Source organism: Halorubrum salipaludis (genome assembly GCF_002286985.1).
Lineage (GTDB): Archaea > Halobacteriota > Halobacteria > Halobacteriales > Haloferacaceae > Halorubrum > Halorubrum salipaludis.
In genome coordinates, this window is the sequence record NZ_NSKC01000009.1 from 166,533 (window position 1) to 220,218 (window position 53,686).

Below are 53,686 nucleotides of genomic sequence, written 5' to 3' on the forward strand. Positions count from 1 at the left end.
GTGTATCACGCGGCGGGCGGGAGCGGCCTCGGCGTCTTTCAGGCCGCACAGGAGCACGGCCGGTACGCGATCGGCGTCGACTCCGACCAGTCGCGGAGCAACCCGCGGTACGCGGACGTGATCTTGGCGTCGATGGTGAAACGGGTCGGCACCGCCGTCTACGACGCCGCGGAGCGGACGATCGACGACGAGCTCGGCACGGGTGAGACGACCGCGCTCGGCCTCGCCGAGGACGGCGTCGCGCTCGTGTACGGCACGTCGCTCGGGCCGGTGATCCCCGACGACGTGCGCGACGCGCTCGGCGAGTCCGGCGACCGGATCGTCGCCGGCGACCTGTCGGTCCCCTCGGACCCGGCGGAGGTGGGGCAATGACGGACGGCCTCGTCGACCGACTGGCGCGGGCCGCGAGCCGGGTCCTCCCGGACGCGGTCCGCCGCCGGTACGCCGCCAAGTTCGCGCTCGCGTTCCTCGTCGTCGCCGCGGTCGTCGTCGCGGGAGGCGCGTTCACTTACCTTCAGACCGGCGAGACCGTGGAGGCGGACGCGACGACCCAGCTGGCCGAGACCGGCGGGCTGCAGGCGGACGCGATCGGCTCGTGGACCGAGCGGATGAGCACGGAGACGCGGTCCATGTCGGCCGCCGACGCCCTCCGCTCGGACCGGCGCGCGCCAGCCTACATTCTGTTGAAAGACGAGCTGCTCTCCGACGACATCGTCAGCATCCACCTCGTCGACTCCGGCGAGAACCGCGTGGTCGCCAGCACGGAACAGCCGTTGGAGGGGCGCGCTCCGAGCGACCTCGACGCGCCGTGGAGCGACGCCGACGTGCCCGAGGGGGTCGGCGACGACGACCGCGTCTGGCGGTCGGCCCGCTCGTACCGGTCGCCCGTGCTCAACGACCGCCCGGTGATGGCGTTCGCCAGCTCCGTGCCGCGGGCCGACGGCCGGTACCTCGTCGTGGTGACCCGCATCCAGCCGCAGCTCGAGCGGATCCAGAACACCGACACCGGCGAGGAGACGACGATCCTCAACGCCGACGGCCGGACCGTCCTCGACATCGACGGCACCGTCGACGAGGAGGAACACGCCGACGGCGTCGAGACGATCCGCGGAGGGAACGCCACGACCGCGACCCGGATCGGCGACGGACAGGTCCACGCGTACGCGGCCGTTCCCGGAACCGACTGGGTGGCGGTCACGAGCGTGGACCAGTCGACGGCCTTCGCCGTCCGGAACGACGTGGGGAACTCGGTGCTGCTCCTCATCCTCCTCACGCTCGCGTCGCTCGGGGTCGTCGGCGTCGTGCTCGGCAGCCGGACCGTCGTCCCCCTCTCGCGGCTGCGCGACCGCGCCGAACGGATCGAGTCGGGCGAGCTCGACGTGGACCTGGCGACCGGGCGAGTAGACGAGATCGGCCGCCTGTTCACGAGCTTCGGCGAGATGCGGGACGCGCTCCGCGACCGGATCGCCGAGGCCGAGACCGCGGCCGACGAGGCCGAGGCGGCCCGCGAGGAGGCCGAGGCCGTGACGCGGGACATGGAGACGCGCGCGGCCGACTACAGCGAGGTGATGGGCGCGGTCGCCGACGGCGACCTCACTCGGCGGATGGACCCGAACGCGGACCGCGACGCGATGCGGGAGATCGCCGAGGAGTTCAACGACATGGTGGCCCAACTGGAGCGGACCACCGCGCGGGTGGCCGCCTTCGCCGCCGAGGTCGACGACGCGAGCGCGGAGCTCGCGGCCGGCGCCGACGAGGTCGAGACCGCGAGCGGGACCGTCAGCGAGCAGATCCAGGAGATCGCCGACGGCGCGGTCAGGCAGGACGACCGGCTCGACGCGGTGAGCGGCGAGATGAGCGACCTCTCCGCGAGCATCGAGGAGGTCGCGTCGTCGGCCGCATCCGTCGCGGAGACCGCGGAGGCCGCCTCGGAGCGCGGGGTGGAGGGCCGCGAGGCCGCCGCGGAGGCGCTCGACGAGATGGACGCGATCGAGGAGCGCTCCGCCGCCGCGGTCGAGCAGATGGAGTCGCTCGACGACCGCATGGACGAGATCGACGAGGTCGTCGACTTCATCACCGACGTGGCCGAGCAGACGAACATCCTCGCGTTGAACGCCTCCATCGAGGCCGCCCGGGCGGGCGAGGCCGGCGAGGGCTTCGCCGTCGTCGCCGACGAGGTCAAGGACCTCGCCGAGGAGACGCAGGCGGCCGCCGCCGAGATCGAGTCGCAGATCGAGGCCGTCCGCGGTGAGGCGGACGAGACCGTCGACGACATCCGCGAGACGAACGCGCGGATCGACGAGGGGTCCGACACCGTCCGCGAGGCGTCGTCGTCCCTCGAGGCCGTCGTCGACGCGGTCGAGGAGACGAACCACGGCGTCCAGGAGATCAGCGAGGCGGCCGAGGACCAGGCGCGGTCGACCCAGCGCGCGGTCGAGGGCGTCGAGGACGTCGCGGAGGTGAGCGGCGAGGTCGCGACCGGCTCCGAGCAGGTGTCCGCCGCCGCTGAGGAGCAGACGGCGACCGTCACCACCATCGCCGAGAACGCCGACCGGCTCCGGGGACAGGCCGAGGCGCTCTCGGAGTCCGTCTCGACGTTCGAGGTCGACGTCGATCCCGACGATATCGAGGGCGCAGAGCGCGGAGCGAACGCCGGGAACGGCGAGATCGACGGTCTCGACTCGACGGAGGGCGACGGTCTCGCCGCCGACGGCGACGGGCGGGACGGCTCGGCGGACGTTAGCCTCTCGCCAGACGAGCGCTAGCTTCTCGGCGGACGAGCGCTACTCCCCGCTCTCCGGATGCCCTTCGACGATGGCGACGCCCGAGGAGGCGCCGATCCGGACCGCGCCGGCGTCGAGCATCGCCGTCGCTTCCGCGTAGGAGCCGACGCCGCCGGACGCCTTCACCGGCAGGTACTCGCTCATCAGCTCCACGTCCGGGACCGTGGCGCCGCCGTCGGCGAACCCCGTGGAGGTCTTCACCATGTCGGCGTCGGCGGCGACGGCGGCCTCGCAGGCGCGGCGCTTCTCGGCGTCCGTCAGGAGCGCGGTCTCGATGATCACCTTCACCGGGACCGGCACCGCGGCCACCACGTCCGAGATCTCGGCGGCGACGGTGTCGTCCTCGCCCGCCTGCAGGCGCCCGACGTTGATCACCAGATCGATCTCGTCGGCGCCGTCGTTCCATGCGGCGACGGCCTCGTCGCGCTTCGTCGCGGGCGCGTGCTGGCCGTGGGGGAAGCCGACCACGGTCGCGATCGTCTCGGGCGCGTTCTCGTAGTCGGTCGCCTCGGGCAGGTAACAGGGCGGGATACAGGCGTTCATCCCGTGGGCTGCGGCCTCGTCGAGCACGGTCTTGACGTCCCCCCACGTCGTCTCCGGGCCGAGCACGGTGTGGTCGATGCTGGCGGCGAACTCGTCGCGGTCCATGCGCTCACGGTCGGGAGCGCGCGTAAAAGACGTACTGGGTCCGCGTCGCCGCCGCCCGGGTCGAAACCGAGCCCGCTTCGGACCGCCGAACGGTTGGATTCAAGTCCGCCGCAGGGAAATCGGGTGGTATGCAACCGGGAGATCGCGTCCGCGTCGACCGCGGGGACGTCACGAACGAGGGCGTACTGCTCCCCTCGACGACTCGCGACCACCTCGTCGTCAAGCTCGACGGGGGGTACAACGTCGGCATCGACCGCGACGAGGCCGACGTGGAACTGCTCGAATCCGGGGCCCGCGACGTCGACGAGGGGGCCGACGCGGGCGGCGGCGAGGCCTCCGAGATCACCTTCGACGACGATCTGCCGACGGTCTCGCTCATCTCCACCGGCGGGACGATCGCCTCCACCGTCGACTACCGGACCGGCGCGGTCACCGCCCAGTTCGACGCCGAGGACGTGCTCCGCGCGGTCCCCGACCTGGCCGGCCGCGCGAACTACCGCGGGCGGGTCGTCGCCAACATCCTCTCGGAGAACATGGAGCCGCCGATCTGGCGGGAGCTGGCCGAGGCCGTCCGCGAGGAGATCGCGGCCGGCGCCGACGGCGTCGTCGTGATGCACGGGACCGACACGATGCAGTACTCCGCCTCCGCGCTCTCCTTCATGCTCGACTCGCCGGTCCCGATCGTCTTTACGGGCAGCCAGCGCTCCGCGGACCGGCCCTCCTCCGACAACGTGATGAACGCGGTGTGCGCGGTCGAGGCCGCGAAGGCCGACCACGCCGAGACGCTCGTCTGCATGCACGCGACGCAGTCCGACGACGCCTGCGCGCTCCACCGCGGCACGCGCGTCCGGAAGAACCACACCTCCCGGCGCGACGCCTTCGAGACGGTCGGCGCCGAGCCACTCGGCCGCATCGACTATGAGGCCGCGGCCGAGGCGGGCGCCGAGGGCGGCGCCGCGGACGCCGCCATCGAGTGGGCCCGCGAGCCGATCGCGCGGGGAGACGGGGACGACGCCGATCTCTCGGCCGCGACCGACCTCGACGCCGACGTGGAGCTCGTCAAGTTCACGCCCGGCATGGACCCGGCCGCGTGGGACTACCTCGACGAGAAGGACGGCGTCGTGATCGAGGGGACCGGGCTCGGGCACGTCCACACCGACCTCATCCCGCGGATCGAGGAGCTGGTCGAGGGAGGGACCGTCGTCGCGATGACGAGCCAGTGTCTGTCCGGCCGCGTCTGCGACCGGGTGTACGACACCGGCCGCGACCTGCTCGACGCCGGCGTCGTCGAGGCAGGCGACACCCTCCCCGGCACCGCGAAGGTGAAGCTGATGTGGGCGCTCGCGAACCTGTCCGACCCCGCCGAGGCGATGGGCCGGGACCTCGCGGGCGAGCTGACAGAGGAGTCGCAGCCCTGGCGATGACGGACCTTGAGGATGAATCGGCGCCGGGCGCCGGTTCGGCTCCGGCCCCCGTCGTCCGCGAGGCGCACCCCGCCGACGCCGACGCGGTCGCCGCGTTCACCCGGGACACGTGGGGCGAGCGACACGAGGACTACATCCCGCGCGTGTTCCCCGAGTGGGCCGCGTCCGACGACCCCGACAGCGCCACCTTCGTCGCGACCCTGCCGCCCGAGGCGGTCGCGGAGCGCGGCGCGCCCGACGACGCCGACCGGGAACCCGGCGACACCCTCGTCGAGGGGGACGGGACGGGCGCGGCCGCGGCGGGGGAGCCGGAGGCCGTGGTCGGCTGCATCCAGGGCGTCCTGCTCTCCGAGTGGGAGGCGTGGGGGCAGGGGATCCGCGTCGACCCCGCGGCCCGCGGGTTCGGCGTCGGGACCGCGCTCTCGGAGGCCGCGCTCGACTGGGCCCGCGACCGCGGCGCGACAGTCTGTCGCAACATGGTGTTCTCGTGGAACATTATGGGGCTCGGGCAGTCTCGCGCGGTCGGCTTTGAGCCCGCGACGGAGTTCCGGTTCGCGGAGCCGGAGCCGGACTCGGAGGCGATCGACTCCGACCCCGCCGACCCCGCCGGCCCGACCCCGGTCCCCGCTCCCGACCCGAACGCCGCGTGGGCGTTCTGGAGCGACAGCGACGCCCGGGACCTCCTCCGCGGGCTCGCGCTCGACCCCGACGAGTCGTGGGCGTGCTCCGAACTGACCCGCGAGCGCCTCCGGAGTGCGGCCGGCGAAGACCGGCTGCTCGCGGTCGCCGGCGGCGACGCCCTCGCCGGGTTCGCGGTCCGGACGCGCGTGGCGGAGCGCGAGGCGGACGGCGAGACGACCCGGACCGCGACCTACGGCGCCGCCGCGTGGCGGGACACCGAGGCGGCGGGCGCGCTGTACGACGCGATCGCGGCCGACGCCGCCGCGGTCGACGCCGACGGCGCCCGCGTGCTGATCCCGGAGACGGTCGAACACGTCAGCGACACGGGCGCGAACCGGATCCCGGTCGCGGCCGAACCGGACTTCGTGATGGCCGCGGACCTCACAGGCGGTGCGCCGTGAGCCTCTTCGGCGTCCCGCTCCCGTGGTCGCTCCCGCTCACGCTCGTGATCTACGGGGTCGTCGTCGCCGCCGCGGCGTGGATCTACCGCGACGCGAAGGCGCGCGGGAGCCGCTACGCGGTCGTCTGGGGGCTCTCGACGCTCCTCTTCACGATTCTCCCGGTGCTCGCGTACCTGTACCTCCACCGCGACGCGGGACCGGCGCGGTGACCCGCACCGACCGCTTATAAACCCGGGAGGCGGATCGCCCGAACGGATGCCCTCCACCGATCGCGCTCACCGGCTGGGAGCCCTCGCTCGCGGTCGCCGCCCGCGGGCGATCGCGTTCCTCGTCTCCAACCTCCTCCCGCTCGTCGGCGTCCTCGCGCTCGACTGGAACGCGGCCGCGCTGATGACGCTCTACTGGTTCGAGCTCGGGATCGCCTCCTTCTGGGCCGTCGTCCGCGGGCTGTTCGCCGGCCGCCCCTCCGAGATCGAGTCCGACGCGCTGATCGCCGGTCCGCTCGCGCAGCGGCGGGTCGGCCTGTCGATCCCCCGAACGGGCCTGCGGATCCGGCTCTCCTCGCTGCTCGTGCTCCCGGTCGTCGCGCCCATCCTCGCGGTCGTCTGGCTGTTCGTCGGCGCGCTCACCGTCGGCGTCGTCGCCGACGGCGGGCTGGCCCCCGAGGCGCTCGACACCGTGACGCTCGCGGTCCTCGCCGTCTTCGCCGGCGAGGCGGGGACGACGCTGACCGACTACTTCGGCCGCGGCGAGTACCGCGACCACAGCGCCCAGACCGCGATACGGGGCGTGTTCGCCCGCGGCGCGGCGATATTCCTCGGCGCGCTGTTCACCGTCACGATCGTGGGCGCGGCGACGATGGAGGGGGACGCGCCGATATCCGCGCTCGACCCGAACGCGGTCGGGCTCCCACTGTTGCTCGGGATCGTCGCGGTGAAGGCCGCGTTCGACCTCGCGGGGCTGTACGGCGACCGGCTCGCGGCGTTCGACGAGTCGTCGGCGCTCGACCTGGGGCTCTCGTACGACCCGCCCGCGACGGAGCCCGTCGACGGATCCGTCGCGGAGCCGGCGCAGACGGTTCGGCAGTCCGTTCGCGCGCGACTCGCGGGCGCGGCCGTCACGCCGATCGGCCACCCGGGGCTGTGGTACCTCGCCGCGGTTCCGGCGCTCGTTGCCGCGTTGTTCGCGATCGGCGGCGACTGGGCGACCGCCGCCGCACTCCTCGCGGTCGCAGTCGCGATCCCGCTGGGCCTCGGCGCGCTCGACCACGAGCTCCGGTACGGCCTCGTCGCGTACCGGGTCGGCGACGACGCTTTGGTCGCCTACGACCGGCTGTTCGGCGTCCCCCTGTGGCGCGTCGAGCCGTGGGACGAGACGGACCTGCGGGTGAGACGCGGGCGGCTCGACCGCCGGCTCGGGACCGCGACCGTCGTGATCGAGCTCCGCGACGACGAACGCCGAATTCCCGGACTGGCCGATCCCGAGCCGGTGCTCTCGGTCTTCGACAGGCGCGCGGAGCGCCCGGACGATTGAGCGGCCGCACGACTGGTCGCCCGGAGGCCAAAAGATCGACGACCGACCGCGGCAGTCAACGGTTTTCCGCCCGGTAGAGCGGGTGCGCGTCCCCCACGATCCGCCTGAAGACCGCGATGACGCCGGCATGGATGCCCACGAGGACGGTCACGCTCGCGACGATGATCGCCACCTCGGTCGGGGTCGAGAGGAGGCCGAGCGAGACGATGAGCGTCGTCGCGCAGGCGGGGGCGTGTACCGCGTCGGTCGCGATCATCGCCCAGCTCGTCGCCACGAGCGAGACGGTCGCGCTCGCCGCGAGCCGGAACCCCTCCGGCGAGAACGCGGGGGGCGTCGCGGTGAGACTCGCGCCGGCCGCGATCAGCGACCACGCCGCGAGCCCGGCGACGCCCCCGATGAGGTGGCTCCCGACGATCCGGGCGGCCCGGCCGCGCTCGCTCCGGCGGTCGAACGCGATGAGGAACGCCGACGGCCCGAGGCTCGGGAAGACGAACGGCTGGCCTGTCCCCCACGCGATCGCGCCGAGGACGGTGAAGAGGAGCCCGGCGTACAGGCTGGTTCCGACGCGGCGTCGCATCGTCGCCCCTCGGCCGCGGGATCACAAAGCGTCGGCGGTTCGGCTTGCCGCGTCGCCCGCGACCGTCGCCGCGCTATCGATCGCGATACGCGAACCCGAACGCCTAATTGCGCCCGCGCCGCCCGTGGTGACATGTTCGCGACGCTGCCGGACGCCCTCCGCCTGTTCGTCGTCCCCGTCTTCGCGTGGGCGGCCCTGCGCGACGTCCGGACCCGACGCCTCCCGAACCGGCTGTGGCCGCCGCTGTACCTGTTCGGCGCGCTGCTGTTGCTCTGGGAGACTGCACGGCTGTGGCCTCTCGCTGGGTTCGAGGGGCGGCTGTTCCTCGTTCAGGCCGCGATCAGCCTGCTGTTCGTCGCCCCGCTGGGCTACGCCTTCTGGTATCTCGGCGCGTTCGGCGGCGCCGACGCGAAGGCGCTGATCGCGATCGCAGTCCTCTTCCCCACCTTCCCCGCCTACGAGATCGCCGGAACGACGCTCCCGCTCGTCGACACCCAGATCGGCGTGTTCTCGCTGACGGTGCTCACGAACACGGTCCTGCTCGCGCTCGCGTACCCGCTCGGGCTCGCCGGGATCAACCTCCTCCGCGGGGAGCGCTCGGCGACGATGTTCTTCGCGCGGCCGGTGGCGACCGACTCGCTGCCGGACCGCCACGGGCGCCTGTTCGAGGACGACGCCGGAACGACCCGGAACGGCCTCGATCTGGACGCGCTCCGGATGTACCTTCGCTGGCGCGGGGCGACCCTCGCGGACCTGCGCGCGGACCCGGATCGGCTCCGCGACCCCGACAGCGTCGGCGAGACGCACGAGCCGACCGACGGCGGGACGCACGTCGGCCCGCGGACGGACGGGGGGACCCCGACCGGGGCTGAAGGCGAGGGCGGCACCGAGCGCTCCGAGAGCCCCGACGACCCCTGGGCCGCCGAGCGCTTCCTCGACGAGATCGACCACGGCGCGTACGGCACCGACGCCGAGACGCTCCGCGGCGGGCTGGCGGTCGTCGCCCGGAAGGACCGCGTGCTGGTGTCGCCGGGGATGCCGTTCGTCGTCCCGATGGCGGTCGGGCTGGTCGTCTCGCTGACGTACGGAGATGCGCTGTTCGCGGTGCTCGGCGCGATCGGCCTTGTGTAAGCGGATCGTCGTCGAAACATCCGACGAGAAACACTCGCCGAGAAGATCTAGGAGGGATTGACACGGCGGCGATCGATAAACGGAGTGGGTATTGCAGATCGGTAGCGGCGAGACGGTATTTAAGTATCCGTGAGCGACGGCAACGACCACTTATAAAAACGGCGTAGTGGCGCGTGCCTGTGAGGCCGCCTCGCGGCCAAGCAGCACGCGCGAGGGAGTCGGCCGGCGCTTATAAGCGCCGGCCGACGAGGCTGGGGAGGTGTGAGGTGCGGTTGTGGTGCGGTTGTGGGTGGGACTCAAAGGGGCAGCCGGGAGGTGGGCAGAGGCGACGCAAGCACCGCAACGAGTGAGCGGAGCGAACGAGTGAGGGGCGCAGCGAGCGTCTGCCCACCTCGCGGTTGGGGCTTTGGAGGTTTTCACCGGAGCGTTATCGATCACTTATAAACAGCCGACAGCACCACCACAATCCGATTTATAAACAACCGATAAACCGTAGTGATTCAGGTACTCCCGCCGTCGATCGGGGGTGTGCGCTTCGGCGGGCGGTCGAGTCGACGAGGGGAGCTCAAACGGGCGAGACTCGACGCGTGTTTTTAAAACAACCCGCCGACCCGCGAGAGGAGCCGCGGGACCTCCTCGGCGATCGCGTGTCGCTTCAGCAGCGCGAACCCGACGACGATGACGGCGAAGCCGGCGACCGTCAGCGGGGTCACGGGTTCCGCGAGGAGCACCGCCCCGGCGACGGTCGCGACCACGGGCACGACGTAGGAGACGAGGTTGATCTCGAACGCGCCCAGCCGGTCGAGCAGCGTGAAGTAGATGGTGTACGCGACCGCCGAGGACAACACGCCGAGGAACAGCAGCGCGCCGACCGCCGGGAGCTCGGCCGACGGGAGCTGTTGGCTCTCGCCCAGCCCGAGGCTGAGCCCGTGGATGACCAGTGCGCCGAACAGCATCGCCCAGCCGGTGAGCGCGATGCTGGAGAAGCTCGTCTCCACGGTCCGGAGGCCGACGCTGCCGACCGCGACCGCGAGCACGCCGACCGAGATGAGCCCGACGCCGATCGTGACGCCCCCGGCCAGGTTCGCGGGATCGGGCTGGGCGACGAGCCCGACGCCGACGAACGCGAGCACCACGCCGAGCGCGCCGCGCGCGTCGAGGTCCGAGCCGCCGATCCAGAGGGCCGCGACCGCGGCGGTCGCGATGGGAACGAGGCTGTAGGTGATCGAGGCGATGCCGCTCGTCGTGTACTGCTGGCCGACGAACAAAAGCGAGTTGTTGGCGGCGACGGAGAGCCCGCCGCTGAACCCGATCGCGGCCAGATCGCCGCGGGTCCGGGGAAGCGGGCCGCTCTCGGTCAGGAGGACGTACGAGACCAACGCCAGCGCCGCCACGTCGAACCGGTAGGCGGCGTACAGCACCGGCGGGTAGTAGTCGAGGCCGACCTCGATAGCGACGAAGGAGCCGCCCCACAGCGTCGCGAGCGCGAAGAACAGGACGACGTCTCGGTACCGGGACACGTTCGGAACAACGGGGTGCCGAAGTAAAGCGGTGTCCGTTTCGGCTCAGTAGCCGCGGACGATCAGGTAGTCCGCGAGGTCGGCCAACAGCTCGCGGGACCCGCTCTCGGGCAGGATCTCGAGGTGTTCCTTCGACCGCGCCGTGAGGTCCTCGGCCGTGTCCCGGGCGTACGCGATCGAGCCGACCTCCTCTAAGGCCGCCACCGCGTCGTCGATGGCCTCCTCGGTCACCTCGGCGGGCGTGTCGGCGTCGACCAGCCCGTCCACGTCGACGCCCTGCTGGCGGGCGTGGAGGGTGATCAGCGTCTCCTTCCCCTCGACGAGGTCGGAGCCGCGCTGCTTGCCCAGGTCCTCGGAGGGGACCGTCAGGTCGAGCACGTCGTCCTGGATCTGGAACGCCCGCCCCGAGTCGATCCCGTACTGGTAGAGGGCGTCGACGACCTCCTCGTCGGCGCCGAGGAGGAGGGCCGGGGTCGCGGCCGAGGCGCCGTAGAGGACGGCGGTCTTCAGCTCGACCATCTCCAAGTACTCCTCCGGGAGGATGTCGTCGCGGCTCTCGAAGGCGACGTCGAGCGCCTGTCCCTCGCAGATCTCCGTGCAGGTGGACGCGAGCATCCGCATTGCCTCCAGCCCGTTTTGGGGGTCCGCGCCCGTCTCCGTCATGAACTCGAACGCCTTCGAGTAGAGGGTGTCGCCGGCGAGGATGGCGGTCGAGGTGTCGTACTGCTCGTGGACGGCCGGGACGCCCCGCCGCAGGTCGTCCTCGTCCATGATGTCGTCGTGGATCAGCGTGAACGACTGGATCACCTCGATCGCGACCGCAGCGCGCATCACGTCGACAGTGTTGCCGTCGAGGGCCGCAAACTCGCGGAAGTCGGCGCCGAGCGGGTCGGTGCCGGTCACCGCCTCCGCGGCCAGCGTCGCCACCGTCGGCCGGAGCCGCTTGCCGCCCGCTTCGAGGATGTATCGGGTCGCCTCGTAGAGCCGCTCCGGCTCCTGTATCGGCAGCTCCTCGTCGATAGCGGCGTTGACGAGGTCACGCCGCTCGCGGATGGCTTCCAGCACCCGCGCCTCCTTCGTCTCGCTCGTCATTCGACGAGCTGGATGACGCTCCCGTTCTGCGTGACGTGCACGTCACGGCCGAGCTTGTACCCCTGCGACTTCGCGAGGTCGACGTACGGCGAACGACCCTTCAGCGTCTGGTGGCCGGGAATGAGGTGCTGGGGCTGGAGCGCCTGCAGCATCTCGTAGTGGCCCTCCTCGCGGAGGTGGCCGGAGACGTGGATGTCGTCGTAGAGGCGCGCGCCCTGCATCCGGAGGAGCTGTTCGGACTGGTACCGCTGCCCCTCGTTGGTCGGCTCCGGAATGACGCTCGCGCTGAAGACGACCTTGTCGCCGTCGTCGATTTCGTACGGGGTCTCGCCGCGGCCCATGCGGGTCAACATTGCGCGCGGCTCGCCCTGGTGGCCCGTCACGATGGGGAGGAAGTTCCCCTTCCCCTCCTTCATGATCCGCTTGAACGCGCGGTCGACCGACTTCCGGTGGCCGTACATGCCGACGTCGCCCTGGAAGTCGACGAAGTCGAGCCGCTCCGCGGTGCCCGAGTACTTCTCCATCGAGCGACCGAGCAGGACCGGCTGCCGGCCGATCTCGCGGGCGTACTCGACGAGCGTCTTCACGCGGGCGATGTGGGAGGAGAACGTCGTGGCGATGATCCCGCCCGAGTAGTCCTCCATCGATTTGAGCGTGTCCTCGACGTGCTTCTTCGCGTACGACTCGGAGGGCGTCCGACCTTTCCGGCCGGCGTTCGTACAGTCCTCGATGTAACAGAGGACGCCCTCGTCCTGACGGCCGATCTCGCGGAACCGGTCCATGTCGATCGGGTCGCCGATGACCGGCGTGTGGTCCAGTCGCTTGTCGAGGCCGTAGACGATCGCGCCCTCGGGCGTGTGGAGGACCGGGTTGATCGCGTCGATGATCGAGTGGGTGACGTTGACGAACTCCATCTCGACCTGCTCGGAGTCGCCGATGGCCATCGTGCCGCCCGCCTTCATCTTCACGAGGTCGTTGTCGACCTGGAACTTCCCCTCGTCGTCGATCTGCTGTTTGACCAGCTCGATCGTGTACGGCGAGCCGACGATGGGCGCGTCGTACCGGTGCGCGAGCTTCGGGATGCCCGCGATGTGGTCGAGGTGACCGTGAGTGGGGACGATCGCCTGCACGTCGCCCTCCAGCTCGCTCATGACGCGGTCGTCCGGGATCGCGCCCATGTCGATCAGGTCGAGGCTGTGCATGCTCTCGGTCTCCACGTTGTCGTGGATGAGGACCTTACTGAGGTTCAGGCCCATGTCGAAGATGACGATGTCGTCGCCCGCTCTGACCGCCGTCATCTGTCGACCGACCTCTTCGTAACCGCCGAGTGTCGCAATTTCGATTTCCATGGTTTGTGGGTTCGAACGCCGTGGTGGCGTCCATCACTGAAACCCCGCAAGGAGCCGTCAGCGCTACGTTGATCCGCGCGTCGTTGAGGCCCCGCTACGGCCGAGCCGACGTCGACTCACCGTGTCCCGCGGGAGTGTGGTACCCGGAGGTACAGCAGCCCGTCTTAAAAACACCCGGGTTCGAGCGCGCCGTTTGCGGCCCGCCGGCGACGGCCGTCGATCGCGGGCGTCTCGCGGCGAAAGCCGGACGAGCCCCCGGCGTCCCGGTATTTTTATTAGTGCGACGGGCGGCGATACGGACAATGAGTGGACGACCCCTCGACGTGCTCGAAGCGTCGCTCGAGGAGCCGGTGACGGTTCACCTGAAGGACGGGACGACCTACTACGGCATCCTCGCCGGCTACGACCAGCACATGAACGTCGTCATCGAGCCGGAGTCCGACGTGGACGACCGCGTCGACGACGACCTCGACGGCGAGTTCGCGGTCGCGATCGAAGACACAACGATTATACGCGGCGATAACGTCGTCACCATCAAAGCATGACCGGCTCCGGAACGCCCTCTCAGGGGAAGAAGAACAAGACGGTTCACGTGAAGTGCCGCCGCTGCGGCGAGAAATCCTACCACGTCAAGAAGGAGCGCTGCTCCTCGTGCGGCTTCGGCGACTCCGCCTCCCGCCGCGACTACGCCTGGCAGTCGAAGAACGGCGACAACTGACGACCGCGCTCTCTCTTTCGACGCTTTCGTTTCCCAGCTCTCCAGCCGCTGCGCCGGACCGTCGGGTCGACGCGCCCGGTCGATCGGCGAGCGCGGCTTCCGATCCCCCGACGCGACCGCCGGGAGCCCAACCGTTACCCCTCGGGCTCGCCGACGGCGGACATGGACCTCTCGATCGTCGACCTCTCGCCGGTCCCCGCGGGCGGGACCGCGGCCGACGCGTACGCGAACACGGTATCCGCCGCGGAGCAGGCCGAGCGGCTGGGCTACTCGCGGTTCTGGGTCGCCGAACACCACGGCATGGGCGATCACCTCGCCGGGACGACCCCGGAGGTGCTGCTCGGTCGGCTCGCGGGCGCGACCGAGGAGATCCGGATCGGCTCCGGCGCCGTCCTGCTCAACCACTACAGCCCGTACAAGGTCGCGGAGGCGTTCGGGACGCTCGACGGGCTCGCGCCGGGACGGATCGACGCCGGCCTCGGCCGAGCGAACGGGTCGCCGGCATCGGACCGGGCGCTCGGCACGGACCGCCGCGTCGAGGACCCCGACGAGGACCACGAGGAGCGCATCCGCGCGGTCGTGAACCACCTATACGACGCCTTCCCCGACGACCACCCGTACGGCGATCTGACGGTCCCGCGCTCGGGGGCGGCCCCGCCGGTCCCGTGGGTGCTCGGTTCCAGCCCGTCGAGCGCGGCGATCGCCGGGAAGCTCGGCGCCCGGTTCTGCTTCGCGGCGTTCATCCGACCGGGACTCGCCGAGCGCGCCTTCGAGACCTACCGCGAGCGATTCGAGCCCACGGGGCTCGGCGGCGGGCCCGAGGAGCCGCACGGGATGGTCGCGGTCAACGCGGTCGCCGCCGAGACGGACGCGGCCGCGGCGCGCCGCCGCGCGCCCGCGGAGGCGACCTTCAAGCGGATGCGACGCGGCGAGGTCGGGTCGATCCCCTCGGTCGAGGAGTCGATCGCGGAGCTCGGCGGCGCCCCCGACCCGACGCCGGCGACCCTCGACGCCGACGAGTGGCCGCGAGCGATCTCGGGGAGCCCGGAGACGATATCCGGCCTGCTCGAACAGCTCGCCGACCGGGTCGGCGCCGACGAGGTGATGATCCAGCACGCGGTGCCCGACCACGGGGACGCGCTGGAATCGCACGCGCTGTTGGCGGAGGCGGTCGGGACCGAGTCGCGGGCGTGACCGCGGCAGGGGGTGAGACTCCCGGCGGCACGACTGCGTCCGGCCGTTCGGCGGTCCGTCGTCGCCCGGGCCACCACCCTCGTCGCCCTTCTCCTACCCGTCGCGATTCGGACTGCTACTCCACGCGCTCGCGGGCGGCGGCGACGAGCATCGGCAGCATGACGGTCGCGTCGCCGTAGACCGAGGCGTTGCGCGCGTCCTTCTCCAGTTTCCCCCACGAGCGCGCCTCCTCGAGGGTCGCGCCCGAGAGCCCGCCGGTCGCCTCCGGGTCCATCGTGATCTGGACCGCGTAGTCGTACGCGCGCGGCGTGACGAGCATCGTCTGGAGCGTGAAGTTCTTCGGGACGCCGCCGCCGACGAGCAGGCAGCCGGCGTCGTCGGCGTCGAACGCGAGGTCGGTCAACTCCGTCATGTCCGCGAGGGCGTCCAGCGTGAAGTCGGCGGTCTGGGCGTACATCCACGCCTGCAACCCGAGCACGGAGTCCTGCACCGCGGGGCAGTAGACCGGCACGTCGCACTCATAGGCCGCGGCGGCGACGCCGGGGTCCTCGGCCACGTCGTCGCGCTCGTTGACCGCGGCGTTGGCGCGGCCGAGTTCGCGTGTCAGGTCCGCGATGGAGACGGGGTCGGCCCCCTCGCTGTCGGGGTCGGCCTCCAGCTCCGGGAACACCTCCTCGCGAAGGTGGCCCTCGAAGGCGGCGAAGTGCTCCTGCGGGAGGTAGACGTTGTAGATGCGGTCGACGCCCTCGTCGCGGAGCCCCTCGTCGTGCTCGCGGGGGGTCTTCTCCGGGTCGTGGGTCCGGCCGTGGTGGTGTTTCCCGCCGATCGCCTCGATGGCGTCGTGGGTGAGGTTCGCCCCCGTTGTCACCAGGGCGTCGACGTAGCCGTCGCGGATGAGGTCGGAGACGATCCGGCGCATCCCCGCTGGCACCATCGCGCCCGCCAGCGAGAGGAACACGGTGCAGTCGTCGTTCGCGAACATCTCCGCGAGCACGTCGCCCGCCTCGTTGACGGACGCCGCGCCGATCCCCGCGTCGCCGTACCCCTCGACCAGCTGTCCGACCGTCATGTCGCCGGTCGCGCGGGTGTGTCCGACCGGGTCCTCGTGGAACTCCTCGCGCCCCTCGCGCGCTTCGTCGTCGCTGTCGCTCATGCCGAGAGGTGCGGCGCGCGACCGTTTGAAACGACCGATCCGTCGGCCGTGCTACCGGCGGGTCACTCCACTGGCCACCCTACCGCTCGGCTCCCGCGCCGCCCGCGCCTCCGCTCACCGGCGGGAACAGCGCCAGTTCGTCGCCCGCTTCGAGCGTCGCGTCCATCCCGCCGCCCTGACGGACGTTCTTCCCGTTCCGGAGGACGTTGATGTGGTCGGCGACCTCGCCGTCCTCGAGCACTCGGTCGCGGAGGTCCGGGTGGGCCGCCAACAGCGCGTCGAGCGCGTCGTCGACCGTGTCTCCCGGCTCCGCCGCCACGTCTATCTCGCGTCCGCCGGCGATCTCCGCGAGGTCGGCGAACAGCTTCCACTCCATACGCGGATCCCCGCGCGGGCGGCTCAAGAGCGTTGCGCCCGGTCGGCGTCGTCGGCGTCGTCGGGGGCGTCGGGGGCGTCGGTCCCGTCTGTCCCGTCGGTGTCCGTGACGTCGGTCCCGTCGCCCTCGGAGGTTCCGTCCCCGTCGCCGCCGGCCGGATCGTCGCCCTCGCCGCTAACACCGCCTCCGTCGTCCCGGTCCTCTCCCTCGCTCCCGTCCGCAGCCGCCGCGGCGGCCGCCTCGAACCGACGGAGCGCGTCCGGCCGGCCGACGAGGTACACCAGGTCCCCCGGCGCGAACGCGTGCGACCGCGCGGGGATCGGCTGGACCGATCCGCCGTCGGGACGGACCGCGGCGACGACGACCCCAACGTCGCCGACGGTCGTCCCGACGAGCTCGCTCCCGGCCGCGACCGTGACGGTGGCCATCGTCTCGTCGACGCGGCGCAGGAGCGAGGCGAACTCCCGGTCGGCCTGCGGCTCCGCCGGCAGCGTGACGAGGCGGTAGCCGGACTCGTCGGTCAGCTGCTCGGCGTCCGACTCGTCGAGCGCGACGGTCGCCGCGTCGCCGGCGACGCCTCGGAGCTCGCCGGTGGCGACGCGTTTCGGCTCGGGCTCCGCCCGCCACACCTGCACCGCGTCGCCCGCGGTGGCGTTGTTCGGCGGGTCGGCGGCGATCGCGACCGCGGCCGAGCCCGGCGCCAGCGTCGGGCCGAGCCCGGCGGCCCGGGAGCCGACCGCGAAGTACTCGACGGTCCCGTCCTCGGTCACGTCCACGTCGACGTAGCCGACCGCGTACTCCTCTTTCACGCGGGTGACGAGCCGGGACCGGAGCTCCTCGGGCGAGAGCTTCCGCGCGAACAGCAGCGTCTTCTCGGCCAGCTCCGCCTTCTTCTCCGCCGAGACCGGGTCGTACGTCTCCATGTCCTCGATGTCTTCCGCCGCCGGGAGCGTGACCGCCGTGAACCGCCCGATCGCCCGGACGATCCCGCTCAGCTCTCCCTCGAGCTGTCGCGCCCCCGAGAGCGCGAACACGTCGACCGCGAGCCGGTCGCCGGCGTACCGGCCGACCGGCGCGGTGACCGCCGTGACGCCGATGGCGACGATGTTGAAGAACGCGCTCTCCGGGTCGAGCAGCCCCGGGCTCTCGCCGGCGGCGACCGCCCCGAGCGATGTCGTGTTGAGATACAGCGCGACGACGGACACGCCGAGCAGCACCGTGACGCCCTCGGGGATCTCGTCGCGGAAGTACCAGCGGTACGCGAGCGCGGCCCCCCCGGCCACGACGACCGAGAGGAGCGCGAACGAGAGGAGCGTCGCCGCCGCCTGTCGGGGCCGGGAGAACCCGACTCCCACCGGGGTTTCGCCGACGAGGCTCGCTCCGATCCCGACCGCATCTCCGAGGGGGAGGCCCCCTCCGGCGACGACCGCCTCCGCGAGCGGTCCGATCATTTCGCCGCCTCCGCGAACCGGTCGAGCGCGTCTCGGTTCCCGACGACGAAGAGGTCGTCGCCGGCCGACAGCGCCTGCGACCCGCTCGGCGCGACGGTCCACGACTCGTGCCGGGCCGCGAGGACGGCGACGCCGTACCGTTCGCGGACCCCGACCTCCCCGATCGTGTGCCCGTCGAGGGGGCCGCCCGCGACGACGGTCACACGGCGGAAGCGCTTCCCCGCGCGCCGCAGCAGCGTCGTCAGCTCGTACTCGCGCCGGGTGCCGCGGGAGAGGACCAGCACCCGCCCCCGGTCGACGCCCAGCAGCGCGCTGGCGTCCCCCCGGTCGACGGCCAGCGTCACCCGCCCCTCGCCGCCGGTCGTCGTCGGGGCGGGCGCGGGCAGCGGGGCCTCGCCGCCGTCCGTTCGCGCGTCGGGGTCGGCGTCCGGATCGTCTCCCGGCGACGGCGCGGCGCTCGCGGGCCGCTTCTCGCTCGGCGCCTTCACCTCGCCGCTCGACCGCGCGGCGATGACCGTCCCGTCCACGGTGCGGTCGGGCGTGATCACCCGAACGAGGTCCCCGCGGGCGATCCCGGTGGGGACGAGCGCCGACACCGACACCGCGCGCTTGCCCGACCCGACCCGCTTCGAGAGCCCGCCGATCGGCGGCGCGGCCGCCACCGTCGCGCGCGCCTTCTCGTCGATCCGGACCGCCGCGTCGGCGAGGTCGTACTCGGTCAGCAGCCGTTCCGTGAACCGGTTCTCGAGCTCGCGGAGCGGGAGGTCCGCGGGGAACGTCCACTCTCCCTCGGCGATCGCGGTCCGCGTCTCCGCGGGCAGCGGCGGGTACCCCTCCATGTCGCTCACCTCTCCGGCAACCTCGACGCCCACCCGGCCGCGACCGCCGACGAGTTCGACCACGTCGGCCGAGAGCGTCCGGTCGCGCAGCTGTCGTATCGAGATCCGCTTCGGGACGCTCGCGCCCAGCTTGTCGCCCTGCGCGTGCGCGTACAGCGACAGCATGAGGACGACGATGATCGCCGTGAGCAGGGCCGGGGCCCGCTCGGACGACCGGATCGTCTGGTCGTTGAGCGCCATCAACCCCCCGTTGACGCCCGCGATCGCGAGCGCGAGGACGACGACCCCGAGCCCGGGGATCGTCACGTCGGTGACGTACTTGAAGAGGAAGCCGAGGACCCCCGCCACCAACGCGGGAACGATCCCCGTGACGATACCGAGGTAGACCCCGAAGACGATCTCGACCGGCAGTGACATACGCCCCCAAACCGGCGGCGGGGTTAAACCTGTGTCGGCGGCGGGCGCGCGGGCAGCGAGGGCGTGGACGACGGGAGTACGGATCCGGCGACGGGGCGTGGACGACGGGAGTGCGGGCTCGGCGCGTCCCGCGACCGACCTCGCTCGCGGGGTTTAAGTCGTCCGTCGGCGACGAACGCCCATGGAGCTGACCCGCGACTGGGTGACCGTGCGGGCGTCGATCGCCCTGACGTTCGCGGTCGCGATCCTGTCGATCCTCGCCGGGCTCGCGCAGATCGGCGGCCTCGGCGTCTCGGGGCCCCTCGCTCCGCACGTCCCCGACGTGGTCCGACAGACGGTCGGATTCACGGGGACGATCACCGGCTTCGCGATGCTCGGGAGCGGCTTCGCGCTGCGGAACGGCTACCGCGTCGGGTGGTACTCGACCGCCGTGCTGCTCCCGCTGACCGCGGTCCAAGGGCTGATGCAGGCGTCCGTCCTCTCGTTCCCGCTGGTGGCGCTATCGGTGCTGTCGATGCCGGCGCTCGCCTACAACCGCGGGCGGTTCGACCGGGATTTCAGGCCCTCTCCCACGCAGCTCGCCGCGAGCGCGGCGCTCGGGACTGCGATCGCCTACGGGACCGTGGGCACGTACGCGCTCCGCGAGCAGTTCAACGGGGTCGAAACGATCGTCGACGCGTTCTACTTCACCGTCGTCACCGCCTCGACGGTCGGGTACGGTGACATTTACCCGACGAGCGGCGCCGCGTCCGACATCGCCCAGCTGTTCGTGCTCTCCTCGCTCGTGATGAACGTCGCCGCGTTCGCGGTGGCGCTCGGCGTCCTCCTGACGCCGGCCATCGAGGCGCAGCTCTCCAAGGCGCTTGGAAGAATGACCGACAGACAGATCGACCTCCTCGACGACCACGTCCTCGTGTTAGGCTACGGGGACCTGACGGAACCGATACTCGAAGAACTCGCCGCCCGCGACGGGACGGAGTACGCCGTGATCACGACCGACGAGTCCGCGGCCAGACGGCTCGGCGAGCGCGACGTCCCGGTGTTCACCGCGGACCCGAGCGACGTCGAGCCGCTGGAGCGCGGTCACGTCGACCGGGCCCGCGCGGTCGTCGCCGCCACCAACGACGACGCCCGGGACGCGCTCGCGATCCTCACGGCGCGACAGCTCAACCCCGACGTGCGGATCGTCGCCGCCGCGACCCAGCGGGAGAACATCGACAAGCTCCGCCGCGCCGGGGCGGACCAGGTGATCTCCCCCTCGACGCTCGGCGGCCACATCCTCATCGACTGCGCGTTCGGCGCCGACAGCGACGACGCGACGGCCGACCTCCTCGGTGACGCCGCGTTCGACGGCGAGGTGGACCCCACGGGGAGCGACGACCGGCCGAGCTAGACGCGAGACGGCGGACCGAACCGAGGCGATCCGACGATGCGGCCCGACCCTCGACGCGCTCGATCCCGAGGAGAACACAGCCGAATATAGCGTTCAATAGGCCTCACAAGCGGGTTTTTTGTGGTTTTCGTCCGATCCCGATCACATGCCACGAGCCGTCCTCCTCAGGTGTCCGGTCTGTGACGCGGTGCGCGCCCTCGACGGAGACCGATCCGACTGGCCGCGCGGCGACCTGTACGCGACGGTCGAGTCGCACGTCCGCGACCACTCGACCGACGAGACCAAGACCGCGATCCGGAAACACCGCGCCGTCGCGGAGTCGACGGAGCTCGTCGTCTCTCGAACGCAGCTCGACCGGCTGCCGACGGAACGGTGGCGGGACCGCGAGGCCGCGACGCTCCCGGAGAGCCTTCCGGCGGACGCGATGCCGCCGGCCGCGGCGGAGTCCCCGTCCGCGGAGACGACGGGGCCCCGCTCGCGTGTCGAGGACTGACCGCGCGCCGCCGGATCGGACGCGCGGCGACGCGTGGCGCGCCGAGTCGGTGACGCCGCGCCGCGACGGCGACGCCTCCGAGTAGACCGCGGTCCCGCTACCGGCTCTGCCGTCCCTTCGTCTGTCGGTAGTCCCGGCTCAGCACGTTCTCGCGCATGTGCTCGCGGAACGCGTCGGCGTCGGCGTCGGTCATCTCGGCCGGGTCCTTCATCGGGACCAGCTCGAAGCCTCGCCCGCGGATCGTCGTCGCGTGCTCGGCGTCGACGTCGAAGGAGTCTGGCCGCCGCGTCGTGTACTCGATCGCGAGTTCGCGGAGCGGTCGCTCGCCGACGGGCACGATGATCTGGGGGTTGATCATCCGGATCTCCGCGTTGAGGAACGGCTCGCAGGTCTCGACCTCCCGGTCGGTCGGCTCGCGCTCGGGGTGCCGACACCGGGTCAGGTTGGTGAAGAAGACGTTCTGTACGTCGGGCTCCATCGCGTCCGGTGCCGACCGGACGAACCCGAGGTCGGCGAAGATCGACTGCACCCGCTCGCCCGCGCCCGCGCCGGTGAAGGGGATCCCGTTGGCCTCTGCGGCCCCGCTCGGCCGCGTGCCGACGACGAGGAACTCGCCGCCCACGTCGCCGTAGCCATGAACGACGCGGTCGCGGGAGCCGCACAGCTCGGAACAGTTCTCGCAGTCGGCGTCCATCCCGAACGGGTTCCGGAGCTTGCTCTGGTTCGCGTCCACGGGCTCACTGCGTCCCGGGGGCTGGTAAACGCTCCGCCGGCCGGAGCGGCGGGGGCGAAAGCGGAGAGAACGAGCGTCCCGTCAGTTCAGCGTGTAGGTGTCGCCGTCGCAGTCGACCATGCCCTCCTTCCGAAGGGTCTTCAGAATGCTGTACAGCGAGAGCTTCTTCATACCCAGCGAGTCGCCCATCTCCGAGACGGTCGCGTCGCCCTTCGTCGTCAGGTACAGGTACACGAGCTTCGCGCGGGGAGACTGCAGCTCCGGCGGCAGGGCCGGCGCCGCGGTGCGTGCGGTCTGCGTCTCTAACATCTTGTCCGATCCGTTGCGTTCGACGATAATAAACCCCCTATTCAACGATCGTCGAAACAGCTCGGACAACGGATAGGGAGTCGAACACGTCGAAAACGCGGGGAACTGCGATCGTTACGGTCGGTACCGACCGCGTCGTGACCCTCGATCGCGGCCGAGTTTCGACCGACGACGGATACGAAACCGTGAACGATCCGGATCGATCGTTGTCGACTCCGCGTTCAGTACGACCGGTTCTTCGGCTCGTACGTCTTGTTCTCGCCTTCGAGGATCGTCGGCTTGTACCAGAGTTCGGGCTCGCCGTCGTTCCACGAGACGAGCGTGTGTTTCAGCCAGTTCTCGTCTTTCCGCTCCTGGTGTTCCTTCCGCCAGTGGGCGCCGCGGAACTCCTCGCGGGCGAGCGCGCCCATCGTGAGCGCCTCGGCGATGTCGAGGATGTTCCGTGTCTCCATCGTGTGGATCAGGTCGGTGTTGAACGTCCGAGACGGGTCCGACACCGCGACGTCCTTGTACGCCTCCCGCGCCTCGCGGAGGTCGCCCAGCGTCTCCTCGAGCCGGCCCTCCTCGCGGAACACGTTGACGTTCGCGGTCATCGTCTCCTGGACCTTCGACCGGATCTCGGCGTGGTTGCGGCCCTCCCGCGAGAGCAGCTCCTCGACGCGGGCCTTGGCGCGCTCGACCTCGGCCTCGAGCACGCCGTCGGGGTCCGTCGCCACGGCGCCGCCGTCGGCCGCGGCGGGGCCCTGTCCGCCGGTCTCGCCGACCTCGACCTCGAACTCGTAGTCCGCGGGCTCCCAGTCGCCCTCCTTGCCGGTCGTGACCTCGGCCTCGCCCATCTCCTCGCCGGCGGCGTGACGCCCGGCGCGCTTGCCGAAGACGATGAGCTCGGGCAGGGCGTTGCCGCCGAGGCGGTTCGCGCCGTGGACCGACGCGCAGGCGCACTCGCCGGCCGCGTAGAGGCCGCCGATGGCGGTCTCGCCGAACTCGTTGGTCTCGATGCCGCCCATCGCGTAGTGCTGGCCGGGCTTGACGGGCATCGGCTCCGTGAGTCCGTCGGCGCCCTCGAAGTCCTCCGCCAGGTGGAGGATGTTCTCCAGCCGGTCGAGGATGCGCTCCTCGCCTAAGTGCCGCATGTCGAGGTGGACGTACTCGTCCTCGATGCCGCGGCCCTCGTTGACCTCGGTCAGCTCGGCGCGCGAGACCACGTCGCGGGAGGCGAGCTCGCCGTCGTTGTTCGCGTAGCCGTGCTCGAACATGAACCGCTCGCCGTCCTCGTTGTAGAGGATTCCGCCCTCGCCGCGGACCCCCTCGGAGATGAGGACGCCCGTCGACGGCAGCGTCGTCGGGTGGAACTGGATGAACTCCATGTCCTCCATCGGAACGCCGGCGCGGTACGCCATCGCGACGCCGTCGCCGGTGTTCGCGACCGCGTTCGTGGTGTGATCGAACACCTGTCCCATCCCGCCGGTCGCGAGGATGACGCCGTTATCGGCGCGGAAGCCGCTGATCTCGCCGCTCTGGATGTCGTAGGCGACGACGCCGTGGCAGGTCCGGTCGGCCGGGTCCTCCTCGTCCGTGACGGCCAGCTCCATCACGTGCCACTCGTCGTACACCGTGATCCCGCGTTTGACCACCTGCTCGTACATCGTGTGGAGCATCTGGTGGCCGGTCTCCGCGCCGGCGTACGTGGTTCGGGGGAACGAGAGGCCGCCGAACGGCCGCTGGGAGACGCGCCCGTCCTCCTCGCGGGAGAACGGCATCCCCCAGTGTTCGAGCTGGATGACCTCCTCCGGGCTCTCCTGACAGAGTGCCTCGACCGCCGGGGCGTCCCCGAGGTAGTCGGACCCCTTCATCGTGTCGTAGGCGTGGTCCTCCCAGGAGTCGGCGTCGCGTAGCGCCGCGTTGATCCCGCCCTCGGCCGCGCCCGTGTGCGAGCGGACCGGGTGGAGCTTCGAGACGATGGCCACGTCGGCCCCCGCTTCCTGTGCCGCGATCGCCGCCCGGAGTCCCGCCCCTCCGGCGCCGACAACGATAACGTCGTGTTCGTGCATTGTTGTATGGTATTCCGTTAGGTTTGGAGTCCCTTGAGCGTGTCTACCGCGCTCACCAGAACTTCAGGTTGTTCTTGACGGCCTCGCGTTTCAGCTCCTGGATGTGCTCGGTGAGGGGGATGTCCTTCGGGCACACCTCGGTACAGGAGAACTGGGTCTGGCACCGCCAGACGCCGTGCTCCTGTTCGATGATCTCCAGCCGCTTCTGTTTGATGTCCTCGCCCTCGCGCTCGTCCATGGCGAACCGGTACGCCTTGTTGATCGCGGCGGGACCGAGGTACTCGTTGTCGCCGGCGGCGATGTTACACGAGGACATACACGCGCTACACCAGATACACCGGGTCGACATCTTGATCTTCTCGCGGTTCTCCCGCGTCTGGCGCTGCTCTTCTAACTCGCCGTCGGGGTACTCGTTCGTCTGGAAGTACGGCTCGACGGCCTCCATCTGGTCGTAGAAGTGCTCCATGTCGACGACGAGGTCCTTCCGGACCTCGGCGTGCGGGAGCGGTTCGACCCGGATCGGCTCTTCGAGCTCTGAGATCTGGGTCTTACACGCCAGCTTCTGGCCGCCGTTGACGAACATCGCGTCCGAGCCGCAGACCGCCTGCCGGCAGGAGTGCCGGAACGTGAGCGAGGAGTCGTACGTGTCCCGCGAGTACATCAGCGCGTCGAGGACGGTCATCCCCTTCGTGAACGGGACGTGGAACGTGTCGAACCGGGGCTCCTGTTTCCCCTCGACCTCGGGATCGTACCGGAACACCTTCAGCTCGACCGTCTCCTCGTCGGCGGCGGCCTTTTCGGCCTCCTCGGCCTGTCGGCGGGCGCGCTCCTCGGCGGCCCGCCGTCGCTTCTCGTCTCGACGCTCGTCGCCCTTCGAGGGCGCGTCCGCCTCGGCGTCGGTCTCGCTCGATTCCTCGGTCTGTGTCGGTGTCTGCGTACTCATAGTTCAGAGTGGGAAGCCGCCCGCCCACGCGTTCGCCGTCCGAATCCCCTGGAACAGCAGCACGACGCTCGCCGCCACGAGCGTCCACTTGACGACCGTGCGTTTGGTGCCGGTCAGCCCCTGGTTGATGAGGGCGTTGTACACGCCGTTGACCCCGTGGAACGTCGCGGTCACGAGGAACAGCACCATCAGCGAGTAGTAGCTCAGCTGCTCCATCCGCGCCGAGCTCGCCGCGAGCGTGACCTCGTCGGCGTGGTGGACGAAGTGGAGCAGGAAGAAGTGGAACGCCAGCACGACCAGCAGGAACGCCGCCGTGACGCGCTGGAGCAGCCACATCCGACCGCCGGACTTGAACGAGGAGTAGCGTTCCGCCATCTCAGAACGCCCCCGCGATGAAGGTCGGAACGGACGCGACGGTGATCGCTCCGGTCAGGATCAGCGACGCGTAGAAGCTCTTGTCCTGTGCCTCCAGCCCGATTCCGAGGTCGACGAGGAGGAGTCGGGTGCCGTTGAGCATGTGGAAGACGGCGACCGCGAGCAGGCCGACCTCCAGGATGCGCACTAACAGCAGCCCTTCGAGGCTGACGATCGTCCCCGTGAACACGTCCGTCTCCGACCCCTGGAACATCATCGTCGCGCCGTTGGCCGCCGGGATCGCTGTACTCAACACGGCGATGTGCGTGAACAGGTAGCCGATCAGCACCCACCCCGTGAACTTATGGAAGATCCAGGCCCACATCCCCGCCTCGAACTCCCGCCAGCGGCTGAAGTCCTCGATGAGGCCTCGATTGTACGACTGACTCATACCTACCGGTTCCAACCGGGGTCGTATAGTAGTTACTAACACGGCGGGATCGACCCCGACGGACTCCCCTCCCGCGTCCGCGTATGAGCCTCTTTGGCACGGCCGTCTCGCTCGCGGAAGCCTTTTATGTTCCCCTCCCGCCAGTACGGTTGCAATGGCGAAAGGCGAAGTTGACTTCTTCAACGACACTGGCGGCTACGGATTTATCGAGACTGACGACGCGGACGAGGACGTGTTCTTCCACATGGAGGACGTCGGCGGCCCGGACCTGGAGGAAGGTCAGGAAGTCGAGTTCGACATCGAGGAAGCGGACAAGGGTCCGCGCGCGACGAACGTCACCCGCCTGTAACTCCGGCGACGACGTTCAGGGTTGTATCGGCTTTTCGACTGTTCTACACCGCTGAGACGCGTCTTTGTCCGGCGTAGCGGCCGATCGTTCCCCGACCGATAGGGATTTACTGATCGCTGACTGACCGGTCAGTCAATGAGCGACCAGCCGAGCGCGGCCGACGAGATCATGGACGGGGTCTACCGCGCGCTCCGCGCCCACGGCTACGCCGACCTGACGATGCAGGACATCGCGGACGAGTGCTCGAAGAGCAAGTCGCTGCTCCACTACCACTACGACACGAAGGAGGACCTCCTCGTCGCCTTCCTCGACCGCGTCATTACCGACTCGGAGCGACGCATCGCGGCCCACGCCGACGACCCGCCCGCGGAGCGGCTCGCGGGATTCATCGGCTGGTTCGTCTTCGAGCCCGAGGCGGTCGACCGCGAGGCGTTCCACATCGCGCTCCTCGAACTCCGGACGCAGGGCCCGTTCAACGAACCGATTCGCGAACAGCTCGTCCGGAGCGACCGGCTGCTCCGCGGCACCGTCGTCGACATCCTCGAATCCGGCATCGAGGAGGGGGTGTTCCGCGACGTCGACGTCGAGGAGACCGCGGCGCTGCTCGTCGCGACCCTCGACGGAGCGCGGACGCGACAGATCACGCTGAGTCGAGGCGCGACGGCCGCCGACGGCGACGAGGCGGAGGGGGAGAGCGCGGCGGCGGAGCGGTCGGACGGGTCGGACGGTTCGGACGATTCGGACGACTCGGACGGTTCGGATGAAGACGGATCTGCGGACGAAGGTTCCGGTCACGCTCCGAGCGATGGCACGGCGGGGGTCAGCGACACCGCCGACCGGCCCGAGCCGGCGTACACGCGTGCGGTCGCGGAGGCGGCCCTCCGGCGGATCGTCGAGCCGCTGCTCGCGGCGGGGGCGGAGCTGCCGTCGCTCGAGGACGGGATCGCCGCGATGGCGCCCGTCGACGAGGACGAGCGGGAATGACCGGCGGGCCGGCACGGGGTGACTGACGTGGGACTGTTCGGGATCGACCGCCCGCCGACCGTGCTGCTCGCGGTGATCGCCAGCACCTTCTTCGTCGGCTTCGGCGGCGGGGTCGTCTTCCCGATCCTCCCGAACCTCGGCGCGGTCCTCGGGATCTCGGCGTTCATGGTCGGCGTGATCCTCTCCGCGAACCGCTGGGTGCGGCTCGTCGCGAACGCGCCGGCCGGCGCCCTCGTCGACCGGTACGGGACGCGCAAACCGTTCGTCGCCGGGCTGTTCGTCGAGGGGGTCGCCACCCTCGGCTACGTCGTCGCGCTCGCGATGCCGCCCGCCGAGTCGCTCCGCCCGCTCGCGGCGTCGCTGCCGACGGTGGCGGCCGGTCCGCTCGCCGTCGGGCCGGAGGGGTGGTTCACCGCGATCGCGGCCGTCGTCGCGCCCGAGACGTGGTTCCTGCTCGCGCGGGTCCTCTGGGGGCTCGGCTCCGCCGCGGTGTTCGCGACCGCCTACACCATCGCCGCCGACCTTTCGGACGGGGGCTCGCGCGGGACGAACATGGGGATCGTCCGCGGCGGGATCACGATGGGGTTCCCGGCCGGCCTCGTGCTCGGCGGGGTCGTCTCCGCGATCGCGAGCAACGTCGCGGCGTTCGTCGTCGCCGCCGCGTTCGCGCTCACCGCCAGCGTCGTCGCCTACCGTTTCGTCCCGGAGACGCACGTCACGGGCGACCGGTCGGGGGACTCGATCAAGCCATGGGACGTGGACACCGCGGTCCCGGCCGTGACGGTCGGGCTGGTCAACTTCGGGCTGATGTTCGCGTACATCGGCGCGCTGTTCTCCACGCTCGTGTTATTCCTCGGCGCGAACGACATCTCGCTGTTCGGTCTCGCCCCGCAGGGGACTTCCGGGCTGTTCATGGCCGGCACGGTCCTCTTCGCCGCGGTCTTCATGTTCGTCGGCGGGCGGATCTCGGACACCCGCGACTCCAGAACGCCGATCCTGCTGACGTTCCTCGCGGTCTCGTTCGTCGGGTTCCTGCTGCTCGCCCGGGCCGGATCGGTGGTCTCGCTCGGACTCGCCTGCGCCTTCATCGGCGCCGGGCAGGGCGGGACGAGCGGCCCGATGATGGCCCTGCTCGCGGACCTCACGCCCGACGAGCGGATGGGCCGCGCCTCGGGGACGAACAACGTCCTCGGCGACGTGGGCGGCGGCCTCGGCCCGATGGTGTCGCTGCCCCTGATCGAGGCGGTGGGGTTCGCGCCGATCTACGCCGCCTGCGCGGTCCTCCCGCTCGCCGCGGGCGGCGTGCTCCTCCTGGGCGTCCGGCGCGAGACCGGGACGTTCCTCCCCGGACGCACTGCTGGGGAGGCGGGACCGGACAAGGGGTCGGTCCCCGCGGATTCCTGAACCGACCGCTGGGCGCGGCTCCGAGCGCCCTGATAAGGGCGCGAGGAGCCAGCGAGGGAGTCGCGAGCAGAGAGGCACCGGAGGTCACTCATGCAGCCGGCGCGCAGCGCCGGCGACGAAGCGAGCGACGAGGTTGGGGCTTCGAAGATGGTCAGCGACGAAAGGCGCTTATAAGCGATCGCCGTCCCCGATTCATCCCCTCGAACGCCGTAACGGCCGCCCCGAGGCCGATATCGGAAGTGTGCGAACCGCTGGCTCCCGCTACTCGAAAGAACAACCGTTAAAAGTCGCCGCCGGGTTCGTACGGATATGGCTGGAACTATCGAAGCGCTCGTCCCCGGCGGGCAGGCCAACCCCGGCCCGCCGCTCGGTCCCGAGCTCGGACCGACGCCGGTGGACGTCCAGGACGTCGTGTCGCAGATCAACGAGGAGACCGCCGCGTTCGACGGCATGGAAGTGCCCGTCACCATCGAGTACGAGGACGACGGCTCCTTCACGATCGAGGTCGGCGTCCCGCCGACGGCCGAACTGATCAAAGACGAGGCCGGCTTCGAGACCGGCTCCGGCGAGCCCCAGAAGGACTTCGTCGCGGACATGTCGATCGAACAGGTGAAGAAGGTCGCCGAGCAGAAGTCGACCGACCTGCTCTCGTACGACGTGAAAAACGCCGCCAAGGAGGTCGGCGGCACCTGCGCCTCCCTCGGCGTCACCATCGAGGGCGAGGACGCCCGGACGTTCGACGACCGCGTCGACGCCGGCGACTACGACGACGTCCTCGAAGCGTAACGACGCGTTCCGAGGCGTTCCGCCGCAGCTTCGCCGCGGTCTCGCCGTGGCGATTTTTCCGGCGTCGTTTTCTCCCGCACCGCTGCGCGCATCGCGCAGCGGTGCGGTTCCGCGGACCCGACGGCCGTCGACCCCACCGCCTTCATCGACCCCACCGCCTTTTTACCCGCGACGCGCCGAGTCGCGGGCATGCCCGATCTCCATCCCGTCGCGAAGCGGATCCACAACGTCCAACCGCGACCCGTCCGACTCACCCTCGACGACGGCGAGACGGGCGTCTACGAGTTCTCCTCGACGGAGTTCTTCCAGCGGGAGTTCCGCGGGGAGGGCGTCCGCACCGACGCGGACGGCGACGCCGAGTTCCGGCTGATCACCTCCGAGGACCACGAGTCCGTGCTGCTCGGGCGGTCCGGTCCCGACGAGGAGGGGTGGACGGTCGTCGGCGAGGTGGTCGAAGCGGAGCGCGCGGTGGTGTGAGCGCGGACCGCGGCGAGTCCGCCGATCGCCTCACCGAACGACGGTGACGGGGACCTCGGCGCGGCGCACCACGCCCTCGGCGACGCTCCCGAGCAGGACCCGAGAGAGGCCGGTCCGACCCCGACTCGCCAGCACGACGTGGTCGAACGGGTCGGCGGAGCCCTCCGACTCGCCGACCGGCTTCTCGCCGCCCGCCACGCCGAGGATCGTCGCCGTCGGCCGCCCGACCTCCAGCCGCGTCTCCACGTCGCGGTCGACCGTCGACGTCGCCTCGCTCAGGATCCGATCGCCGCGCTGTTTGGCGCTCTCGTACCACTGGTCGGCGGCGCCGGGGAACCCGCCCTCCGCGCCGGTCGCCGAGTCCGCGGGGTTGATCACGTGGAGCGCCGTCAGCTCGGCGTCGGGCCACTCCGACGCCGCGAACTGCAGCGCTTCGGTCGCCTCCGTCGATCCGTCGACCGCGACGAGGATCCGTTTGGCCATGTGCGCGCTTCGCTCGCTCGGTGTAAAAAGGGCGGCGGCGGCTCCGGCGCGGCGGTAACGCGGGCCGGGACCGCTCCGTCGAACGGATCGTTCCGCCGAGCGGATCGCTCTGCCGAGCGGACCGCTCTGCGGAATCGGAGCGCGCCGATCAGTCCCCGTGCCGCGTCACACACTCCGAGAGCCCGATCAGCTCCACCGGCTCGGAGTTGTCGGGGGAGTAGACGACCATCTGTCCCTTCTCCATGTACGGCACCTTCCCGGCGAGGTTGGCGGGGATGTTGACGCTGGAGATCGCGTCCTCGTCGCCGAGGTTCAAGACGATCTTGGTGTTCACCTGCTTGAACACCGACTCGGCCACGTCCTGCGGGTCCTGCGTGATGAGGAACAGGCCGAGACGCTCCTTGCGGCCCTGCTTGGCGGCCTCCGTGAACTTCTGGACGACCTTCCGCGCCTGTACGGTGTCGGCGTCGGCGAGGAAGTTGTGGGCCTCGTCCATCCCGATCAGGAGGGGTGTCTCCTCGATCCGGTCGCTGTCGGGGTCGTTCGAGAGCTTGTCGTCGACGAGCAGCCCTGCGACCGCGAGCACGACGATCTCCTTCTGCCGCGAGGTCGGCAGGTGGTAGGTCGGCACCACGGAGAGCCCGCCGGGCCGGACGAGGGTGTGGTCCAGCTCGGTGATCGGCTTCGCGTCCTGGTCGAAGACGCCGCCGGGGACGCCGCGGACGCGGCGCTTGACGGCGTCGAACGTCGCCTCGTGGACGCGGCCGCTCTCGTCAAGCTCCTCTTTGAGCGCCGGGTCGTCGAGGTACGAGAGGAACTGGCTGTAGGTGCCCGAGTCCCCGTAGTCGCGGAAGAAGCGGTTGAGAAGCGTCAGCAGGGCGGGGTACTGGTTCTCGTTGAGCCCGGAGCCGGCGACGAGCCACGGCATGTCCCGCGCCAGCGAGAAGGGGATCGTGAACTCCACGCGCTCCGCGCGGTGGCCCTCGCCCGGGTACGTCGCGTCCGCGACCCGCGGCACCAAGGCGACGGTGTCGTCGTGGCCGCCGTGGGCGATCCCCTCGCGGTCGAGCCGCCGGGCGAAGTCGGCGTCGAGGTCGGGGTTGTCGTCGTGCATCTGCGCGTACTCGTCCTGCGGGTCGAACTGGACGACCGCCATCCGCGACTCCCGCCCGTCGCCGGTCGGGTAGGTCCGGTCCGCATCGAGGTACTGCCGGAGGACGTTCTTGGAGGCGTGGGTCTTCCCCGACCCGGTCCCGCCGGCGACGAGGGTGTGCCGGAACGCGAGGGGGTCGCCGTCGGCGTAGTCGTCCTTCACCCGGTAATCGACGGTGGGGGGTTCGGCCGCCGTCCGCACCTTCTCACCGCCCACGGAGAGGTGGCCGAGGAAGACGCCGTCCTCGGGGATCTTCAGCCCGGTCTTGATCTCGGCGTCGTCGGAGGCCTCCTCGACGACCGCGCCGGGCTTCGGCACCCGGTCGGTCATCCGGCGCTTCATGTCGTCGCCGGACCCGTACACGACCGACATCGGCTCCAGCTCGGCCATGAACTTGTAGTCGCGCTCGGCGAAGTCGTCGCGGCGCATCTGCCGGCGGGCGTGGATCTCGGTGGCGTCGTCCGACCGGAACTCCTGTGCGTACTCCAGCCCGGTGATCCGACAGAACAGGCGCTCGCCGTCCGGGTACGGGATGAGGAGGTACTTCCCGAGCCGGACCGCCTCGCGGTTCCCCGTCGTGACGAACGCCTTCAGCGTCGTCTCCTCGGCCTCCTCGGCGACCCGGAGCCCCTGCGAGACGGAGACGACGCCGAGCCCCGCGTCCTCGCCGGTCGGCTCCGCGTCGTACGCTGCGAACTCGTCGGTGTCGTCGCCTCCGGCGGTCGCGCCGTCGCCGTCGGTTGCGCCGCCGTCATCGACCGCTTCGCCGCTCTCTCCATCGGCACCACCGGATCCGGCGCTCGCGGGGTCGACATCGGCGCTTCCGCCGCCGTCGCCCTCCCTGTCGCCGAACTCGGTGAAGTCCTCCAGCGTCATGCCGGACCCACCGCCTCCGACGCCGAAAGCGTTTCCCCCTCGCCGTCCGGGTCGGCGGCGACGCCGCGGGCCCCTTTTGAGTCTCCGGCCCGTACCGGTGACATGATACTCGTTCGCGGCAGCGGCGGGGGCACGGAGCTCACCGGCACGGTGTTCGAGCGCGGTGAGGATCCCCCCGCGTACAAGGGCGCGCCCGACGAGGACGCCCCGTACGTCTGGGTGTGCGACGCCTTCTACGAGGTCGAGAGCGGCGGGTCCGCCCTCCTCGTCGACGGCGAGGAGATCCGCGTCGCCTTCGAGGAGCCGATGCCCCGCGGGTTCGACACCCGCGAGCAGGCCCTGACCGCGGCGAAAGAGCACGTCCGGACCCAGTTCGCCAGGATCGGCGTCGATCCCGACGCCGTCGAGGTCGAGGTGACGAAGGAGGACCCGGCCTGAGCGCGTCCGCTGCGGACCTGCCACCGCTGCGCCGTTCCCCTCACGTGCACCCGCGGTCTGGCCGGTCCGTACCCGTCCCACGCCGGGATTTACCACCTCGGGGACGGTAAGAGGCGTATGACCGACTCGTCCGGGGACTTCGATCCCGAGTCGCGCGAGGAGCGCGAGGTCGCCGCGGAGGCCGCGGGAGACCGGTCCGAGCTGCTCTCGCTCATGGGACACACCTACCGGGGAGAGCTCGGACGGGCGGCCTCGTGGCGGACCCGGATCGACCGGACGACCAACTGGGCGGTGGTGCTGACGGCGTCGCTGCTCACGTGGACGTTCTCGAACGAGTCGCGCCCGCACTACGTGCTGCTCATCGGGCTCGTGATGCTCGCCGTCTTCCTCGGCATCGAGGCCCGGCGGTACCGCATGTACGACGTGTGGCGCTCGCGCGTCCGGCTCTTAGAGGAGAACGTGTTCGCGAACGCGCTCGACCCCGAGGGCGTCGAACAGTCGAACTGGCGGGAGCTCCTGAGCGCCGACCTCCGCGACCCGACGATCAAGACGCCCGCCGCCGAGGCGGTCTCGCGGCGTCTCCGGCGCGTGTACGCGCCGCTTCTCAGCGTGCTCATCGCGGCGTGGGTCGTGCGGCTCACGGTGTTCACCCAGCCGGAGAGCGGCGTCGTCGCCACCGCGTCCGTCGGCGCGGTTCCGGGCTGGATGGTGCTGGCGGGCGTCGCCTGTTTCTACGTCGCCGTGCTCGGGCTCACGTTCCGGAAGCGCCCGCGGCAGGCGAAGGGAGAGCTGGGGTCGACCGACCGCTCCGACGAGTGGAAGTAACCGGGGATCCGTCGACGGCGCGCGCTCAGCCCGAGCCGTCGGCCTCCTCGTCGCCCGCGCCGTACACCCCGAGCGGGAGCCCGTCGACGCGGTCGGGGTCGCCGTCGAGCCCCTCGTAGGCGTCGTCGATGAGCCGGGCCAGCTGGGTCTCGGGGCTCACGCCGCGGGCGGCCGCGAGCGCCGCGAGCCGCTCGTACTGCTCGTCCGGCACCGACACAGTTCCCTCGTCCATACGCGCCGGTCCGACCCGAACGCACAAAAGTATTGTTCGGATCGCGACCCTACCGGGACGCCTCGGACCGATCGTCGCCGTTCCGCCGGGTCCCGCGTCCCCCGGGCAACCCCCACTCCTCAAACCGGTCGAACAGGGCGTTCATCACCGCCCCCTCCGCCCGCGAGAGGTGTTCCCACACCGTCGTCGACCCGAGGCCGAGCTCCGCCGCAACGTCCTCGACGCCGACCCCGCCGCCGTGGTCGTAGTAGCCGGTCGCGATGGCGGTCGCGAGCACCTCGCGCTGCCTGTCGGTGAGGCCGTCGAGGATGCCCGCGGCGGGCAGCTTGGGCGAGCGGTCGAGCGTCGAGAGCTCGACGTTGCGGGCGAGCTCGACATCGTTTCCCCCGCGTTCGACCCCGCGGATCAGCGCCGAGAGGTCGGCGTCGGCGTCGAGGTACACCGTCCAGCGCTCGATCCCGCCGGAGATCGTCGTCCCCATCCGGTAGTGGACGCCGAGGGCCGCGAGCCGCTCGCCGATCCCCTCCCAGCCGTCGGTGTCGACGGTGAGCGCGACGTACGCGTGACCGCCGGCGACCGGCGAGATCGGCTCCGCGGCCACCACGGGATCTGCGCGCCGGAACTCGGTCAGGAACGACTCGATCTCGTCGGTCGGGCCGCGCAGCTCCACGATCCGCTTTCGCTCCCCGCCCGTGCCGGTCATCGAGGAGACCGATCGGAGCGTCACCTCCGGGTGTCGGGCGCTCACCTCGGACTCGGGCCCTCCGTGGTGGCGGACCCGCAGCGTCACTTCGCGCATGCGCGACTCCAGAACGCCGGCGTTGAAACGGCTTCCGAACGCCGGCGTTGAAACGGGCTCCGAGGGGACGCGGCCGGCGGGCGGAAAACGGCCCGCGCGCTTATTGGAACGCGCCGCCAAGTGCGGTCCGGATGCCGGATCGACCCTCCGACGGCGACCGACAGCGGGAACTCTCGGCGGAGGCCGACGTCGACGACGAGGTGCAGCGGCGCCTCCGGGAGGCGTACCTCAACGACGCGGAGCGCGAGCTGATCGTGACGGGAGTGCGGTCCGCGGGCCGGGAGGTCGTCGTGGAGTTCCGGACCCCGCACGGCGACGCGAGACACACCGAGCGGTTCCCCGCGCCGAGCAACGGCTCGCTGGCGGAGTCGGAGGCGTTCGTCGCGTTCCTCGAGGCGGTCGGCGTCTCGCCGCTCGACGTCGACGCGGTCGTCGGCGCCCGGGTGCCCGCGACCTACGAGGGCGGCGAGTGGCGGCTCGACGAGTCGTACCTGCCGGACCCCGCTGACAGGGTCAGCGACGCCAACGCGGGGAACGAACGGGCCGCCGACCGCGAGAGCGCTCGCCAGCCGTCGGCGCGGGCGCGGGAGTGGCTCTGGACGTACCGCTACTGGCTGTTCGCGGCGCTCCTCGTCGGCGGCGAGCTGCTGTTCGTCGCGGTCGTCATCGCGCTGTACGGCTGACCCCGCTCGTCGCTCGTCGCCCGGCGGACGGGAGTGGGGGCTGGGGAGAGGGGCCGCGCTACTCCTCTTCGAGGATCTCGCCCGCCTCGTCGCGTTCCGCCTCGTCGGTGTCGGCGCGGCGGCGGACGTCGACCCGGTAGTCCGTGAGGATGTCGCGGCCGAGCAGCAGCGGGTACTCCATGTGGCCGCGGTCCTCGACGCTCGCGGTGACGGTGTGCTGGTTGCCGCCGATACCGATCACGAGGTCGACGACGGGGCGGGCCTTGCCGCCCTTCACGCTGCCCGACTTCACCCGGGTCATGCTCTTGATCGGGCCCGCGCCGATCTCCGCGGCGAGCTGCGTGTCGATGCTGGTCCGGGTCGCGCCCGTGTCCGACTTCGCGAGCGCCTGCGTGGAGCCGGAGGTGCCGGTGACGACGACCTCCTCGATGTAGCCGATGTCGGGCTGTTCGGTCGTGTTCGGCTTCGGGACCGGCGCACAGGACGGCCGCGAGTCGTCGAGCGTCGCGGCGATGCGCTCGACGTCGCCGTCGTCGACCTCGCCGCCGACCGTCTCGATCGCGAGCTTCGCGATGTGGGGCGCGGGGCTCGTGCCCGTGGCCTCGAACAGGCCCTTGAACCCGGCCGTCGGGTTCACCTCCAGCACGTACCAGCCGTCGTACCCCTCCACGAGGTCGACGCCGGCGTAGTCGAGGTCCATTACCTCGGCCGCGTACAGCGCGGTCTCGGCGGCCTCCTCGGGCATGTCGTCGGTGGCGTCCTCGACCGCGCCGCCGAGCGCGACGTTGGTCCGCCAGTCGCCCTCGGGCGCGTAGCGGTACATCGAGCCGATGATCTCGTCGCCAACGATGTACACGCGCAGGTCGCGGTGCTTCTCGTCGTCGCGGTCGATGAGCCGCTGGAGGAACGCCTGCCGGTTGCCGACCTTCGGGTTCACTCGCTCCGTGAGGTCGACCTTCCACGTCCCGCCGCCGTGGGTACCGATCGCCGTCTTGTACACGCCGACCTCGCCGAAGCGCTCGCGCCCCTCGTTGAGCCGGTCGTTCGACAGCGCGAGCAGCGCGTCGGGCACGCGGATGTTCCAGTCGGCGAGCGTCGCCGCCGTGGCGAACTTGTGGATCGACGCGAGCACCGCGTCCGGCTGGTTCAGCATCGGCCGGATGCGCTCGAACGTGGTCGCCAGCCCGAGCAGCTCCGCGGGCTGGTCGGTGTTCGAGAGGAGCAGCCGGTTCGCGATCACGTCGACCGCGGGCTCGACGGACACGTCGCCGTCGTCGACGCTGATGGCGGCGTTCTCCTCGCGGAGCCACACGGGCTCGTGCCCGAGGTCCTCGACCGCGTTGCAGATCGCCTTCGTCTCCTTGCTGTTGTGCAGCGACAGCACTCCCACCCGTACCGGATCCGAACTCATGGAAGCCTCTGCGTGGGCCCACCTAAAAGGTCGACCGATCGAACGCGCTCCGACCTGCCGGCTATCAGCCGTGAGTCTCTCGGTCGCCATATATATACTCCCCGCCGTGCTCCGGTTCGGCATGAGCGACGATCGGGTGTTCACGTACAACGGCGGCGCGGTGCCGCCGGGAGAGACGCAGAACATCCGCTACGGAATCAGCGAGACGTACCTCGGCGACCCGGTCCGGATCCCCGTGACGATCGTCAACGGGGAGCGCGACGGGCCGACGGTGTTCCTCACCGCGGCCGCCCACGGCGACGAGCTCAACGGGATCGAGGTCGTCCGCGAGGTCGCCCACGAGTGGGACCTCTCGGCGCTCGCGGGCACCCTCGTCTGTCTCCCCGTGCTCAACGTTCCCGGGTTCCTCGCCCAGCAGCGCTACCTCCCCGTCTACGACCGCGACCTGAACCGCTCGTTCCCCGGGAAGGCAGGGTCGACCAGCTCGAAGCGGATGGCTCACCGGATCTACGAGAACTTCATCGCGCCCTGCGACTTCGGGCTCGACTTCCACACCTCCACCCGCGGCCGGACGAACATGCTCCACGTCCGCGCGGACATGGCCGACACCGGCGTCCACCGGCTCGCGATGGCGTTCGGCTCGAAGGTGATCATCGACAGCGACGGACCGAGCGGCACCCTCCGCGGCGAGGCGACCGACGATGGGATCCCGACGATCACGATCGAGATGGGCGAGGCCCACCGCTTCCAGCGCCCGCTCATCGACGACGCGCTCGCCGGCGTGCGCTCCGTGTTCGCCGAGTACGGCCTCCTGTCGACCGACACGGTACGCTGGCCGGGATGGCGGACGATCGTCGCCGGCGCGGGCGAGAAGACGTGGCTCCGCGCCGACTCCGGCGGGATCGTCGACACGCACTTCGAGAGCGGGTCGCTCGTCCGCGAGGGCGAGCGGATCGCGACGATCACCAACCCGTTCAAGAAGGACGAGGTCGCGGTCGAAGCGCCATTCACGGGGCTGCTGATCGGGCTCTTGGAGAACCCCGTGGTCTATCCCGGAAACCCGCTGTGTCACCTCGTCGAGATCGACGAGTCGACCCGGAGGGCCATCGAGACCGGGGACTCCCCGAAGCCCGTGGGACAGCCGAACGCCGCGGACTGACGGGGTTCTTCCGGCCGGTCCTGGCGGCGTTGCGTCCCCGCGATCACGTCCGGTCGAGCCTCGTCCGAGCGCCGAGCCCGACCGCGGCGAGCACGGCGAAGAAGCCGGCGAGGAACGCGACCGGCTGGACCGCGATCCGCTGGGCGACGACGGGACCCGGCTCGCGCTCGACGGTCCGCGTCCAGAACTCGTAGCGCTCGCCCTCGTACGCGACGACGAGGAGCCCGTCGCCCAGGGTCGGATCGGTTGGGTACGATAACGAATCGACGCGCTCGTCGGGGTCCTCGACGCCGAACCCGCCCTCCGTCTCGAGCGCGCGGTCGAACGCGGCGCGGGCCTCGGGGTCGAGGTCGGCGTAGTCGACGACGCCGGTGTCGCTCCCCTCGTCAGGGGCGTCGACGCCCGCCACGGGCGACCCGCTCTCGACCGGCTGAACGGTGTGGGTGTACGCAGGGTCGGGCTCGCCGACCGGCACGGGGAGGTACAGGGGGTTCGCCATCAGGAGGACGCCGACGGCGACGAGGCCGGCGACCGCGAGCCGGGTGCGCATGGGCGGGCTTCGGCGGGGGAGGATTTGAGGCTTTCCGCGCTGGCGGCGCCGCGAGGGTCGCGCCGGCTACTCGATGCCGGGCGGCTACTCGATGTCGGGCGCCTTCTCGCCCGCGGGGACGACGATCTCCAGCCAGTTCTCCTCGGGCGGGAGCGGACAGGAGAACGTCTCGCTGTACGCGCAGAAGGGGCTGTACGCGAGGTTGAAGTCGATCGTCACCGCGTCGCCGTCGCCGAGATCGCCGTCCGGCTCCAGCTCCATGTACCGCCCGTTGTGGTACGTCTGCTGGCCGGTCGTCTTGTCGCGGAAGGGGACGAAGATCGCCCCCTCGTCGCCCTCCTGCCGGTAGCCGGCGAGGGTGTGTTCCTCGCCGTCGACCTCGAACGCGAAGGTGACGATCCGGAGGTACCGCACCGGATTGCTCGCGGTGGTCTCCATCTCGACGGGCTCGGGGTCGTCGTGGACGGTGACGGTCGCCTCGACCCGGTAGTCGGGGTTCGGCTCGAAGTAGTCGAGCCCGTCGAAGCCGTCGCGGTGCTCCGGCGGGATCGGCGACTGCGGGTGCTCGGCGAAGAAGTCGTCCTTCTCGCGGCGGTTCGCGCGGAGGCGCTCGGCGTAGTCGTCGCTCATGTCCGAGGCGAGGGGCGCCGGGGGTTTCAGGGTCGCGGTCCGGGGGCGGAGCGCACTCGGCTCACGGGCGACGCCCGCTCAAAGCGCCTGCAGGTCGGCCAGGCAGTCGTCCAGATCGCGGGTCGAGGTCGCCAGCGAGAACCCGTCGACGCGGGCGAGGTCGGCGGCGTGGTCCCACAGGTCGCCGTCCTCGATCCCGTGGAGCACGACCGCGTTCGGGGTCGGGCTCACCACCCGCAGCGCGACCAGCGGCGACTCGCCGCGCGTGACGCGGGTGAACACGAGCGCGCGGTTCGTCGACTGGCCGTACAGCCGGTAGAACTCCTCGCTCGACAGGCGGGTGATCGCCTCGATCGAGTTGATGACGGTGTGGCCGTTGACGTGGTCCTGCTCGCCGCGCACGACCTCCGTCGCCCCCATCGCCTCGTAGAACTCTTCGAGGGGCACCGCCGTCGAGTACTCGCGGAGGTCGTGGACGATGTCGCTCTCGAACCCGGCGGAGAGCACGCGCGCGTACTGGCGGAGCCGACCGCCGCCGCGGCGCTCGTCGATGTCCAGGAGCCCCTCGACGGTCCGGCGGACGACGCCGATGCCCGGGCTCTCGCGCCGCCCGCTCTCGTAGTCCGAGACGACCGAGGAGGAGACGTCGAGCTGGTCGGCCAGCTCGGTCTGGGAGACGTCGAAGTCGGTCCGCCACTTCCGGAGGGTCGCTCCGGGGTCGTCGCTGAGCGTTATCTCGCCGGCGATCCGGCGAGAGAGCTCCTCGCGTGCGTCGCTCATGACGTGTTCCGAAGGCGGAGCGCCGCAAAAGGCTACCGAAATCGGGGTTCGTCGAACGTCGACAGCGAGCCCTCACTCGACCGTCAGCGAGTAGACGATGACGGCGAACCCGACCGCCGTCAGCAGGCTGTTGATCGCGATCCCGACGGCCAGACTGGATCCGATGATCTGGTGGGAGACGCCGCCGATAAGCGCCCCGACGGTGACGACGCCGAAGCCGATACCGAGCGCGCGGAGCGACGGGTTGCCGGTCCGGCCGTACGCTCGGAGCGCGTAGTAGGTGATGCTGCCACCGAGCGCCAGGATGGCGGTCTTTGCGACGATGATGAACAGGTTGATGTACGTATTCATGTTTCCTCGCGGAGCTCCGACCACAGGTCGGCCAGTCGTTCGTCCCGGGTGCGCTCCGGGCGCGTGAACTCGATCTCGAACTCCCGGTCGTCCTCCTCGTCGATCGAGACGGTCACCGTCTCGAACGAGACGGAGTAGCGGGTCGTGTGCTGCCCGTCGCGGCGGATGTCCGTCGACTCGGCCAGCAGGGACGCCTCGGTGAGCAGCTCCAGCTTCCGGTACGTCGTCGACAGGGGGATGTCGCACTCCTCCGAGATGTCGCTGGCCGTCTTCGGCTCGGAGAGCGCGGACACGATCCGCCGTGCGTCGTCGTCCGCGAGCGCGTCCAGCACGTCGTCTACCGACGGCGGATCCTCTTCGCGCGACGGGTCCCGCACCATACGCGTGTCTTCGCCCCACGGGACTTAAAGCATCGAACTTCGGTCCGAGCGTCGGCCGGCCAGTACCCCGGCGTCGCCGGATATCGCCCCCAGTCTCTCCCGCCTTGACCCCGCCGAACGCGCCCCGTTTTTGTATCGGGATGTCGTACTCGGTTCCGATGGACTCGTGGAAGCGTCGCGTCGGCGGGTACTTCGGCTTCGTCCTCTTCGTGCTGGTGTTCACCGCGGTCGTCTATCGCTACGGAATGCGGGTGTACGAGGGCGATCCGCGCACGATGATCGAGGCGCTCCGCTTCTCGGTCGAGATGTTCACGACCACGGGCTTCGGCGGGGACTCGCCGTGGGAGAGCCAGCAGCTGAACGCGTTCATCGCGGTGATGGACCTGGTCGGGATGGTGCTCCTGATCGGCGCGCTGCCGGTCGTCGTGACGCCGCTGTTAGAGGAGGCGTTCTCCACGACCGTCCCCGTCTCGGCGGACGAGGACCTGTCCGATCACGTCGTCGTCTGTTCGGACACCTCGCGGTCGGCGGCGCTCATCGAGGAGTTCGACTCCCGCGAGATCCCCTACGTGATCGTCGAGCCGGACGACGACCGGGCGGTGCGGCTCCACGAGGCGGGCCGCGCGGTGATCCGCGCGGACCCGGAGTCGACGGAGGGGTTGGCGGCCGCGAATCTCACCGACGCGCGGGCGCTCGTGACGGACGCTTCGGACCAGGTAGACGCGAGCATCGTGCTCGCCGCGAAGGAGGTGTCGCCGGACGTGCGCGTTATCAGCGTCGTCGAGGATCCGGAGCGCGAGCGGTACCACCGGCTCGCGGGCGCGGACGAGGTGCTCTCGCCGCGGTCGCTGCTCGGCGAGAGCCTCGCCGCGAAGGTGACGACCGCGATCCAGACCGATCTCGGCGAGGCGATCGCGATCGGCGACTCGCTGCGGCTCGCGGAGGTGTCGGTCCCGCACGGGAGCCCGCTCGCCGGCTCGACGCTGGCGGACACCGACATCCGCGAGCGCGCCGGCGCCAACGTGATCGGGGCGTGGTTCAACGGCGAGTTCGAGGCGGCGCCGCCGCCGGACGCGACGCTGTCGGCCGGGACGGTCCTGCTCGTCTCGGGGCGGTCGGACCAGTTGGAGCGGCTCGTCGACCTGGCGAACTCGGCCACGCGGCGGTTCGGCGCGGGCGAGACGGTGGTGATCGGGTACGGCCAGGTCGGCCGGACCGTCACCGAGGCGGTCGGGGACGCCGATCTCCCGGTCACAGTCGTCGACCGCGAAGACGCCGCGGGCGTCGACGTGGTCGGCGACGCGACGGATCCGGAGACGCTGCGCGCCGCCGGCGTGGAGGGGGCACAGACGGTCGTGCTCGCGCTGCCGGACGACACCACGACGGAGTTCACGACGCTCGTGGTCCGGGACCTCGCCCCGGACACGCAGGTCCTCGCCCGCGTCGAGGAGGCCGCGAGCGTCCGGAAGATGCACCGGGCGGGCGCCGACTACGTGCTCTCGCTCGCGACCGTCACCGGGCGGCTGTCCGCCTCGACCGTCATCGAGGACCGCGACGTACTCTCGCTCAACCAGCAGATCGAGGTCGTCAGGAGCCGCGTGCCGCGGCTGGCCGGGAAGACGATCGGCCGGGCGAACGTCCGGGAGACGACCGGCTGCACCGTCATCGCCATCGAGCGGGGCGACGAGACCGTGACCGAGATCGGCCCCGACACGCGGATCCGGTCGGACGACGAGATCGTCGTCGTCGGGACCGACGAGGGGATTCGGACGTTCGAGTCCCGGTTCGCGTGACCGTGCGGCGCCGTCCCCGTCACCGCGACGCCGGCCCAGCCAGTGCGAGCGCCGTCGGACGGGGCGTCCCGCCCGCCACGCGCCGGTCTCGGGGACTTCGGCGCCGAGGCGAGTCGAACGCTTCAAGTATTCGCTGGGTGTTCATGCCTGTATGAAAGACCAGGGACGCTCCACGCGCAAGCGGACGGGCGGCCGACTCAAGCACGCCTCGAACAAGAAGCGCCACCAGCTCGGCCGCGAACCGGCCGAGACGACTCTCGGCGAGACGCGGGTCCAGTACATCGACTCCCGCGGCACCGAGAAGAAGGTCCGCGCGCTCGCGACGAACGTCGCGCAGGTCGCCGACGGCGGCGAGGTCAGCGAGGCCGAGATCGAGAACGTCGTCGACAACCCCTCGAACGTCAACTACGCCCGCCGGAACATCATCACCAAGGGCGCCGTCATCGAGACCTCCGCGGGCCGCGCCCGCGTCACCTCCCGACCCGGCCAGACCGGTCAGGTCAACGCGGTCCTCCTCGAGTAAACGGCTTTCCGTCCGTCGCCGACCGCTTTCTGAACCTATTTACCCGTCCGAGACGACCAGCGACGCGTGTACCTCGGCGTCGACGAGGCCGGCAAGGGTCCCGTGCTCGGACCGATGGTCGCCGCGGCGGTGCTCGCCGACCCGGCCGACCTCCCGGCCGACGCGGACGACTCGAAGCGGATCGCCCCCTCGCGCCGCGAGGCGATCGACGCGGCGGTCCGGGAGGCCGACGGTGTCGCCGTCGGCGTCGCGTTCGTCGACCCCGCCGAGATCGACCGTCCGGACACGGACATGAACACGCTCACCGTGCGCGGACAGGCGCGGGCGGTCCGGGGCGCGCTTGACGCCGGCGTCGTCGCCGGTCTCGTCGACCCCGACGACACCGACGACTCCGACGACCCCGCCGACCCGGTCCGCGTCGTCGCCGACGCCGGCGACACCAGCGAGGCGCGGTTCGCCCGACGGCTCGGGGAGTTCGTCGCGGACGGCGACACCGCCGGCGACGACGCCCCCGACCACCCCGCGGTCGACGTGTCGGCGGCCCACGGCGCCGACGAGGACGACCCGGTCGTCGGCGCCGCGAGCGTCGTCGCCAAGGTGGCCCGGGACGAGCGGATGGCGGCGATCGACGCCGACTACCCGGCGTACGACGCGATCGGCAGCGGCTATCCGAGCGATCCGGCGACGCGTGACTTCCTCCGGGCGTACGTCGACGACCACGGTGAGGTCCCCGACTGCGCGCGGCGCTCGTGGGCGACCTGCGACGACGTGTTGGCGGCCGCCGAGCAGTCCGGGTTAGACGAGTTTTAGCGCCGGTTCGCAGAGGCTCCCGGCCTACACCAGCCCGGCGGCCGCCGCGCTCACGGCGTCGATGAACGTCTCCCAGACGGAGATCCCGGCGACGACGGAGAGCACGGTGTCGGCGCCGAAGAAGGCGAACAGCGCGGCGGACGCGAGGTGCGCCCGCCGCATGTCGAACCGGTGGGCGAAGGTGTGGAAGAAGTACGCGTTCGCGAGGCTGATCGGGACGATCGCCAGCATCTCCCCGACCCAGATGGCGGAGGTCGCCCCGTACTGGACGGCCAGCCCGATCGTCACCAGCTGGGTCTTGTCGCCGAACTCCCCGGTGGCGGTAAGGGCGAATATCGGGAGAAAGCCGCCGAGCGAGCCGGCGTAGCGGTCGAGCGGTCCGGGGAGCGTCACCGACTCCAGCGCGGCGAGGGTCGCGTCCTCGGGCTCCGGTTCCGCGTCGGCTTCCGGTTCCGCGTCGGCTTCCGGCTCCGCGTCGACCGGTTCTTGCTCGCCGTCTCCGGCGACTCCGCCCGACCCGCGGTCCGGCATCGACCGGTACAGCAGGTACGCGAAGACGAAGAACAGCGTCGCGGTCACGGCGTCGAGCGCGATCCCGGGGAGCGACGACTGCAGCGCCTGTCCGAAGGCGATCTCCACCGCGGTCCAGCCGGCGAACGCCGACCCCGCGGCGGCGACGACCACCTTCGGATCGTACCGCGTCGACAGCGCGGCGATCATGAACTGCACCTTCTCGCCCGGGAGCACCGCGAGCTGGGCGACGAACGCGACGACGACGATCTCGCCGTAGGCGGTCACGCCCGGACACCCCGGCTCCCCGACCGCGACGGCGACGGCTGCGTGGCGGTCCGCGTCGGGTTCGTCGCGTCCGATTGGTCGGGAGTCACGTGTTCGAGTCGTTCGCGGCGCGCGTCGTCGGGGTCGCGCTCGGCGGACCGAATCGCGGAGGGCGGCCGGTTCGGATCCCGCGTCCGATTCGGGTCGCGTGTCCGATCCTCACCGGACCGTCAGCAGGCGACGCAGGATGTCGCCGTACGCGGGGCGGGTGATCAGGACGCCGATCAGGACGCCGAGGATCGTGAAGATCGCGAACCCGGAGAGGTCGCCGAGCGACAGCACCATCAGCGGCGACATCGCGATGATCGTGGTCGCCGCGGCCGCGCCGATCACCCAGAAGGCGCGGCGGAACCGGGAGTCGAACACCTTCTTGGAGTTCACCTCGCCCTCGCTCATCACCTCGTCGGCGATGATCACGAGGTCGTCGACCCCCGTCCCGACGACCGCGATGAAGCCGGCGATGACGGCCAGTTCGAGCGGGTAGCTCAACAGGGCGGCGAAGCCGAGCAGCGCGTACACCTCGGCGAGCGCCGTGACGATCATCGGCAGCGCCACCGCGGGTTCGCGGTACCGGAGGAACACCATGCCGGCGACCGCGAACACGGCGAGGATTCCGGTCACGAGCGAGTAGTTCTTGTAGTTCTCACCCTGTGCCGCCGAGATGGACCGCGAGGTCCCCTGTCCGCTGATGTCGAGGTCCGCCGGGAGCGCGCCGGCGCGCAGGTTGATCGAGATGGTCTGCGCCTCGCTGAACTCGGTCGTCGTGAGCCGGAAGCCGCCGTCGGTGGCCCACGAGCCGCTCGCCATGCTGTCCGCGAGGTCCGGGTCCATCCCGAAGGAGTTGACGACCTCGCCGTCGACGGTGAGCAGGAGGCACGGCTTGCTCACGTCGTCCGGGTTCTCGCTGTAGTCACAGCGGTCCTGGTTCGTGTTGTACGCCGACGCGAACCCGCGGTCCGCGACCGCCTGCTGGAAGCCGTGAGCGGGCGACTGCTCCCCTTCCGGCGCGGTGTTCCGCACCGTCACCGGAACGTACGCCCCGGTCCCCTGGTCGCTCTGGGCCGCGGTGCCGATGTCCTCGAAGTGGTCCTGGATCAGCACCTCCTCCTGGATCGCGGTCCCGTTTTCGGTCGGGTACGCGATGTCGATCTGGACGGTCCCGCGCTCCTCGAGGAGGTCGATCACGTCGCTGCGGTCCTCGCCGGGCACCTCGACGAGGATGAAGTACTCGCCGGTGAGCGACTGGACCTGCTGGACGCTCCCGCCGGAGAGCCCGGCCTCGTTGATCTTCCCCTCGATGACGCTCTGTGCGACGTCGCGGGTCTCCTGCGTGACGCCGGAGCGAACGTCGTCGTAGGCGTACCCCGAGGCGTCCATCGCCGCGCGGAACTCCGACTCGCTCACCGACGGGTCGGTCACCTCGACCGCGGTCTCCTCGGGAACGGCCCCGATGTCCCGCGCCGAGACCCCGTCGAGCTCGTCCGCGACCGCGCGGGCGACGTCGTCCGGCGTATCGCCGTCGAAGTCCACCTCGGTGGCGGTGTAGCCGAGCAGGGGCGCGCGGACCCGTGTCCCGCCCGCAAGATCGAGCCCGTACTGGAGGTTCGTGATCCCCTGCTGGGCCTCGGCGGCGTCCTCGCCGGGCGCGGTCTGAGGACCGAACTGCGGCGCGAAAAGCGCCACGGTCGCGCCGAGCACGACGACGACCAGAAGCAGGATCCGCCAGTTGTTCTTGATCGGTTCGAGCATTACCGTTTCACCCCCTCGAACTTGTACCAGCGAAGCAGCGAGACGTTCAGCAGGTACGTGTTCATCAGGTCGGCGCAGAGCCCGACCGAGAGGATGATCCCGATGTTCCGGAGGAGGTCGACGCCGAACAGCGCGGCGACGATCGCCATGACGATCATCGCCGCCATCGACGTGAGCGTCATCGTCACCCCGGTCCGCATCGCGCGGCTCACCGACTCGTAGAACTCGCCGGTCCGCCGCAAGACGGAGTTGTTCAAGAGGATGTCCGAGTCGACGCTGTACCCGATGATCATCAGGAGCGCCGCGATCGTCCCGAGCGTCATCTGGATCCCGAGGAGGTTCATCACCGCGACGGGGATCACCAGGTCGGAGAACGCCGACGCGACGACCGCGATCGACGGGACGAAGGTTCGGAACAGCGCGAACACGAGCACGCTCATCCCGAGGAACGCGAGCGCGACGCCGAAGATCGCGGTTCGGGCCGTATCGGCCGCGAAGCTGGGGGACACCTGATCGATCGCGCTCGTGGACAGCCCGGCTGCGTCGGCCTGCGCGGACAGGTCGTTCGCCAGGCCCTCCGGGTCCTCGTCGGCCGCCCGGAACGTCACCACGTACACGTCGTCCGCGGGGATCGACCGGACCGCGTCGGGCTCCCGATCGAACGCGGTCTCGATCTGCTGTTCTACGTCGCCGCCGTCGTCGGCGATCCGGAGCTCCACGCCGCCAGTGAACTCCAACCCGAGGTTCGCCGGCGCACCCGTGACGAGGTACCACCCGCCGATGATCGCGAGCGCGAGAACGAGGACCGCGAGCGGGACCGCCACGAGCTGCCGGTTCGAGTACTCGGTGTAGTTGACCTCCGGTACCTCGATCGCTACCATAAATACCGGTTCCTGCGCGGGCGCGAATAAGCCTTCTCACTCACTCGCCCGGGAGTTCCCGCACCGACCGTCCGGCCGCGACCGTCCGGACGCGAGGTGACGGCTCGCGCCGCAACGGCTTAGCCGGCGGACGCCGTACCGTGTGGCATGGAACCGACCGCCACGCGCGTCGTCCTCTCGTATCCGGAGGGGCTCAGCGACTGGGGACGCGACCAGATCGAGACGGACCGCTACCGGGGGTACTTCGCCCGCGTCCTGGACCGCGTCGCCGTCGGGGACGCCCGCGAGGAGTTCGTCGACGTCGGCTGTTGCGGCGACAGCCTCGACGTGCCGTTCCGCGTCGAGCGGGTCGAGGTCGACGGCGACCCGGTCGACGCGGCGACGGTGACCGACGCGACGACGGTCGCCTACGAGACGCGGCCGGGCGAGGTCGACGGCGGCTGGCGCGTCCAGAGCGCGGCGGGGCCGTCGTGCTCGACCGCCGATCAGAACTGACGTTTCCGTCTCCGACCCGGTTCAGGGCATGTACCGCACGCTGACGACGCCCGGCTCCGACCGGACCTCGACCCGGTTCACGCCGAGCCGCGCGGCCCGCGACAGCGTCGCCTCGCGGTCGTCGAGCACGTCCGCGACCGCGTCCGCGGTGTCTTCCTCCGGCGGCGTCAACACGTGGACCTCGCCGACGCCCGCGCGCTCCTCGCGGGCCAGCTCGCCGGTCTCCGTCTCGGCCGCGAGCTCGCGCTCGTGGACGGTCGGGGGCTCCTCGCTCTCCTCGATCGAGAGGGACCGCCGCTCGGCGACCTCGACGACCTGATACGTGACCTCCATCGGCGGGTCGGGCGCGACGGTCGCCTCGACGGCGTCGTCGACCGCGAGCCCGGGATTCGAGCTCAGCGTGTGCACCTGTCCGTCGTTGACGTCTTTCAGCACCGCGGAGTCGCTCTCGACGTGCGTGACGAGGAATGTGCTCTCCTTCTCGTCGGTCATTACTGTTTGTAGGCCGCCGAGCCTTTTCCGGGTTTCGAGGCGGCGCCGAGCCGTTTTGGGGTTTCGAGGCGGCGCCGAGCCGTTTTGGGGTTTCGAGGCGTATCAGTCCCGAATGACCTGTGCGTCCCCGTCCTCGACGACCACGTCCAGCCCGTGCTCGTGGACGAACGCGGCGGTGTAGTCGGGGACGACGCGCTCGGCGGCGAAGCGGGCGCGGAGGAGGGGCACCGCGTCGAGCAGGTCGTCGCCGTCGACCATCGAGGGCGACGACTCTAAGAACTCCACGTCGAGGTCGGCGTCGGCGCCGCGGGCCGCGAGCGTCGGGAGGCTGGGGTCCTCGAACGCGCCGTCGAAGTCGATCGGCGCGGTGAAGCCGGCGTAGTAGGTCCGGCCGCGGGTGGAGGGGCCGAGCACGACCTCGTTCGTCCGGAGCTTCATCGCGGCCGAGTCGATCACGGTCCGCGAGAGCAGCGGCGCCTGCGGGGTGACGACCGCGACGGAGTCGGCGTTCTCCTCGCGGAGCAGGTGGGTGACGGTGTTGCCGGCGCGCGCGCCGAACGACGACCCGACCTGCCGCTCGAAGCGGACTTCGTCGGTGCCGCCGAGGGTGTCGGCGACGAGGGTGCGCAGCTCGGCCTCGGGCGCGGTGTCCGTGCGGTGTTCGGCGGGGAGGTCGTCGTCGACGGGGTAGTTCACGAGCAGCTCGCCGCCCGAGCGGTCGACCGCGAGGACGGCGTCGCGGAACAGCGCCTCGTACAGGTCGGCGGCCTCCGCGGTCGACAGCGGTGTCGACCCGGCGAGTCCGGTCGCGACGAGCCCCTCGCGGGGCGGCTTCGCAAGCACGGCGACGACGGTCATGTCTCGACCCGAATCGCCCGCGCGCCTTCAACTCGCCGTTTCGGTCTCGACGGCGGGGCGCCGCGGCCTGTTCCTCAGGAGAAGTCGCGCCGCATCGCGATCTCGAACCACGGACAGAGGCGGAGCTGCCGGTACAGCGACGGGTTCTCGTGGAGGTGCTCGTAGTCGACCCACAGCATGCCGCCGATCTCCTCTTCGTCCGGGTCGAGCGAGGTGTCGTCGAGGGTCACCTTCAGCACCGAGCAGACCTCCCACTCGACGCCCTCGTTGGGGTAGTAGCGCTTGTACTCGAACTTGTCCGTCACCCGGAGGTCGTCGTACTGGTCGGGGGTGATCCCCAGCTCCTCTTCTAAGCGCTGTTCGGTCGCGTCCTCCTGTGACTGCCCTTCGACCGGGTGGGAGGCGACCGTCCCGTCCCAGTGGGCGTCCCAGAGCCGCTTGGTGGGCGCGCGCTGCGCCAGCAGGATCCGGCCGTCGGTGTCGTACACGAGGCAGGTGAACGCCCGGTGGCGGATCCCGTCGCCGGTGTGGGCGTCGAGGCGGTTCACCGTCCCCTGCTCGACGTCGTCGGGATCGACGGCGATCACGTCCTGGAGCGCGTTCTCGTGGTCCGCGTCGGTGGCGGCCTGACCGGCGGCGTCGCCGGTCGCGGCCGCGTCCTCGGAGCTCATGCGAGGTAGGTCGATCACCAGGGCTAATAAGCGTTCGATACGTCGCCCGGGCGTCGGAGCGGCGTCTCGGCGGCGTGGCGGCGCGTCGGCGCCCCCGTCGCCGGCGGTCGCCGCCGCGGTTCGACGCGCTTAACCGCCTCCCGCGGCTACGTCGCGCGGATGAGTGACCCGGCGCTCGACGTCGTCGAGTTCGTGTTGACGACGCACCTCTACACCGAGAACCGCGACCTCGACGAGAACGACCTGCCCCCGCGCTTCCGGCAGGTGTTCTGGTCCGACGACGCCGCCGACGACGCACCGGGCGGCGTCGAGCGGCCGCTCAAGGCGACGAGCGAGACGACCCGCACCGCGACGGGAGTCGACCACCCGTGGGAGGCGGTCTCCGACCTGCTCTTCACCCAGCGGACGGAGTTCTCCGGCGAGATCTCGCTGACGCAGCCAGCGATGGCGCTGGAGTGGTACCGCGACCACGCCGCCGACGACCGGATCGCCCAGAACCCGACGATCGTCGCCGCGCTCGAACTGGCCGAGGACCTCGACGCGCCCGTGACCCACGAGGCGGCGCGCGACAACGTCCGGCCGATCCAGGCCGACCGCGTCTGGATCGACGCCTTGCTGGAGGAGTACTTCGACGAGGACGAGGACGGCGAGATGCTCGACCTCGTCAACGTCCAGGCCCCCGAGGAGATCGAGACGACGCTCGCCGACCTCGTGCTCACCGGCGACCAGGAGGGCGAGATCCAGAAGATCGTCAAGGCGATCGAACACCGCGAGTACCTCGCGAGCATCGGGCTCCGCGAGATCGGGAAGCTCCTGTTCGTCGGGCCGCCGGGGACCGGGAAGACGACCGTCTCGCGGGCGCTCGCCCACGAGCTCGGCATTCCCCTCGTCGAGGTGAAGATGTCGATGATCACGAGCCAGTACCTCGGCGAGACGGCCAAGAACGTGGAGAAGACGTTCGAGGTCGCCAAGCGGCTCTCGCCGTGTATCCTCTTCATCGACGAGTTCGACTCGGTGGCGAAGACGCGGCGCTCCGACGAGCACGCCGCCCTGAAGCGCGCGGTCAACACCCTGCTGAAGTCGATCGACGAGGTGTCGCTCGTGCGCGACGAGGTGCTCCTCATCGGCGCGACCAACCACCCGGACCAGCTCGACGCCGCCGCGTGGCGCCGGTTCGACGAGATCGTCAACTTCCCCAAGCCGGATCGCGACATGCGCGCGGACATCCTCCGTGTGGTGACCCGCGAGATGCAGATCGCCGACTTCGACCCCGAGGAGGTCGCCGACCGAACGACCGGGCTCACGGGCTCTGACCTCCGGATGGTGCTCCGCGAGGCCGTCCTCGGCGCGCTCACGGAGGACCGGATGACGATCACCCAAGAGGACGTGATGGAGGCCGTCGAGGACTTCGAGGAGCGGGACAACCTCAAGAATATGGACATGATCGACGGCGAGGGCGCGGAGGTGCTCGGCGAGACCGACCCCGACGGACAGGACCACACCCACGACGAGAACGACGAGGCCGCCCACGACCACGGCGCGCACAGCCACTCGCACGACTGAACCCCGCGGAACGACCTTTTCGACGCGGATATCTGGTAATTCGGTCCGTCTCAGTCCGGTCAAGACGAACACAGCGATGATCGATTGCGGGAGTACGGTATTTAAAAAGGTGTGAGCGTCGGCGACAATCACTTATAAAGTGTGATGCGGTCGGCGCGTGCCTGCGAGGCCGCCTCGCGGCCGAGCAGCACGCGCGAGGGACGCCGCGAGCGAAGCGAGCGGCAGCGAGGCGCAAAGCGCCTCTGGAAGCCGGACGTAGTCCGGCGACGAGGTTGGGGAGGCGTGAGGTGCGGGTGCTGTGCGGTGCGGGGTGGGACTCAAAGGGGCAGTCGCTGAGGCCGGCGCAGGCGACGTAAGCACCGCAGGAACGAGCGAAGCGAGTGACGAGGAGCGCAGTGAGCGTGCGCCGGCCTCAGCGACTGGGGCTTTGGAGGGCTTCACCGTCGATCCGTAGACAACCGCTTATAAGCGAGCGGCTGGGGGTTTAGAAGTGTTCACCGCAGAGCCGCCAATCACGGAGAAACAGCCGCCAGCAACACCACTCGATCACTCATAAACAACCACTTCGTCTCACTGATTCACGTATTCCCGCTATCGACCGTCTCAGCAGGCGCAGTAGTAGTCGCGGTCGACGAACTCCGTCTCCAGCAGCTTCGCGGCGGGCGCGGGGTCGGAGGGGCGGTAGACGCCGGTGGTCAGGTCCCCCTCGCGCTCGAAGTCGCCGGCGACGAGCCGCCGCCAGTCGGCGGCCGACAGCTGGTCCCAGAACGCGTCGTCGCCGGCGAGCAGGGAGAGGTAGTCGCGGAGGTACACCCACCGCGTCGGCTCGATCCCCGGCGACTCGTACTCGGCGTCGGTGACGGCGGCGTACGCCGCCATCGGGAGGTTCGCGCCCGCGGCGACCGGCATCCCGATCCACTTCCACGGCCGGGTGTTGACGTCGAGCAAGAGGAACTCCCCGCGGTCGTCGTCGTACACGAACTCCGCCTCGCTGATCCCGTGGTAGCCGGCGTCGTCGAGCACGGCGAGCGCGCGCGCCTCGATGTCGGGCTCGTCGGCCGTCTCCACCAGACACGAAGTGCCGAACTGCTGGGGGTATCGCACCGCGGCGTTGCCGACGACTCCGAGGGCGTCCTCGACGCCCGATGGCGGGACGTACGACGCGAGCGAGTGGTCCCGGCCGGTCGCGATGTCGACGCGCTTCTGGGCCATCACGGCGATCCCCTCCTCCTCTGCGGCCGCGACCGCGTCCGCGAACTCCTCGCGGTCGGCGACCTCCAACACGTTGGTGCCGAACGCCTCCTCGAAGTCCCGTTTGAGCTCGGGCTTCACCACGAGCGGGAACCCCAGCGCCTCGGCGGCCTCGTCGAGGGTGGCGTCGGCGTCAGGGGTTCCCGTCGCCGCGTCCGCCGTCTCCGCGAGCCGGTACGTCTCGGGATACGGCACGCCGAGCGCCTCGCAGGTCGCGTACAGCTCCGACTTGTTCAACACGTCGTCGAGCGTGTCGATCCCGGCGAACGGGAGCCGGACGCCCTCGGGATCGGCCCGCGCGTACGCCAGCGCCCACTCGTCCATACAGCCGAACGCGACCGCCTCGCGGCCGATCGCGTCGACGACCGCCTCCACGTCCTCGCGGAACCCGTCGAGGTCGTCGAGCGGGTACGTCACCGCGCCCGCGAAGTCGACCGCGTCCGAGGGGGGTGCGAGCCCGTCGTGGCGACGGGTTCCGTCGGCGCCGGCCCGACCGCCCCCGCTGGTCCGGCCGCCCCCGCCGGCCTCCCCGCCCCCAACGTCGTCGCTGGGGCGGTCGAGCGCGATCACGGGCACGTCGTGGGCGTCGAGCGCGCGGGCGACGCCGAGTCCGGTCACGTGTGCGTTGCTGACGAGCGCCGGCGGTCGGTCGAAGGAGACGTCCGCGAGCGCGTCGATCAGCGCGTCGGTCGAGCGGAACTGCTCTGCCATACGTCCCATCGGCGGTCCGGATACAAAGGCGCACCAGTATCGGCTCTGCGTGCCACTACCGGTGACGGGACCGCGGCGACCGCTCCGGGCGCGAGCGGTCGTCGAACGCGACACAACGCGCTTTTACTCGCGTGGCGCCACCGATCCGGTATGGGCGAACGCGAGAGCGACATCGACGCCGAGACCGAGGCCGCGGGCGAGCGCGCGGCCGACGACGAACTCCCCGGCCGCGTCCGCCGCGCGTTCGCGGACCACGGCTCCTTCGAGCCCGCCGGCGACGGGCTCTGG

The 53,686-nt window shown here is 70.7% G+C and carries 59 protein-coding genes (2 of these 59 only partly in view); 27 read left to right on the forward strand and 32 right to left on the reverse strand.

Going from position 1 to position 53,686, the window contains the following annotated elements; translation table 11 throughout:
* Positions 1-372: the end of a BMP family lipoprotein gene (locus tag CK500_RS13915; protein ID WP_095637827.1), read on the forward strand. 786 nt of this gene lie to the left of the window's left edge; only the last 372 of its 1,158 coding nucleotides appear in the window; its start codon lies beyond the left edge, outside the window; it ends in the stop codon at positions 370-372.
* On the forward strand, positions 369-2,765 hold the full coding sequence (locus CK500_RS13920) for a methyl-accepting chemotaxis protein (RefSeq protein ID WP_095637828.1): 2,397 nt from the start codon (positions 369-371) through the stop codon (positions 2,763-2,765). The genes CK500_RS13915 and CK500_RS13920 overlap by 4 nt, the downstream gene beginning before the upstream one ends.
* An 18-nt stretch (positions 2,766-2,783) precedes the next feature.
* Here the strand turns inward: CK500_RS13920 and deoC are convergent, their stop codons facing one another.
* The gene (gene deoC / locus CK500_RS13925; protein ID WP_095637829.1) at positions 2,784-3,431 is read right to left on the reverse strand and encodes a deoxyribose-phosphate aldolase; all 648 of its coding nucleotides are present in this window, start codon (positions 3,429-3,431) and stop codon (positions 2,784-2,786) included.
* Between the two features lie 128 nt (positions 3,432-3,559).
* On the opposite strand from deoC, the gene gatD reads away from it, so the two are divergent.
* Genes gatD through CK500_RS13945 form a run of 4 tightly spaced genes read left to right on the forward strand, consistent with a single transcriptional unit; the run spans position 3,560 to position 7,470 of the window.
* Positions 3,560-4,855, forward strand: a complete 1,296-nt coding sequence (gene gatD / locus CK500_RS13930) for a Glu-tRNA(Gln) amidotransferase subunit GatD (protein WP_095637830.1) — start codon at positions 3,560-3,562, stop codon at positions 4,853-4,855.
* Positions 4,852-5,937, forward strand: a complete 1,086-nt coding sequence (locus tag CK500_RS13935) for a GNAT family N-acetyltransferase (RefSeq protein ID WP_095637831.1) — start codon at positions 4,852-4,854, stop codon at positions 5,935-5,937. The genes gatD and CK500_RS13935 overlap by 4 nt, the downstream gene beginning before the upstream one ends.
* Positions 5,934-6,146: a hypothetical protein gene (locus tag CK500_RS13940; protein ID WP_095637832.1), complete on the forward strand. Its 213-nt coding sequence runs from the start codon at positions 5,934-5,936 to the stop codon at positions 6,144-6,146. The genes CK500_RS13935 and CK500_RS13940 overlap by 4 nt, the downstream gene beginning before the upstream one ends.
* Before the next feature lie 46 nt (positions 6,147-6,192).
* A complete protein-coding gene (locus CK500_RS13945; protein ID WP_095637833.1) occupies positions 6,193-7,470 on the forward strand; it encodes a DUF6498-containing protein in 1,278 nt (425 codons plus the stop codon).
* Positions 7,471-7,525: 55 nt separating this feature from the next.
* On the opposite strand, the gene CK500_RS13950 is transcribed toward CK500_RS13945, so the two are convergent.
* A complete protein-coding gene (locus CK500_RS13950; RefSeq protein WP_095637834.1) occupies positions 7,526-8,047 on the reverse strand; it encodes an HPP family protein in 522 nt (173 codons plus the stop codon).
* 132 nt (positions 8,048-8,179) lie between these two features.
* Here CK500_RS13950 and CK500_RS13955 point away from each other — a divergent pair, with 132 nt between their 5' ends.
* Positions 8,180-9,178, forward strand: a complete 999-nt coding sequence (locus tag CK500_RS13955) for an A24 family peptidase (RefSeq protein WP_095637835.1) — start codon at positions 8,180-8,182, stop codon at positions 9,176-9,178.
* A 593-nt stretch (positions 9,179-9,771) separates the two neighbouring features.
* Here the strand turns inward: CK500_RS13955 and CK500_RS13960 are convergent.
* Genes CK500_RS13960 through CK500_RS13970 form a run of 3 tightly spaced genes read right to left on the reverse strand, consistent with a single transcriptional unit; the run spans position 9,772 to position 13,139 of the window.
* Positions 9,772-10,698 carry a DMT family transporter gene (locus CK500_RS13960; protein ID WP_095637836.1) on the reverse strand — a complete coding sequence of 309 codons (927 nt, stop codon included), beginning with the start codon at positions 10,696-10,698 and terminating at the stop codon, positions 9,772-9,774.
* Between the two features lie 45 nt (positions 10,699-10,743).
* Positions 10,744-11,790: a geranylfarnesyl diphosphate synthase gene (gene idsA3 / locus CK500_RS13965; protein ID WP_095637837.1), complete on the reverse strand. Its 1,047-nt coding sequence runs from the start codon at positions 11,788-11,790 to the stop codon at positions 10,744-10,746.
* Entirely contained in the window at positions 11,787-13,139 is a 1,353-nt protein-coding gene (locus CK500_RS13970) for a ribonuclease J (protein ID WP_095637838.1), read from the reverse strand. The genes idsA3 and CK500_RS13970 overlap by 4 nt, the downstream gene beginning before the upstream one ends.
* Before the next feature lie 302 nt (positions 13,140-13,441).
* Here CK500_RS13970 and CK500_RS13975 point away from each other — a divergent pair, with 302 nt between their 5' ends.
* From CK500_RS13975 to CK500_RS13985, 3 genes are all read left to right on the forward strand, one after another.
* Positions 13,442-13,684 carry an LSM domain-containing protein gene (locus tag CK500_RS13975; RefSeq protein WP_095637839.1) on the forward strand — a complete coding sequence of 81 codons (243 nt, stop codon included), beginning with the start codon at positions 13,442-13,444 and terminating at the stop codon, positions 13,682-13,684.
* Positions 13,681-13,857 (forward strand): 50S ribosomal protein L37e, encoded by a 177-nt coding sequence (locus CK500_RS13980; protein ID WP_095637840.1) that lies wholly within the window; start codon positions 13,681-13,683, stop codon positions 13,855-13,857. The genes CK500_RS13975 and CK500_RS13980 overlap by 4 nt, the downstream gene beginning before the upstream one ends.
* Before the next feature lie 162 nt (positions 13,858-14,019).
* Positions 14,020-15,051: an LLM class flavin-dependent oxidoreductase gene (locus CK500_RS13985; RefSeq protein ID WP_095637841.1), complete on the forward strand. Its 1,032-nt coding sequence runs from the start codon at positions 14,020-14,022 to the stop codon at positions 15,049-15,051.
* A 115-nt stretch (positions 15,052-15,166) separates the two neighbouring features.
* Here the strand turns inward: CK500_RS13985 and CK500_RS13990 are convergent, their stop codons facing one another.
* The 4 genes from CK500_RS13990 to CK500_RS14005 all read right to left on the reverse strand — a co-directional run bounded on the left by CK500_RS13990 (position 15,167) and on the right by CK500_RS14005 (position 19,287).
* Positions 15,167-16,204 (reverse strand): deoxyhypusine synthase, encoded by a 1,038-nt coding sequence (locus tag CK500_RS13990; RefSeq protein ID WP_095637842.1) that lies wholly within the window; start codon positions 16,202-16,204, stop codon positions 15,167-15,169.
* A gap of 79 nt (positions 16,205-16,283) precedes the next feature.
* Positions 16,284-16,580: a ubiquitin-like small modifier protein 1 gene (locus tag CK500_RS13995; RefSeq protein WP_095637843.1), complete on the reverse strand. Its 297-nt coding sequence runs from the start codon at positions 16,578-16,580 to the stop codon at positions 16,284-16,286.
* 23 nt (positions 16,581-16,603) lie between these two features.
* Positions 16,604-18,031, reverse strand: a complete 1,428-nt coding sequence (locus CK500_RS14000) for a TrkA C-terminal domain-containing protein (RefSeq protein ID WP_144049560.1) — start codon at positions 18,029-18,031, stop codon at positions 16,604-16,606.
* Positions 18,028-19,287, reverse strand: coding sequence for a potassium channel family protein (locus tag CK500_RS14005; RefSeq protein WP_095637844.1), 1,260 nt, complete (start codon positions 19,285-19,287; stop codon positions 18,028-18,030). Before CK500_RS14005 ends, CK500_RS14000 begins: the two co-directional genes overlap by 4 nt.
* A gap of 181 nt (positions 19,288-19,468) precedes the next feature.
* Between CK500_RS14005 and CK500_RS14010 the strand changes: the two genes are divergently transcribed.
* Complete coding sequence (locus tag CK500_RS14010) at positions 19,469-20,680, forward strand: NAD-binding protein (protein ID WP_095637845.1); 1,212 nt, start codon at positions 19,469-19,471, stop codon at positions 20,678-20,680.
* 145 nt (positions 20,681-20,825) lie between these two features.
* Positions 20,826-21,173 carry a hypothetical protein gene (locus tag CK500_RS14015; RefSeq protein WP_095637846.1) on the forward strand — a complete coding sequence of 116 codons (348 nt, stop codon included), beginning with the start codon at positions 20,826-20,828 and terminating at the stop codon, positions 21,171-21,173.
* Between the two features lie 97 nt (positions 21,174-21,270).
* Here the strand turns inward: CK500_RS14015 and CK500_RS14020 are convergent, their stop codons facing one another.
* From CK500_RS14020 to sdhC, 6 genes are all read right to left on the reverse strand, one after another.
* Complete coding sequence (locus tag CK500_RS14020) at positions 21,271-21,906, reverse strand: uracil-DNA glycosylase (protein WP_095637847.1); 636 nt, start codon at positions 21,904-21,906, stop codon at positions 21,271-21,273.
* Positions 21,907-21,987: 81 nt separating this feature from the next.
* Complete coding sequence (locus tag CK500_RS14025) at positions 21,988-22,215, reverse strand: TrmB family transcriptional regulator (protein ID WP_095637848.1); 228 nt, start codon at positions 22,213-22,215, stop codon at positions 21,988-21,990.
* Positions 22,216-22,436: 221 nt separating this feature from the next.
* Positions 22,437-24,266, reverse strand: a complete 1,830-nt coding sequence (locus CK500_RS14030) for an FAD-binding protein (protein WP_095637849.1) — start codon at positions 24,264-24,266, stop codon at positions 22,437-22,439.
* A 52-nt stretch (positions 24,267-24,318) separates the two neighbouring features.
* On the reverse strand, positions 24,319-25,209 hold the full coding sequence (locus tag CK500_RS14035; protein ID WP_095637850.1) for a succinate dehydrogenase/fumarate reductase iron-sulfur subunit: 891 nt from the start codon (positions 25,207-25,209) through the stop codon (positions 24,319-24,321).
* Between the two features lie 3 nt (positions 25,210-25,212).
* Positions 25,213-25,584 (reverse strand): succinate dehydrogenase, encoded by a 372-nt coding sequence (locus CK500_RS14040; protein ID WP_095637851.1) that lies wholly within the window; start codon positions 25,582-25,584, stop codon positions 25,213-25,215.
* A gap of 1 nt (position 25,585) precedes the next feature.
* Complete coding sequence (gene sdhC / locus CK500_RS14045; protein WP_095637852.1) at positions 25,586-26,014, reverse strand: succinate dehydrogenase, cytochrome b556 subunit; 429 nt, start codon at positions 26,012-26,014, stop codon at positions 25,586-25,588.
* 154 nt (positions 26,015-26,168) lie between these two features.
* On the opposite strand from sdhC, the gene CK500_RS14050 reads away from it, so the two are divergent.
* The 5 genes from CK500_RS14050 to CK500_RS14070 all read left to right on the forward strand — a co-directional run bounded on the left by CK500_RS14050 (position 26,169) and on the right by CK500_RS14070 (position 30,014).
* A complete protein-coding gene (locus CK500_RS14050) occupies positions 26,169-26,363 on the forward strand; it encodes a cold-shock protein (RefSeq protein ID WP_004046659.1) in 195 nt (64 codons plus the stop codon).
* Positions 26,364-26,498: 135 nt separating this feature from the next.
* Positions 26,499-27,347 carry a TetR/AcrR family transcriptional regulator gene (locus tag CK500_RS14055; protein WP_095637853.1) on the forward strand — a complete coding sequence of 283 codons (849 nt, stop codon included), beginning with the start codon at positions 26,499-26,501 and terminating at the stop codon, positions 27,345-27,347.
* A 27-nt stretch (positions 27,348-27,374) separates the two neighbouring features.
* On the forward strand, positions 27,375-28,751 hold the full coding sequence (locus tag CK500_RS14060; protein WP_095637901.1) for an MFS transporter: 1,377 nt from the start codon (positions 27,375-27,377) through the stop codon (positions 28,749-28,751).
* 309 nt (positions 28,752-29,060) lie between these two features.
* A complete protein-coding gene (locus CK500_RS14065; protein WP_095637854.1) occupies positions 29,061-29,537 on the forward strand; it encodes a 50S ribosomal protein L11 in 477 nt (158 codons plus the stop codon).
* Positions 29,538-29,726: 189 nt separating this feature from the next.
* Positions 29,727-30,014: a transcriptional regulator gene (locus tag CK500_RS14070; protein ID WP_095637855.1), complete on the forward strand. Its 288-nt coding sequence runs from the start codon at positions 29,727-29,729 to the stop codon at positions 30,012-30,014.
* Between the two features lie 30 nt (positions 30,015-30,044).
* On the opposite strand, the gene CK500_RS14075 is transcribed toward CK500_RS14070, so the two are convergent.
* On the reverse strand, positions 30,045-30,497 hold the full coding sequence (locus CK500_RS14075; RefSeq protein ID WP_095637856.1) for a universal stress protein: 453 nt from the start codon (positions 30,495-30,497) through the stop codon (positions 30,045-30,047).
* A gap of 148 nt (positions 30,498-30,645) precedes the next feature.
* A complete protein-coding gene (locus tag CK500_RS14080; RefSeq protein WP_095637857.1) occupies positions 30,646-32,526 on the reverse strand; it encodes an ATP-binding protein in 1,881 nt (626 codons plus the stop codon).
* Positions 32,527-32,628: 102 nt separating this feature from the next.
* On the opposite strand from CK500_RS14080, the gene CK500_RS14085 reads away from it, so the two are divergent.
* Both CK500_RS14085 and CK500_RS14090 read left to right on the forward strand, forming a co-directional pair.
* Positions 32,629-32,964, forward strand: coding sequence for a DUF7113 family protein (locus tag CK500_RS14085; RefSeq protein WP_095637858.1), 336 nt, complete (start codon positions 32,629-32,631; stop codon positions 32,962-32,964).
* Between the two features lie 117 nt (positions 32,965-33,081).
* Positions 33,082-33,789: a DUF2270 domain-containing protein gene (locus tag CK500_RS14090; protein ID WP_095637859.1), complete on the forward strand. Its 708-nt coding sequence runs from the start codon at positions 33,082-33,084 to the stop codon at positions 33,787-33,789.
* Between the two features lie 25 nt (positions 33,790-33,814).
* Here CK500_RS14090 and CK500_RS14095 read toward each other — a convergent pair whose 3' ends face one another.
* On the reverse strand, positions 33,815-34,021 hold the full coding sequence (locus tag CK500_RS14095) for a hypothetical protein (protein ID WP_095637860.1): 207 nt from the start codon (positions 34,019-34,021) through the stop codon (positions 33,815-33,817).
* A gap of 49 nt (positions 34,022-34,070) precedes the next feature.
* A complete protein-coding gene (locus CK500_RS14100) occupies positions 34,071-34,820 on the reverse strand; it encodes a helix-turn-helix domain-containing protein (RefSeq protein WP_095637861.1) in 750 nt (249 codons plus the stop codon).
* A gap of 131 nt (positions 34,821-34,951) precedes the next feature.
* On the opposite strand from CK500_RS14100, the gene CK500_RS14105 reads away from it, so the two are divergent.
* Complete coding sequence (locus CK500_RS14105; RefSeq protein WP_095637862.1) at positions 34,952-35,503, forward strand: hypothetical protein; 552 nt, start codon at positions 34,952-34,954, stop codon at positions 35,501-35,503.
* Positions 35,504-35,561: 58 nt separating this feature from the next.
* On the opposite strand, the gene CK500_RS14110 is transcribed toward CK500_RS14105, so the two are convergent.
* Positions 35,562-36,914 (reverse strand): putative ATP-dependent zinc protease, encoded by a 1,353-nt coding sequence (locus CK500_RS14110; protein ID WP_198951574.1) that lies wholly within the window; start codon positions 36,912-36,914, stop codon positions 35,562-35,564.
* A gap of 121 nt (positions 36,915-37,035) precedes the next feature.
* Between CK500_RS14110 and CK500_RS14115 the strand changes: the two genes are divergently transcribed.
* Positions 37,036-38,073, forward strand: a complete 1,038-nt coding sequence (locus CK500_RS14115) for a succinylglutamate desuccinylase/aspartoacylase family protein (protein WP_095637863.1) — start codon at positions 37,036-37,038, stop codon at positions 38,071-38,073.
* A gap of 43 nt (positions 38,074-38,116) precedes the next feature.
* Here the strand turns inward: CK500_RS14115 and CK500_RS14120 are convergent, their stop codons facing one another.
* The 5 genes from CK500_RS14120 to CK500_RS14140 all read right to left on the reverse strand — a co-directional run bounded on the left by CK500_RS14120 (position 38,117) and on the right by CK500_RS14140 (position 40,764).
* Entirely contained in the window at positions 38,117-38,623 is a 507-nt protein-coding gene (locus tag CK500_RS14120) for a hypothetical protein (protein ID WP_095637864.1), read from the reverse strand.
* Between the two features lie 84 nt (positions 38,624-38,707).
* Positions 38,708-39,253 carry a DUF1684 domain-containing protein gene (locus tag CK500_RS14125; RefSeq protein ID WP_095637865.1) on the reverse strand — a complete coding sequence of 182 codons (546 nt, stop codon included), beginning with the start codon at positions 39,251-39,253 and terminating at the stop codon, positions 38,708-38,710.
* A gap of 78 nt (positions 39,254-39,331) precedes the next feature.
* Positions 39,332-40,033 (reverse strand): helix-turn-helix domain-containing protein, encoded by a 702-nt coding sequence (locus CK500_RS14130; RefSeq protein ID WP_095637866.1) that lies wholly within the window; start codon positions 40,031-40,033, stop codon positions 39,332-39,334.
* Positions 40,034-40,105: 72 nt separating this feature from the next.
* A complete protein-coding gene (locus CK500_RS14135) occupies positions 40,106-40,384 on the reverse strand; it encodes a DUF7521 family protein (RefSeq protein WP_095637867.1) in 279 nt (92 codons plus the stop codon).
* The gene (locus CK500_RS14140; protein WP_095637868.1) at positions 40,381-40,764 is read right to left on the reverse strand and encodes an ArsR/SmtB family transcription factor; all 384 of its coding nucleotides are present in this window, start codon (positions 40,762-40,764) and stop codon (positions 40,381-40,383) included. Before CK500_RS14140 ends, CK500_RS14135 begins: the two co-directional genes overlap by 4 nt.
* 158 nt (positions 40,765-40,922) lie before the next feature.
* Here CK500_RS14140 and CK500_RS14145 point away from each other — a divergent pair, with 158 nt between their 5' ends.
* From CK500_RS14145 to rnhB, 3 genes are all read left to right on the forward strand, one after another.
* A complete protein-coding gene (locus tag CK500_RS14145; protein WP_095637869.1) occupies positions 40,923-42,557 on the forward strand; it encodes a potassium channel family protein in 1,635 nt (544 codons plus the stop codon).
* Positions 42,558-42,708: 151 nt separating this feature from the next.
* Positions 42,709-43,080 carry a 30S ribosomal protein S8e gene (locus tag CK500_RS14150; protein WP_095637870.1) on the forward strand — a complete coding sequence of 124 codons (372 nt, stop codon included), beginning with the start codon at positions 42,709-42,711 and terminating at the stop codon, positions 43,078-43,080.
* A gap of 66 nt (positions 43,081-43,146) precedes the next feature.
* Complete coding sequence (gene rnhB / locus CK500_RS14155) at positions 43,147-43,890, forward strand: ribonuclease HII (RefSeq protein ID WP_095637871.1); 744 nt, start codon at positions 43,147-43,149, stop codon at positions 43,888-43,890.
* 24 nt (positions 43,891-43,914) lie between these two features.
* Here the strand turns inward: rnhB and CK500_RS14160 are convergent, their stop codons facing one another.
* The 3 genes from CK500_RS14160 to secF form a co-directional block, all read right to left on the reverse strand.
* Positions 43,915-44,688, reverse strand: coding sequence for a TMEM165/GDT1 family protein (locus CK500_RS14160; protein WP_095637872.1), 774 nt, complete (start codon positions 44,686-44,688; stop codon positions 43,915-43,917).
* A gap of 198 nt (positions 44,689-44,886) precedes the next feature.
* Entirely contained in the window at positions 44,887-46,476 is a 1,590-nt protein-coding gene (locus CK500_RS14165) for a preprotein translocase subunit SecD (protein WP_095637873.1), read from the reverse strand.
* Positions 46,476-47,357 carry a protein translocase subunit SecF gene (gene secF / locus CK500_RS14170; protein ID WP_095637874.1) on the reverse strand — a complete coding sequence of 294 codons (882 nt, stop codon included), beginning with the start codon at positions 47,355-47,357 and terminating at the stop codon, positions 46,476-46,478. Before secF ends, CK500_RS14165 begins: the two co-directional genes overlap by 1 nt.
* Before the next feature lie 147 nt (positions 47,358-47,504).
* Here secF and CK500_RS14175 point away from each other — a divergent pair, with 147 nt between their 5' ends.
* The gene (locus CK500_RS14175) at positions 47,505-47,852 is read left to right on the forward strand and encodes a hypothetical protein (RefSeq protein WP_095637875.1); all 348 of its coding nucleotides are present in this window, start codon (positions 47,505-47,507) and stop codon (positions 47,850-47,852) included.
* A gap of 21 nt (positions 47,853-47,873) precedes the next feature.
* On the opposite strand, the gene CK500_RS14180 is transcribed toward CK500_RS14175, so the two are convergent.
* The 3 genes from CK500_RS14180 to CK500_RS14190 all read right to left on the reverse strand — a co-directional run bounded on the left by CK500_RS14180 (position 47,874) and on the right by CK500_RS14190 (position 49,873).
* Positions 47,874-48,344, reverse strand: coding sequence for a DUF5812 family protein (locus tag CK500_RS14180; protein WP_095637876.1), 471 nt, complete (start codon positions 48,342-48,344; stop codon positions 47,874-47,876).
* 102 nt (positions 48,345-48,446) lie between these two features.
* Positions 48,447-49,202 (reverse strand): DUF2064 domain-containing protein, encoded by a 756-nt coding sequence (locus tag CK500_RS14185; protein WP_095637877.1) that lies wholly within the window; start codon positions 49,200-49,202, stop codon positions 48,447-48,449.
* 74 nt (positions 49,203-49,276) lie between these two features.
* The gene (locus CK500_RS14190) at positions 49,277-49,873 is read right to left on the reverse strand and encodes an NUDIX hydrolase (RefSeq protein ID WP_095637878.1); all 597 of its coding nucleotides are present in this window, start codon (positions 49,871-49,873) and stop codon (positions 49,277-49,279) included.
* A gap of 159 nt (positions 49,874-50,032) precedes the next feature.
* Between CK500_RS14190 and CK500_RS14195 the strand changes: the two genes are divergently transcribed.
* The gene (locus CK500_RS14195) at positions 50,033-51,436 is read left to right on the forward strand and encodes an ATP-binding protein (RefSeq protein ID WP_095637879.1); all 1,404 of its coding nucleotides are present in this window, start codon (positions 50,033-50,035) and stop codon (positions 51,434-51,436) included.
* Positions 51,437-52,039: 603 nt separating this feature from the next.
* Here CK500_RS14195 and CK500_RS14200 read toward each other — a convergent pair.
* Positions 52,040-53,398: a carboxylate--amine ligase gene (locus CK500_RS14200; RefSeq protein WP_095637880.1), complete on the reverse strand. Its 1,359-nt coding sequence runs from the start codon at positions 53,396-53,398 to the stop codon at positions 52,040-52,042.
* A 150-nt stretch (positions 53,399-53,548) separates the two neighbouring features.
* Between CK500_RS14200 and CK500_RS14205 the strand changes: the two genes are divergently transcribed.
* A protein-coding gene (locus CK500_RS14205) for a DUF5813 family protein (RefSeq protein WP_095637881.1) crosses the window boundary here: on the forward strand, positions 53,549-53,686 show its 5' end (the start). It continues 420 nt past the right edge of the window; the window shows 138 of its 558 coding nt (coding positions 1-138); the start codon lies at positions 53,549-53,551; its stop codon lies off the right edge, out of view.

What these genes read in the sequence shown, in the direction of transcription:
- CK500_RS13920 (WP_095637828.1), top strand. Translation starts at nt 369, where the DNA reads ATGACGGACGGCCTCGTCGACCGACTGGCGCGGGCCGCGAGCCGGGTC.
- deoC (WP_095637829.1), bottom strand. Translation starts at nt 3,431, where the DNA reads ATGGACCGCGACGAGTTCGCCGCCAGCATCGACCACACCGTGCTCGGC.
- gatD (WP_095637830.1), top strand. Translation starts at nt 3,560, where the DNA reads ATGCAACCGGGAGATCGCGTCCGCGTCGACCGCGGGGACGTCACGAAC.
- CK500_RS13935 (WP_095637831.1), top strand. Translation starts at nt 4,852, where the DNA reads ATGACGGACCTTGAGGATGAATCGGCGCCGGGCGCCGGTTCGGCTCCG.
- CK500_RS13945 (WP_095637833.1), top strand. Translation starts at nt 6,193, where the DNA reads ATGCCCTCCACCGATCGCGCTCACCGGCTGGGAGCCCTCGCTCGCGGT.
- CK500_RS13950 (WP_095637834.1), bottom strand. Translation starts at nt 8,047, where the DNA reads ATGCGACGCCGCGTCGGAACCAGCCTGTACGCCGGGCTCCTCTTCACC.
- CK500_RS13955 (WP_095637835.1), top strand. Translation starts at nt 8,180, where the DNA reads ATGTTCGCGACGCTGCCGGACGCCCTCCGCCTGTTCGTCGTCCCCGTC.
- idsA3 (WP_095637837.1), bottom strand. Translation starts at nt 11,790, where the DNA reads ATGACGAGCGAGACGAAGGAGGCGCGGGTGCTGGAAGCCATCCGCGAG.
- CK500_RS13970 (WP_095637838.1), bottom strand. Translation starts at nt 13,139, where the DNA reads ATGGAAATCGAAATTGCGACACTCGGCGGTTACGAAGAGGTCGGTCGA.
- CK500_RS13975 (WP_095637839.1), top strand. Translation starts at nt 13,442, where the DNA reads ATGAGTGGACGACCCCTCGACGTGCTCGAAGCGTCGCTCGAGGAGCCG.
- CK500_RS13980 (WP_095637840.1), top strand. Translation starts at nt 13,681, where the DNA reads ATGACCGGCTCCGGAACGCCCTCTCAGGGGAAGAAGAACAAGACGGTT.
- CK500_RS13985 (WP_095637841.1), top strand. Translation starts at nt 14,020, where the DNA reads ATGGACCTCTCGATCGTCGACCTCTCGCCGGTCCCCGCGGGCGGGACC.
- CK500_RS13990 (WP_095637842.1), bottom strand. Translation starts at nt 16,204, where the DNA reads ATGAGCGACAGCGACGACGAAGCGCGCGAGGGGCGCGAGGAGTTCCAC.
- CK500_RS13995 (WP_095637843.1), bottom strand. Translation starts at nt 16,580, where the DNA reads ATGGAGTGGAAGCTGTTCGCCGACCTCGCGGAGATCGCCGGCGGACGC.
- CK500_RS14000 (WP_144049560.1), bottom strand. Translation starts at nt 18,031, where the DNA reads ATGATCGGACCGCTCGCGGAGGCGGTCGTCGCCGGAGGGGGCCTCCCC.
- CK500_RS14005 (WP_095637844.1), bottom strand. Translation starts at nt 19,287, where the DNA reads ATGTCACTGCCGGTCGAGATCGTCTTCGGGGTCTACCTCGGTATCGTC.
- CK500_RS14010 (WP_095637845.1), top strand. Translation starts at nt 19,469, where the DNA reads ATGGAGCTGACCCGCGACTGGGTGACCGTGCGGGCGTCGATCGCCCTG.
- CK500_RS14015 (WP_095637846.1), top strand. Translation starts at nt 20,826, where the DNA reads ATGCCACGAGCCGTCCTCCTCAGGTGTCCGGTCTGTGACGCGGTGCGC.
- CK500_RS14025 (WP_095637848.1), bottom strand. Translation starts at nt 22,215, where the DNA reads ATGTTAGAGACGCAGACCGCACGCACCGCGGCGCCGGCCCTGCCGCCG.
- CK500_RS14030 (WP_095637849.1), bottom strand. Translation starts at nt 24,266, where the DNA reads ATGCACGAACACGACGTTATCGTTGTCGGCGCCGGAGGGGCGGGACTC.
- CK500_RS14035 (WP_095637850.1), bottom strand. Translation starts at nt 25,209, where the DNA reads ATGAGTACGCAGACACCGACACAGACCGAGGAATCGAGCGAGACCGAC.
- CK500_RS14040 (WP_095637851.1), bottom strand. Translation starts at nt 25,584, where the DNA reads ATGGCGGAACGCTACTCCTCGTTCAAGTCCGGCGGTCGGATGTGGCTG.
- sdhC (WP_095637852.1), bottom strand. Translation starts at nt 26,014, where the DNA reads ATGAGTCAGTCGTACAATCGAGGCCTCATCGAGGACTTCAGCCGCTGG.
- CK500_RS14050 (WP_004046659.1), top strand. Translation starts at nt 26,169, where the DNA reads ATGGCGAAAGGCGAAGTTGACTTCTTCAACGACACTGGCGGCTACGGA.
- CK500_RS14055 (WP_095637853.1), top strand. Translation starts at nt 26,499, where the DNA reads ATGAGCGACCAGCCGAGCGCGGCCGACGAGATCATGGACGGGGTCTAC.
- CK500_RS14065 (WP_095637854.1), top strand. Translation starts at nt 29,061, where the DNA reads ATGGCTGGAACTATCGAAGCGCTCGTCCCCGGCGGGCAGGCCAACCCC.
- CK500_RS14070 (WP_095637855.1), top strand. Translation starts at nt 29,727, where the DNA reads ATGCCCGATCTCCATCCCGTCGCGAAGCGGATCCACAACGTCCAACCG.
- CK500_RS14075 (WP_095637856.1), bottom strand. Translation starts at nt 30,497, where the DNA reads ATGGCCAAACGGATCCTCGTCGCGGTCGACGGATCGACGGAGGCGACC.
- CK500_RS14080 (WP_095637857.1), bottom strand. Translation starts at nt 32,526, where the DNA reads ATGACGCTGGAGGACTTCACCGAGTTCGGCGACAGGGAGGGCGACGGC.
- CK500_RS14085 (WP_095637858.1), top strand. Translation starts at nt 32,629, where the DNA reads ATGATACTCGTTCGCGGCAGCGGCGGGGGCACGGAGCTCACCGGCACG.
- CK500_RS14090 (WP_095637859.1), top strand. Translation starts at nt 33,082, where the DNA reads ATGACCGACTCGTCCGGGGACTTCGATCCCGAGTCGCGCGAGGAGCGC.
- CK500_RS14095 (WP_095637860.1), bottom strand. Translation starts at nt 34,021, where the DNA reads ATGGACGAGGGAACTGTGTCGGTGCCGGACGAGCAGTACGAGCGGCTC.
- CK500_RS14100 (WP_095637861.1), bottom strand. Translation starts at nt 34,820, where the DNA reads ATGCGCGAAGTGACGCTGCGGGTCCGCCACCACGGAGGGCCCGAGTCC.
- CK500_RS14105 (WP_095637862.1), top strand. Translation starts at nt 34,952, where the DNA reads ATGCCGGATCGACCCTCCGACGGCGACCGACAGCGGGAACTCTCGGCG.
- CK500_RS14110 (WP_198951574.1), bottom strand. Translation starts at nt 36,914, where the DNA reads ATGAGTTCGGATCCGGTACGGGTGGGAGTGCTGTCGCTGCACAACAGC.
- CK500_RS14115 (WP_095637863.1), top strand. Translation starts at nt 37,036, where the DNA reads ATGAGCGACGATCGGGTGTTCACGTACAACGGCGGCGCGGTGCCGCCG.
- CK500_RS14120 (WP_095637864.1), bottom strand. Translation starts at nt 38,623, where the DNA reads ATGCGCACCCGGCTCGCGGTCGCCGGCCTCGTCGCCGTCGGCGTCCTC.
- CK500_RS14125 (WP_095637865.1), bottom strand. Translation starts at nt 39,253, where the DNA reads ATGAGCGACGACTACGCCGAGCGCCTCCGCGCGAACCGCCGCGAGAAG.
- CK500_RS14130 (WP_095637866.1), bottom strand. Translation starts at nt 40,033, where the DNA reads ATGAGCGACGCACGCGAGGAGCTCTCTCGCCGGATCGCCGGCGAGATA.
- CK500_RS14135 (WP_095637867.1), bottom strand. Translation starts at nt 40,384, where the DNA reads ATGAATACGTACATCAACCTGTTCATCATCGTCGCAAAGACCGCCATC.
- CK500_RS14140 (WP_095637868.1), bottom strand. Translation starts at nt 40,764, where the DNA reads ATGGTGCGGGACCCGTCGCGCGAAGAGGATCCGCCGTCGGTAGACGAC.
- CK500_RS14145 (WP_095637869.1), top strand. Translation starts at nt 40,923, where the DNA reads ATGGACTCGTGGAAGCGTCGCGTCGGCGGGTACTTCGGCTTCGTCCTC.
- CK500_RS14150 (WP_095637870.1), top strand. Translation starts at nt 42,709, where the DNA reads ATGAAAGACCAGGGACGCTCCACGCGCAAGCGGACGGGCGGCCGACTC.
- CK500_RS14165 (WP_095637873.1), bottom strand. Translation starts at nt 46,476, where the DNA reads ATGCTCGAACCGATCAAGAACAACTGGCGGATCCTGCTTCTGGTCGTC.
- secF (WP_095637874.1), bottom strand. Translation starts at nt 47,357, where the DNA reads ATGGTAGCGATCGAGGTACCGGAGGTCAACTACACCGAGTACTCGAAC.
- CK500_RS14175 (WP_095637875.1), top strand. Translation starts at nt 47,505, where the DNA reads ATGGAACCGACCGCCACGCGCGTCGTCCTCTCGTATCCGGAGGGGCTC.
- CK500_RS14180 (WP_095637876.1), bottom strand. Translation starts at nt 48,344, where the DNA reads ATGACCGACGAGAAGGAGAGCACATTCCTCGTCACGCACGTCGAGAGC.
- CK500_RS14185 (WP_095637877.1), bottom strand. Translation starts at nt 49,202, where the DNA reads ATGACCGTCGTCGCCGTGCTTGCGAAGCCGCCCCGCGAGGGGCTCGTC.
- CK500_RS14190 (WP_095637878.1), bottom strand. Translation starts at nt 49,873, where the DNA reads ATGAGCTCCGAGGACGCGGCCGCGACCGGCGACGCCGCCGGTCAGGCC.
- CK500_RS14195 (WP_095637879.1), top strand. Translation starts at nt 50,033, where the DNA reads ATGAGTGACCCGGCGCTCGACGTCGTCGAGTTCGTGTTGACGACGCAC.
- CK500_RS14200 (WP_095637880.1), bottom strand. Translation starts at nt 53,398, where the DNA reads ATGGCAGAGCAGTTCCGCTCGACCGACGCGCTGATCGACGCGCTCGCG.